Source organism: Micromonospora sp. DT53 (genome assembly GCF_049841535.1).
GTDB lineage: Bacteria > Actinomycetota > Actinomycetes > Mycobacteriales > Micromonosporaceae > Micromonospora.
Genome location: NZ_JBNCKM010000012.1, coordinates 166751 through 221767, shown reverse-complemented (window position 1 = coordinate 221767; position 55017 = coordinate 166751). Strand labels below are relative to the sequence as shown.

At 72.2% G+C, this 55017-nt stretch carries 56 protein-coding genes (2 of these 56 only partly in view); 35 read left to right on the top strand and 21 right to left on the bottom strand.

Features of this window, described 5'->3' with window-relative positions; translation table 11 throughout:
* On the bottom strand, positions 1–113 hold the 5' portion of the coding sequence (locus ACLQ3B_RS30790; protein WP_425784180.1) for an SRPBCC family protein. Its footprint begins 328 nt before the window's first position; 113 of the gene's 441 nt are visible here — the first part of the coding sequence; the start codon lies at positions 111–113; its stop codon lies off the left edge, out of view.
* Between the two features lie 154 nt (positions 114–267).
* On the opposite strand from ACLQ3B_RS30790, the gene ACLQ3B_RS30785 reads away from it, so the two are divergent.
* The 8 genes from ACLQ3B_RS30785 to ACLQ3B_RS30750 are packed head-to-tail and all read left to right on the top strand — an operon-like array spanning position 268 to position 8907.
* Complete coding sequence (locus tag ACLQ3B_RS30785; RefSeq protein ID WP_425784179.1) at positions 268–1944, top strand: HAD-IIIA family hydrolase; 1677 nt, start codon at positions 268–270, stop codon at positions 1942–1944.
* Positions 1941–2915 (top strand): glycosyltransferase, encoded by a 975-nt coding sequence (locus tag ACLQ3B_RS30780; RefSeq protein ID WP_425784178.1) that lies wholly within the window; start codon positions 1941–1943, stop codon positions 2913–2915. Before ACLQ3B_RS30785 ends, ACLQ3B_RS30780 begins: the two co-directional genes overlap by 4 nt.
* The gene (locus ACLQ3B_RS30775) at positions 2900–4117 is read left to right on the top strand and encodes a glycosyltransferase (RefSeq protein WP_425784177.1); all 1218 of its coding nucleotides are present in this window, start codon (positions 2900–2902) and stop codon (positions 4115–4117) included. Before ACLQ3B_RS30780 ends, ACLQ3B_RS30775 begins: the two co-directional genes overlap by 16 nt.
* Complete coding sequence (locus ACLQ3B_RS30770) at positions 4114–4806, top strand: D-sedoheptulose-7-phosphate isomerase (protein ID WP_425784240.1); 693 nt, start codon at positions 4114–4116, stop codon at positions 4804–4806. The genes ACLQ3B_RS30775 and ACLQ3B_RS30770 overlap by 4 nt, the downstream gene beginning before the upstream one ends.
* Positions 4807–4822: 16 nt before the next feature.
* The gene (locus ACLQ3B_RS30765; RefSeq protein ID WP_425784176.1) at positions 4823–6283 is read left to right on the top strand and encodes a PfkB family carbohydrate kinase; all 1461 of its coding nucleotides are present in this window, start codon (positions 4823–4825) and stop codon (positions 6281–6283) included.
* Positions 6280–6981 carry an SDR family oxidoreductase gene (locus ACLQ3B_RS30760; RefSeq protein ID WP_425784175.1) on the top strand — a complete coding sequence of 234 codons (702 nt, stop codon included), beginning with the start codon at positions 6280–6282 and terminating at the stop codon, positions 6979–6981. Before ACLQ3B_RS30765 ends, ACLQ3B_RS30760 begins: the two co-directional genes overlap by 4 nt.
* Positions 6978–7940, top strand: coding sequence for a glycosyltransferase family 9 protein (locus ACLQ3B_RS30755; protein ID WP_425784174.1), 963 nt, complete (start codon positions 6978–6980; stop codon positions 7938–7940). The genes ACLQ3B_RS30760 and ACLQ3B_RS30755 overlap by 4 nt, the downstream gene beginning before the upstream one ends.
* The gene (locus ACLQ3B_RS30750) at positions 7924–8907 is read left to right on the top strand and encodes a DNA topoisomerase IB (protein ID WP_425784173.1); all 984 of its coding nucleotides are present in this window, start codon (positions 7924–7926) and stop codon (positions 8905–8907) included. Before ACLQ3B_RS30755 ends, ACLQ3B_RS30750 begins: the two co-directional genes overlap by 17 nt.
* Before the next feature lie 155 nt (positions 8908–9062).
* Here ACLQ3B_RS30750 and ACLQ3B_RS30745 read toward each other — a convergent pair whose 3' ends face one another.
* Both ACLQ3B_RS30745 and ACLQ3B_RS30740 read right to left on the bottom strand, forming a co-directional pair.
* Entirely contained in the window at positions 9063–10097 is a 1035-nt protein-coding gene (locus ACLQ3B_RS30745; RefSeq protein WP_425784172.1) for a helix-turn-helix domain-containing protein, read from the bottom strand.
* A 9-nt stretch (positions 10098–10106) separates the two neighbouring features.
* Positions 10107–10868 carry a TetR/AcrR family transcriptional regulator gene (locus tag ACLQ3B_RS30740; RefSeq protein WP_425784171.1) on the bottom strand — a complete coding sequence of 254 codons (762 nt, stop codon included), beginning with the start codon at positions 10866–10868 and terminating at the stop codon, positions 10107–10109.
* 82 nt (positions 10869–10950) lie between these two features.
* Between ACLQ3B_RS30740 and ACLQ3B_RS30735 the strand changes: the two genes are divergently transcribed.
* Positions 10951–12540 carry an MFS transporter gene (locus tag ACLQ3B_RS30735; RefSeq protein WP_425784170.1) on the top strand — a complete coding sequence of 530 codons (1590 nt, stop codon included), beginning with the start codon at positions 10951–10953 and terminating at the stop codon, positions 12538–12540.
* On the opposite strand, the gene ACLQ3B_RS30730 is transcribed toward ACLQ3B_RS30735, so the two are convergent.
* From ACLQ3B_RS30730 to ACLQ3B_RS30715, 4 genes are all read right to left on the bottom strand, one after another.
* Complete coding sequence (locus ACLQ3B_RS30730; protein ID WP_425784169.1) at positions 12530–13033, bottom strand: hypothetical protein; 504 nt, start codon at positions 13031–13033, stop codon at positions 12530–12532. The two genes, ACLQ3B_RS30735 and ACLQ3B_RS30730, sit on opposite strands and share 11 nt — an antisense overlap.
* 88 nt (positions 13034–13121) lie before the next feature.
* Positions 13122–14753: a RecQ family ATP-dependent DNA helicase gene (locus ACLQ3B_RS30725; RefSeq protein WP_425784239.1), complete on the bottom strand. Its 1632-nt coding sequence runs from the start codon at positions 14751–14753 to the stop codon at positions 13122–13124.
* Positions 14754–14856: 103 nt separating this feature from the next.
* Entirely contained in the window at positions 14857–15807 is a 951-nt protein-coding gene (locus ACLQ3B_RS30720) for a TIGR03557 family F420-dependent LLM class oxidoreductase (protein WP_425784168.1), read from the bottom strand.
* Positions 15808–15906: 99 nt separating this feature from the next.
* Positions 15907–16032 (bottom strand): hypothetical protein, encoded by a 126-nt coding sequence (locus tag ACLQ3B_RS30715; protein WP_255750123.1) that lies wholly within the window; start codon positions 16030–16032, stop codon positions 15907–15909.
* Positions 16033–16249: 217 nt separating this feature from the next.
* On the opposite strand from ACLQ3B_RS30715, the gene ACLQ3B_RS30710 reads away from it, so the two are divergent.
* On the top strand, positions 16250–17740 hold the full coding sequence (locus tag ACLQ3B_RS30710; protein ID WP_425784167.1) for a glycoside hydrolase family 3 protein: 1491 nt from the start codon (positions 16250–16252) through the stop codon (positions 17738–17740).
* Positions 17741–17750: 10 nt separating this feature from the next.
* On the opposite strand, the gene ACLQ3B_RS30705 is transcribed toward ACLQ3B_RS30710, so the two are convergent.
* A complete protein-coding gene (locus ACLQ3B_RS30705; RefSeq protein WP_425784166.1) occupies positions 17751–18038 on the bottom strand; it encodes a GNAT family N-acetyltransferase in 288 nt (95 codons plus the stop codon).
* Positions 18035–19261 carry a cysteine desulfurase-like protein gene (locus tag ACLQ3B_RS30700; protein WP_425784165.1) on the bottom strand — a complete coding sequence of 409 codons (1227 nt, stop codon included), beginning with the start codon at positions 19259–19261 and terminating at the stop codon, positions 18035–18037. The genes ACLQ3B_RS30705 and ACLQ3B_RS30700 overlap by 4 nt, the downstream gene beginning before the upstream one ends.
* 95 nt (positions 19262–19356) lie before the next feature.
* Between ACLQ3B_RS30700 and ACLQ3B_RS30695 the strand changes: the two genes are divergently transcribed.
* From ACLQ3B_RS30695 to ACLQ3B_RS30665, 7 genes are all read left to right on the top strand, one after another.
* Complete coding sequence (locus tag ACLQ3B_RS30695; protein ID WP_425784164.1) at positions 19357–19722, top strand: hypothetical protein; 366 nt, start codon at positions 19357–19359, stop codon at positions 19720–19722.
* Positions 19723–19781: 59 nt separating this feature from the next.
* Positions 19782–20603, top strand: coding sequence for a DUF1206 domain-containing protein (locus ACLQ3B_RS30690; RefSeq protein ID WP_425784163.1), 822 nt, complete (start codon positions 19782–19784; stop codon positions 20601–20603).
* Between the two features lie 83 nt (positions 20604–20686).
* Positions 20687–21874 carry a mechanosensitive ion channel family protein gene (locus tag ACLQ3B_RS30685; RefSeq protein ID WP_425784238.1) on the top strand — a complete coding sequence of 396 codons (1188 nt, stop codon included), beginning with the start codon at positions 20687–20689 and terminating at the stop codon, positions 21872–21874.
* Between the two features lie 321 nt (positions 21875–22195).
* Positions 22196–22630 carry a phage holin family protein gene (locus ACLQ3B_RS30680; RefSeq protein ID WP_030338239.1) on the top strand — a complete coding sequence of 145 codons (435 nt, stop codon included), beginning with the start codon at positions 22196–22198 and terminating at the stop codon, positions 22628–22630.
* Complete coding sequence (locus ACLQ3B_RS30675) at positions 22627–22968, top strand: DUF3618 domain-containing protein (RefSeq protein ID WP_425784162.1); 342 nt, start codon at positions 22627–22629, stop codon at positions 22966–22968. The genes ACLQ3B_RS30680 and ACLQ3B_RS30675 overlap by 4 nt, the downstream gene beginning before the upstream one ends.
* Positions 22965–23237, top strand: a complete 273-nt coding sequence (locus ACLQ3B_RS30670; protein WP_130400249.1) for a DUF4235 domain-containing protein — start codon at positions 22965–22967, stop codon at positions 23235–23237. Before ACLQ3B_RS30675 ends, ACLQ3B_RS30670 begins: the two co-directional genes overlap by 4 nt.
* Positions 23238–23525: 288 nt before the next feature.
* Complete coding sequence (locus ACLQ3B_RS30665) at positions 23526–23729, top strand: cold-shock protein (protein WP_030338233.1); 204 nt, start codon at positions 23526–23528, stop codon at positions 23727–23729.
* 121 nt (positions 23730–23850) lie between these two features.
* Here ACLQ3B_RS30665 and ACLQ3B_RS30660 read toward each other — a convergent pair whose 3' ends face one another.
* Both ACLQ3B_RS30660 and ACLQ3B_RS30655 read right to left on the bottom strand, forming a co-directional pair.
* Positions 23851–24042, bottom strand: coding sequence for a hypothetical protein (locus tag ACLQ3B_RS30660; protein ID WP_425784161.1), 192 nt, complete (start codon positions 24040–24042; stop codon positions 23851–23853).
* A 91-nt stretch (positions 24043–24133) separates the two neighbouring features.
* Positions 24134–25117, bottom strand: a complete 984-nt coding sequence (locus tag ACLQ3B_RS30655) for an aldo/keto reductase (RefSeq protein WP_425784160.1) — start codon at positions 25115–25117, stop codon at positions 24134–24136.
* Positions 25118–25200: 83 nt separating this feature from the next.
* Between ACLQ3B_RS30655 and ACLQ3B_RS30650 the strand changes: the two genes are divergently transcribed.
* The gene (locus ACLQ3B_RS30650; protein WP_425784159.1) at positions 25201–25995 is read left to right on the top strand and encodes a trans-aconitate 2-methyltransferase; all 795 of its coding nucleotides are present in this window, start codon (positions 25201–25203) and stop codon (positions 25993–25995) included.
* Entirely contained in the window at positions 25992–27014 is a 1023-nt protein-coding gene (locus ACLQ3B_RS30645) for an adenosine deaminase (RefSeq protein ID WP_425784158.1), read from the top strand. The genes ACLQ3B_RS30650 and ACLQ3B_RS30645 overlap by 4 nt, the downstream gene beginning before the upstream one ends.
* A 234-nt stretch (positions 27015–27248) precedes the next feature.
* Here the strand turns inward: ACLQ3B_RS30645 and ACLQ3B_RS30640 are convergent, their stop codons facing one another.
* A complete protein-coding gene (locus ACLQ3B_RS30640) occupies positions 27249–28652 on the bottom strand; it encodes a HAMP domain-containing sensor histidine kinase (protein ID WP_425784157.1) in 1404 nt (467 codons plus the stop codon).
* A 29-nt stretch (positions 28653–28681) separates the two neighbouring features.
* Positions 28682–29371 carry a response regulator transcription factor gene (locus tag ACLQ3B_RS30635; protein ID WP_091401712.1) on the bottom strand — a complete coding sequence of 230 codons (690 nt, stop codon included), beginning with the start codon at positions 29369–29371 and terminating at the stop codon, positions 28682–28684.
* Positions 29372–29444: 73 nt separating this feature from the next.
* Here ACLQ3B_RS30635 and ACLQ3B_RS30630 point away from each other — a divergent pair, with 73 nt between their 5' ends.
* The gene (locus tag ACLQ3B_RS30630; RefSeq protein WP_425784156.1) at positions 29445–30365 is read left to right on the top strand and encodes an ADP-ribosylglycohydrolase family protein; all 921 of its coding nucleotides are present in this window, start codon (positions 29445–29447) and stop codon (positions 30363–30365) included.
* Positions 30366–30560: 195 nt separating this feature from the next.
* On the opposite strand, the gene ACLQ3B_RS30625 is transcribed toward ACLQ3B_RS30630, so the two are convergent.
* Complete coding sequence (locus tag ACLQ3B_RS30625; protein WP_425784155.1) at positions 30561–31535, bottom strand: DUF1775 domain-containing protein; 975 nt, start codon at positions 31533–31535, stop codon at positions 30561–30563.
* Positions 31536–31738: 203 nt separating this feature from the next.
* Between ACLQ3B_RS30625 and thrS the strand changes: the two genes are divergently transcribed.
* Positions 31739–33748 (top strand): threonine--tRNA ligase, encoded by a 2010-nt coding sequence (gene thrS, locus ACLQ3B_RS30620; protein WP_425784154.1) that lies wholly within the window; start codon positions 31739–31741, stop codon positions 33746–33748.
* A gap of 284 nt (positions 33749–34032) precedes the next feature.
* Here thrS and ACLQ3B_RS30615 read toward each other — a convergent pair whose 3' ends face one another.
* Positions 34033–34761 carry a D-Ala-D-Ala carboxypeptidase family metallohydrolase gene (locus ACLQ3B_RS30615; protein WP_425784153.1) on the bottom strand — a complete coding sequence of 243 codons (729 nt, stop codon included), beginning with the start codon at positions 34759–34761 and terminating at the stop codon, positions 34033–34035.
* Positions 34762–34974: 213 nt separating this feature from the next.
* Between ACLQ3B_RS30615 and ACLQ3B_RS30610 the strand changes: the two genes are divergently transcribed.
* From ACLQ3B_RS30610 to ACLQ3B_RS30595, 4 genes are all read left to right on the top strand, one after another.
* Positions 34975–35874, top strand: a complete 900-nt coding sequence (locus ACLQ3B_RS30610; protein WP_425784152.1) for a hypothetical protein — start codon at positions 34975–34977, stop codon at positions 35872–35874.
* Positions 35867–36505, top strand: coding sequence for a hypothetical protein (locus ACLQ3B_RS30605; RefSeq protein WP_425784151.1), 639 nt, complete (start codon positions 35867–35869; stop codon positions 36503–36505). The genes ACLQ3B_RS30610 and ACLQ3B_RS30605 overlap by 8 nt, the downstream gene beginning before the upstream one ends.
* An 8-nt stretch (positions 36506–36513) precedes the next feature.
* Positions 36514–37239, top strand: coding sequence for an endonuclease/exonuclease/phosphatase family protein (locus tag ACLQ3B_RS30600; RefSeq protein WP_425784150.1), 726 nt, complete (start codon positions 36514–36516; stop codon positions 37237–37239).
* Positions 37240–37371: 132 nt separating this feature from the next.
* Positions 37372–37914 carry an HIT family protein gene (locus tag ACLQ3B_RS30595; protein ID WP_425784149.1) on the top strand — a complete coding sequence of 181 codons (543 nt, stop codon included), beginning with the start codon at positions 37372–37374 and terminating at the stop codon, positions 37912–37914.
* Between the two features lie 43 nt (positions 37915–37957).
* Here ACLQ3B_RS30595 and ACLQ3B_RS30590 read toward each other — a convergent pair whose 3' ends face one another.
* Positions 37958–38440 (bottom strand): hypothetical protein, encoded by a 483-nt coding sequence (locus ACLQ3B_RS30590; protein ID WP_425784148.1) that lies wholly within the window; start codon positions 38438–38440, stop codon positions 37958–37960.
* 99 nt (positions 38441–38539) lie between these two features.
* Between ACLQ3B_RS30590 and ACLQ3B_RS30585 the strand changes: the two genes are divergently transcribed.
* Positions 38540–39598, top strand: coding sequence for an aldo/keto reductase (locus tag ACLQ3B_RS30585; RefSeq protein WP_425784147.1), 1059 nt, complete (start codon positions 38540–38542; stop codon positions 39596–39598).
* A gap of 410 nt (positions 39599–40008) precedes the next feature.
* On the opposite strand, the gene ACLQ3B_RS30580 is transcribed toward ACLQ3B_RS30585, so the two are convergent.
* A complete protein-coding gene (locus ACLQ3B_RS30580) occupies positions 40009–42165 on the bottom strand; it encodes an elongation factor G-like protein EF-G2 (RefSeq protein WP_425784146.1) in 2157 nt (718 codons plus the stop codon).
* Between the two features lie 249 nt (positions 42166–42414).
* On the opposite strand from ACLQ3B_RS30580, the gene pgsA reads away from it, so the two are divergent.
* The 8 genes from pgsA (at position 42415) to ACLQ3B_RS30540 (ending at position 49383) form a co-directional block, all read left to right on the top strand.
* Positions 42415–43044 carry a phosphatidylinositol phosphate synthase gene (gene pgsA, locus ACLQ3B_RS30575; protein WP_425784145.1) on the top strand — a complete coding sequence of 210 codons (630 nt, stop codon included), beginning with the start codon at positions 42415–42417 and terminating at the stop codon, positions 43042–43044.
* A gap of 46 nt (positions 43045–43090) precedes the next feature.
* Positions 43091–44020: a phosphatidylinositol mannoside acyltransferase gene (locus ACLQ3B_RS30570; RefSeq protein ID WP_425784144.1), complete on the top strand. Its 930-nt coding sequence runs from the start codon at positions 43091–43093 to the stop codon at positions 44018–44020.
* Between the two features lie 16 nt (positions 44021–44036).
* On the top strand, positions 44037–45197 hold the full coding sequence (locus ACLQ3B_RS30565; RefSeq protein ID WP_425784143.1) for a glycosyltransferase family 4 protein: 1161 nt from the start codon (positions 44037–44039) through the stop codon (positions 45195–45197).
* An 81-nt stretch (positions 45198–45278) separates the two neighbouring features.
* Positions 45279–45782, top strand: coding sequence for a hypothetical protein (locus ACLQ3B_RS30560; protein ID WP_425784142.1), 504 nt, complete (start codon positions 45279–45281; stop codon positions 45780–45782).
* A 150-nt stretch (positions 45783–45932) separates the two neighbouring features.
* On the top strand, positions 45933–46850 hold the full coding sequence (pdxS, locus tag ACLQ3B_RS30555; RefSeq protein WP_425784141.1) for a pyridoxal 5'-phosphate synthase lyase subunit PdxS: 918 nt from the start codon (positions 45933–45935) through the stop codon (positions 46848–46850).
* Between the two features lie 127 nt (positions 46851–46977).
* A complete protein-coding gene (gene pdxT, locus ACLQ3B_RS30550; protein ID WP_425784140.1) occupies positions 46978–47583 on the top strand; it encodes a pyridoxal 5'-phosphate synthase glutaminase subunit PdxT in 606 nt (201 codons plus the stop codon).
* Positions 47584–47867: 284 nt separating this feature from the next.
* A complete protein-coding gene (locus ACLQ3B_RS30545; protein WP_425784139.1) occupies positions 47868–48620 on the top strand; it encodes a YebC/PmpR family DNA-binding transcriptional regulator in 753 nt (250 codons plus the stop codon).
* A gap of 148 nt (positions 48621–48768) precedes the next feature.
* Positions 48769–49383, top strand: a complete 615-nt coding sequence (locus ACLQ3B_RS30540; RefSeq protein ID WP_425784138.1) for a DUF402 domain-containing protein — start codon at positions 48769–48771, stop codon at positions 49381–49383.
* Between the two features lie 12 nt (positions 49384–49395).
* On the opposite strand, the gene ACLQ3B_RS30535 is transcribed toward ACLQ3B_RS30540, so the two are convergent.
* On the bottom strand, positions 49396–50409 hold the full coding sequence (locus ACLQ3B_RS30535) for an RICIN domain-containing protein (protein ID WP_425784137.1): 1014 nt from the start codon (positions 50407–50409) through the stop codon (positions 49396–49398).
* Positions 50410–50662: 253 nt separating this feature from the next.
* On the opposite strand from ACLQ3B_RS30535, the gene ACLQ3B_RS30530 reads away from it, so the two are divergent.
* Positions 50663–51691, top strand: a complete 1029-nt coding sequence (locus tag ACLQ3B_RS30530; RefSeq protein ID WP_425784136.1) for a helix-turn-helix domain-containing protein — start codon at positions 50663–50665, stop codon at positions 51689–51691.
* Positions 51692–51765: 74 nt separating this feature from the next.
* Here ACLQ3B_RS30530 and ACLQ3B_RS30525 read toward each other — a convergent pair whose 3' ends face one another.
* The 3 genes from ACLQ3B_RS30525 to ACLQ3B_RS30515 form a co-directional block, all read right to left on the bottom strand.
* Positions 51766–53580 (bottom strand): carbohydrate binding domain-containing protein, encoded by a 1815-nt coding sequence (locus tag ACLQ3B_RS30525; RefSeq protein ID WP_425784135.1) that lies wholly within the window; start codon positions 53578–53580, stop codon positions 51766–51768.
* A gap of 178 nt (positions 53581–53758) precedes the next feature.
* Positions 53759–54820 (bottom strand): ABC transporter permease, encoded by a 1062-nt coding sequence (locus tag ACLQ3B_RS30520; protein WP_425784134.1) that lies wholly within the window; start codon positions 54818–54820, stop codon positions 53759–53761.
* Positions 54817–55017, bottom strand: the end of a protein-coding gene (locus ACLQ3B_RS30515; protein WP_425784133.1) for an ABC transporter ATP-binding protein. The gene runs 693 nt beyond the window's last position; 201 of the gene's 894 nt are visible here — the last part of the coding sequence; its start codon lies off the right edge, out of view — the gene reads right to left on this strand; the stop codon is at positions 54817–54819. The genes ACLQ3B_RS30520 and ACLQ3B_RS30515 overlap by 4 nt, the downstream gene beginning before the upstream one ends.

Sequence of the window (55017 nt, the reverse complement as noted above, 5' to 3'; positions counted from 1 at the left end):
ACGTCCCGCACGTGTGCGGTGCCCACCACCCAGTCGCTGTACGTCCACCCGTCGGCGAGCACGTCGAACACCTGCTGCGGGGGAGCGTCGATCACTTTCTCCACAATCGCCACCGGGATCCCATACCCGGGGCACGGCAGTGGCTAACGGCTGCCGGGTTAGCTTCTCCGGCACGGCGGGTAAGGCCGACCCGGGGCATCGCTGGCGGCGCTGGCCCACCCCTCGACGGCGACGTTTACTCCTCGGGGCGCAGGGAACCCGCCGGCTGTGCGACAGGACCAGGAGGATCCGTATCAGCGCAGGTCAGCCCAGGTGTACGCCGCTGCTGACCGCGTCGGTTCCGGGTCTGTCGCAAGCCCTCGACCTGTTCTCTACGACGCGGTGCTGCTGGATCGCGACGGCACCCTGATCGAGGACGTGCCGTACAACGGCGACCCGGAGAAGGTGCGGCCGGTGCCGGGCGCGCGGGCGGCGCTGGACCGTCTGCGCGCTGCCGGTCTGCGGCTGGCCGTCGTCACGAACCAGTCGGGCCTGGCCCGGGGCTACTTCACCGTGGAGCAGATGCGGGCGGTGCACGCCCGGGTCGAGGAGCTGCTGGGCCGGTTCGACGCGTGGCTGGTCTGCCCGCACGACGACGCCGACGGCTGTGACTGCCGCAAGCCGGCGCCCGGTCTGGTGCACGCCGCCGCCCGGGAGTTGGGCACGACGGCGTCCCGGTGCGTGCTGGTGGGCGACATCGGCCGGGACGTCGCCGCCGCGCTGGCCGCCGGGGCCGCCGGGGTGCTGGTGCCCACGCCGGTCACCCGGCCGGAGGAGGTCGCCGCCGCCGGGTGGTTGGCCACCGATCTGCCGTCGGCGGTGGCGGAGATCCTGCGCCGCCAACAGGCCGTACAGCCCTCGGCGCTGCCCACCGAACCGGTACGGACGGCGCTCGTGGTCCGCTCGGATTCCGCGGGTGACGTGCTGGTCACCGGGCCGGCGATCCGCGCCGTCGCGGCCGGAGCGGAACGGGTGGTGCTGTTGTGTGGGCCGCGCGGCCGTGCCGCCGCCAACCTGCTGCCCGGCGTCGACGAGATCATCGAGCATCCGCTGCCGTGGATCGACCCGACACCGGGGCCGGTCGACCCGGAGGCCATGCGGAGCCTGACCGCGCGGCTGGGCGCGCTCGGTGCGGACCAGGCCGTGGTGTTCACCTCGTTCCACCAGTCCGCCCTGCCGCTTGCCCTGCTGTTGCGGATGGCGGGGATCGACCGGATCGCGGCGATCAGCGACGACTATCCGGGCTCGCTCCTGGACATCCGGCACCGGGTTCCGGTCGGTGTCCCCGAACCCGAACGTGCCCTCTCCCTGGCCGCCGCCGCCGGCCACCGGCTGCCCGACGGCGACGAACCCGTCCTCCGGCTCCGCCGAGACGCCGTGCCGCCGCGCCCGGCCGACCTCGGCGACCCGGGGTACGTGGTGCTGCACCCCGGGTCGGCCGCGTCGAGCCGGGCCTGCCCGCCCGAGGTGGCGACCCGAATCGTCGGGGCGCTGACCGACGCCGGGCACCGGGTGCTGGTCACCGGCGGCCCGGACGAGCGCGCCGTCACCGCAGGTGTCGCCGCGGCCGGCGGCACCGACCTGGGCGGCCGCACCGACCTGGCCGGGCTGGCGGCGATCGTCGCGGACGCCAGCGCGGTCGTGGTCGGCAACACCGGGCCCGCGCACCTGGCGGCCGCCGCCGGCGTGCCCGTGGTGAGTCTCTTCGCGCCCACCGTTCCGTTCGGCCAGTGGGGGCCCTACCGGGTGCCCACCGTCCGGCTCGGCGACGCCGCCGCGCCCTGCCGGGACACCCGGGCGGCCAGCTGCCCGGTCCCCGGACACCCCTGTCTCAGTGGCGTCGACCCGGACGAGGTGGTCGACGCGCTACGGACGCTCGCCGTCGGTGGTGGTGGCGGCCGATGAACATCCTGCTCTGGCACGTGCACGGCTCCTGGACCACGTCGTTCGTGCACGGCGGCCACCGCTACCTGATTCCCACCACACCCGACCGTGGCCCGTACGGCCTCGGCCGGGCCCGCACCTACCCGTGGCCGGACAGCGCGGTCGAGGTCACCCCGGAGGAACTGCCGGGCGCAGACGTCGACCTGGTCATCGTGCAACGCCCCGAGGAGATCGACCGGGCCGAGGAGTGGCTTCGTCGCCGCCCCGGCCGCGACCTCCCCGCGATCTACGTCGAACACAACACCCCCAAGGGCGACGTGCCCAACACGCGGCACCCGATGGCCGACCGCGACGACCTGCTCATCGCGCACGTCACCGGGTTCAACCAGATCTTCTGGGACACCGGGGCCACCCGCACCACAGTGGTCGACCACGGCATCGTCGCCCCCTCCGCGTCCTACACGGGCGAGCTGGACCGCCTCGCCGTGGTGATCAACGAGCCGGTACGGCGAGGTCGGGTCACCGGCACCGACCTGCTGCCCCAGTTCGCCGAGATCGCGCCGCTGGACGTGTTCGGCATGGGTGTCGCCGGCCTGGCCGACCACCTGGGACTGCCCGCCGACCGGCTCACCAGCCACGACGACGTGCCCCAGGACCGGATGCACGCCGAGCTGGCCCGGCGGCGGGCGTACCTGCACCTGTGCCGGTGGACCTCCCTCGGGCTCAGCCTGATCGAGGCGATGGCGATCGGCATGCCTGTCGTCGCACTCGCCACCACCGAGGCGGTGATGGCGGTGCCCCCGGAGGCGGGGGCTCTCGCCACCCGGACCGACACCCTGCTCGACGCCGCCCGCCGGTTCATCAGCGAACCGGCGACCGCGCGGCAGGCCGGAGCGGCGGCGCGAACCGCCGCGCGCGACAGGTACGGCCTCGACCGTTTCCTCGCTGACTGGGACCGGCTGCTGGAGGAGGAAGTATGCGGATCGCGATGATCTCGGAGCACGCCAGCCCGCTCGCCGTCCTCGGAGGGGAGGACGCCGGCGGCCAGAACACGCACGTCGCGGAGCTGTCCGCCGCGCTCGCCGCCGCGGGGCACGAGGTGCGGGTCTACACCCGCCGCGACGCGCTCGACCTGCCGGTGACCGTCCGCAGCCCGGACGGGTACGACGTGGTGCACGTGCCGGCCGGACCGGCCGAGCCGGTGGCCAAGGACGCGCTGCTGCCGCACATGCGGGAGTTCAGCAACTGGCTGATCGAGCGCTGGCGGGGCGGCGACTGGGTGCCCGAGGTGATCCACGCGCACTTCTGGATGAGTGGCCTGGCCGGGCTGACCGCCGGCCGGCAGACCGGGGTGCCGGTGGTGCAGACGTACCACGCGTTGGGCACGGTGAAGCGCCGCTACCAGGGTGTGCAGGACACCAGCCCGGCCCGACGGGTCTCCTACGAGCGGGAGCTGGGCCGCTCGGTGGACCGGATCGTCGCGCAGTGCCGCGACGAGGTGGGCGAGTTGGTGCGGATGGGTGTGCCCCGGTCCCGGATGACAGTGGTGCCCTCCGGGGTCAACCTGGCCACCTTCGCCCCGCTCGGACCGGCCGCCGACCGGGAACCGGGCCGGGCTCGGATCCTCACCGTGGGTCGGCTGGTCGAGCGCAAGGGCTTCCAGACCGTGGTCCGCGCGATGGCGCTGGTCCCGGACGCCGAGTGCGTGGTCGTGGGCGGCCCGCCCGAAGGGCTGTTGGAGACCGACCCGTACGCCCGCCGGCTGCGGGCCCTCGCGGAGTCGTGCGGGGTCGCCGACCGGGTGCACCTGGTCGGCGCGGTGCCCCGGGAGGAGATGGGCCGTTGGTACCGCTCGGCGGACCTGCTGGTCGCGGCGCCCTGGTACGAGCCGTTCGGGTTGACCCCACTGGAGGCGATGGCCTGTGGGGTGCCGGTCGTCGGCACGGCCGTGGGTGGCATCCGGGACACCGTGGTCGACGGGACGACAGGTGACCTGGTGCCGGCCCGGGACCCGCACGCCCTGGCAACCGCGATCCAGGGGTTGCTCGACGACCGGATCAGGCGCTTCGCGTACGCGACGGCGGCGCGGGAACGGGCCCGGGCGCGGTACTCGTGGGCGGCGACCGCCGAGCGGCTGGTCGAGGTCTACAGCGAGGTGGCTGCCGTGCGGCGGCCGACCCGGGTGGTGGCCTGATGCCGACGGGTAGCCTGCTCGACACCCACCTGACGAATCTCGCGGCGGCGCTGGTGTCGTACCGGCGGTGTGAGCGACAGTTGGCGCGCTGGGGCGCGGACCTGGCCCACCGGCTGGCCGCCGGGGGACGCCTGCTGGTCGCCGGCAACGGCGGCAGCGCCGCCGAAGCCCAGCACCTCACCGCCGAGCTGGTCGGAAAGCTGCGTGACGACCGTCAGCCGCTGTCCGCGATCGCGCTGCACGCCGAGACGAGCGCGCTCACCGCCATCGCCAACGACTACGGCTACGCCGACGTGTACGCCCGTCAGGTGCGCGCCCACGGCCGCCCCGGCGACGTCCTGCTGCTGCTGAGCACCAGCGGGACCAGCCCCAACCTGGTCACCGCCGCACAGGCCGCCCGCGAAATCGGTGTGACCACCTGGGCGCTCACCGGCGCCACCCCCAATCCGCTCGCCGCGGCCTGCGACGACGTGCTGGCCGTCGCGTCCCCGGACACCCAGGTCGTCCAGGAGCTGCATCTGGTGACCAGTCATCTGCTCTGCGAGTACCTCGAACAGGAGTTGCCCGCCGCGTTGGCCGCAGTCGCCGATCCGGCGGTCGTCCAACCGGTGCCCGGAAAGCCGGCTCCGGTGCGCACCGGGGTCGAGGTGGTGCTCGACGGCGGGACCGGACAGCAGGTCGACGCGTGAGGATGAGGAGGCAAGCGTGAGGGGACCTGTGGTGGTGCTCGGGGACACCCTGCTCGACCGGGATGTGGAAGGTGTGGTGAACCGGCTCTGCCCGGACTCCCCGGTGCCGGTGCTCGACGAGACCACGGCCACCGACCGGCCGGGGGGCGCCGGGCTGGCGGCGGTGTTCGCCGCCGCGCAGGGCGCCGAGGTGGTGCTGGTGACCGCGCTCGCCGACGACGCCGGCGGGGCCCGGCTGAGCGCCCTGCTCAGCGCCGCCGGCGTGCAGGTGTACCCACTGGCCCTCGCCGGCGCGACACCGGAGAAGATCCGGCTGCGGGCCCGGGGGCGGGTGCTGCTGCGCCACGACCGTGGCGGCACGTCCGGGGAGCCGGGTCAGCCCTCCGACGAGGTGCTCCGGGTGATCGCCGCGGCGTCGGCGGTGCTGGTCAGCGACTATGGCCGGGGGGTGGCCCGGCAGCCGGCGCTGCGTGACGCGTTGGCCGCCACCCGCGCGCCGGTGGTGTGGGACCCGCATCCGCGCGGCCCGGCGGCGGTGCCCGGCGTGCACCTGGCGACCCCGAACGAGTCCGAGGTGCGCGAGCTGGTCCCCGCGCTGCCCGGCGCCTCCCGACTGGCCACGGCGTCGCGTGGCGCCCAGGGACTACGGCGGCGCTGGCGGGCCGGCGCGGTCGCGGTGACGCTTGGCGGTGACGGCGCGCTGCTCTGCCACGCCGGCTCGACGCCGCTCGTGGTGCCGACGCCGGGTAGTGCCGAGGGGGACACCTGCGGTGCCGGTGACCGGTTCGCGGCGGCGGCGAGCCTCGCGTTGGCCCAGGGCGCACTGGTCTCCGAGGCGGTGCAGGTGGCCGTCGCCGAGGCGTCCGCGTACGTGGCCGGCGGGGGAGTGGCCGCGGCGCTGCCACCGGCGGGGCCGCCGGTGCGGGCCAGGAGCGCACCGGGCTCGCGGGCGCTTCAGCCGGGACCACGCGGTCGTGCGGTGGCTGACCGTGTCGGGGTCGCCGCCGTCGCCACGCTCCTGGGTGAGGTACGTGCCGCGGGTGGCACGGTGGTGGCGACCGGCGGTTGCTTCGACCTGCTGCACGCCGGGCACGTGGCCACCCTGGAGGCCGCCCGGCAGCTCGGCGACTGCCTGATCGTCTGCCTGAACTCCGACGGCAGCGTGGCCAGGTTGAAGGGGCCGGACCGCCCGGTGCAGTCCGAAGGTGACCGCAGCCGACTGCTGGCCGCCCTGAGCTGCGTCGACGCGGTCCTGGTCTTCGACGAGCCGACCCCGGCCGCGGCCCTGTCCTGGGTACGCCCGGATGTCTGGGTCAAGGGCGGCGACTACGCCACCGGCGGTGGGGACGCGACGGCCGGCCTGCCGGAGGCGGAGGTTCTGCGCCGGTGGGGTGGGAACACCGTGGTGGTGCCCTACCTGGACGGTCGTTCCACCACCGACCTGATCGTCCGCACGCTCGCGGGGCGGACCCGATGACCGCCACGCGGCCCGGCGCCGGGCCCACCGTGCTGGTCAGCGGCGGTTCCAGCGGGCTCGGCGCCGCGGTGGTCGCCGCGGTGGCCGCCTCCGGTGGCCGACCGCTCGTGCTGGACCGGCAGCCACCCGTCGACGGGGTGTCCTGGACCGAGTGCGACCTGGCCGACACGCGAGCCGCCGAGGTGGCCACCCAGCATCTCGCCGAGCAGGCCGGTGGCCTGGACGCGGTGGTCACCGCCGCCGGCACGGACGTGCCGGGCCGACTCGCCGACGTGCCGGGGGAGACCTGGGACCGCATCGTCGCCGTCGACCTGCTGGCCACCGCGGCGGTGATCCGGGCCGCGCTGCCGTTCCTGCTGACCTCGCGGGGCCGCATCGTCACGGTCGCCTCCACCCTGGGAGTCAAGGCGGTCAGCGACGCCACGGCGTACTGCGCGGCGAAGTTCGGGGTGGTGGGGTTCACCCGAGCCCTCGCCGCCGAGCTGGCCGGTCAGGTCGGCGTCACCCTGCTCATCCCGGGCGGGATGCGCACCGCGTTCTTCGACGAACGGGACCCGCAGTACAAGCCGGGGCCGGACGCGATCCTCAACGAGCCCGCCGACACCGCCGCCGCGGTCATGTTCGCGCTCAACCAGCCGCCCGGTTGCGCGGTGCGCGAGATGGTGGTCTGCGCCGAGCAGGAGACCTCGTACCCGTGATCCTCGTGCTGCGCGCCCTCGGCGTCGGCGATCTGGTGACCGCGGTGCCCGCTCTGCGGGCGCTGCGGGCCGCGTACCCCTCGCGGGAGCTGGCGCTCGCCGCACCCGCCTGGCTGGCCCCGCTTGTCGACCTGGTCGGCGGCGTCGACCGGCTGGTGGACACCGCCGGGCTGGACCGACCCCTCCGGATCGGGTCGGCCCCGCGGGTCGCGGTCAACCTGCACGGGCGCGGCCCCCAGTCGCACCGGTTGCTCACGGCCGCCCGGCCCGCCCGGCTGCTCGCCTTCGCCAACCCGGAGGCCGGCTGGGCGGACGGCCCGTCCTGGGACGTCGACGAGCACGAGGTGGACCGGTGGTGCCGGCTGCTGTCCTGGTACGACATCCCGGCCGACCGCGCCGACCTCAGCCTGCGTCGACCCGACTCGGCGGGGCTGCCGTGGCTGCCCAGCGGTGTCACCCTGCTGCACCCGGGCAGCAAGATCCCGGCCAAGCGGTGGCCCGCCGAGCGGTTCGCCGCGCTGGCCCGGGCGCTGACCGACCAGGGGCACCGGGTGCTGCTCACCGGCTCGGCCGACGAACGGGCCTTGGCGGCCCAGGTTGCCGACACGGCGGGCCTGACCTCGGACGCCGTGCTGGCCGGCCGGACCGACCTCGGCGCGCTCGCCGCGCTGGTGGCCGACGCCCGGCTGGTGGTCAGCGGGGACACCGGCGTCGCCCACCTGGCCACCGGGTACGGCACCCCGTCGGTCGTCCTCTTCGGGCCGGTGCCACCGGCGCGCTGGGGGCCGCCACCGGACCGGCCACGGCACCGGGTGCTCTGGGCCGGCGAGGGGGATTGGCCCAGCTGGGACGGGGTAGGGAGCCACCCGACAATGGCGGCTCTGCGCCTCGACGAGGTGCTGGCCGCCGTGGCCGAGGTGCTGAGGGTGGTGCGGGTTTCCGGTGCGGTTGCGGCGTAGCGACCCGGGTCGACCGGGGTACGGACGGCGTCGGCGCGGACGGGGTTGGCTCTTCGTCGACCCCTCCGGGGCGCCGGTGCGGGACCCGGATGTCCTGGCCCGGCTGCGGGAGTTGGTGATTCCCCCGGCCTGGCAGGACGTCTGGATCGCGCCGCATCCGAACGGTCACATCCAGGCGATCGGGATCGACGCGGCCGGACGCAAGCAGTACGTCTACCACCCGCGGTGGCGGGAGAAGCAGGACGAGGCGAAGTTCGACCACATGCTGGAGGTGGCCCGGCGGCTGCCGGCGCTGCGCGAGCGGGTGGGACGGGACCTGGACGGCCATGGACTGGGCCGGGACCGGGTGCTGGCGACGGTGGCCCGACTGCTGGACATGGGGATGTTCCGGGTCGGCAGCGACCAGTACGCGAACGGCGACGACCCGACGTACGGGGTGTCCACCCTGCGCCCCGAGCACGCCCGGTCCCGGGGTGGCTGCGTGGTGTTCGTGTTTCCCGCCAAGGGGGGCATCGAGCAGGTACGCCGGATCGAGGATCCGGAACTGTGCCAGGTGCTGATGAACCTGCGCCGTCGCCGGCGACGGGCGGAGCGGCTGTTCGGCTACTGGGACGGCCGGGAGTGGCGCGACGTGCGCAGCGACGAGGTCAACGGCTACCTGCGCGACGCCAGCGGTGGGGAGATGACCGCGAAGGACTTCCGCACCTGGCACGCCACCGTGCTCGCGGCCACCGAGTTGGCCACCGCCGGCCCGGCCCGCTCGGTGACCGCCCGGCGCAGGTCGGTGGTCGCCGTGATGCGCGCGGTGGCGGAGCTGCTGGGCAACACGCCGACGGTGGCTCGTGCGTCGTACGTGGACCCCCGGGTGGTCGACCTCTACCACGACGGGGTGGTGGCGTCGGTGGACCCGCGGGCGCCTCGCGAGGAGGCGGAGCGGGTCGTGCTGGAGCTGCTGGAGAAGTCCTGACCGGCCCCGTCGGCGATTCTGGGGGGAAGCGCGACGGGACCGGAGCCTCGGGCGTCAGCGGGGTGCCACCGGGCGGCCGCCCGCCGCTCGCGCGGCGGGCGCCTCGCCACGGCCCCCGTTGGCGGCCCACCAGGAACTGGCCGACCGCGTTGTTGTCAGTCTGCCGGCAGCGAGTTGACGGTGGATGCCTGCCGGTTGACGATCCGCGCCAAATCCGAGCCACTGTCGCGGTGTTCCTGCGGGGTGGTGCCGTACGCGGCCCGGAATGCCCGGCTGAAGTGGGCCTTGTCGGGAAAACCCCACCGCGCCGCGACGGTCTGCACGGGCTGATCGCGTAGCGCCGGGTCGGTCAGGTCGCGTCGGCACCGGGCCAGCCGCAGGTCCCGGATGAACGACGCCACAGTGGTGTCCTCGGCCTCGAACAACCGGTGCAGGGACCGGACCGAGATGTGGTGGGCGTCGGCGACGACCTGTGGGCCGAGTGTCGCCTCGCCGAGGTGGCGGTGGATGTACGACTGCACCTGGGTGAGCAGCGCCCGGCGGCGGACCTCGGTGGGAACGGCGTCCTCGGCGACGAGGTGCCGGCCGAGCATGGTGGTGGCCAGGTCGAGCCCCACCGCGCCGAGTCGGCTGGCGTCGGCGGCATGGTACTGCTCGGGGTGCCCGGTCACCTGGAGCAGGAACTGCGCCAGCAGCGCCCCGATGCCCTCGCTGCCGGACATCCGGCCGCCGTAGAGCGCGGCCATCCGCTGCGGTGGCAGGGGCAGGGCGGCGTGCGGGATCATCGTGACGATCGAGGTGGCGTGGTCCCGGTCGGGCTCGGTGGCGTGGTGACAGACGTCGTGCGGCCGGGTCCCGTCGTAGAAGGTGAACTCGCCGGCCAGGATCTCGCTCCGGCGCCCGTCCTGGCTGGACGTGCCGATGCCGCCGGTGGTGAGGGCGAGGATGTACAGCTCCGGGTCGGACTGACGGACCAGCTTCCGGGTCCGGGTGGCCTCCAGGGACGGGTATTCGTACTGCGCCAACTGGATCGGGCCGAGCGCGATGAAGTCGGCGCGGGCGGCGAAGTCGTCGCTCTGCGCGGACTGCATGCGCAGCGGCACCGAGGTGCGCGCCACCAGGTCCAGCCACATGCCGAACCGTTCGCCCGGTGGGAGGACCCTGGTGTCGATGGTGTCTCTCGGCAGCATCGGACTCCCTTACCCTGCTCGGCGTCGGATCAGCGCCTCGACGCCGTCGAGGATCCGGTCCAGGCCGAAGGTGAACTCGTCGTCGGGGTCGTCGTCCTGGTAGAGCACGCCGGCGCTCAGGACCCGGTGCAGCGCGGGGAAGCGGGCCGGGTCGATGAGCCGGGCCACCAGCCGGCCGTACGCCGGCATCATCTCGCTGGGCTCGACGCCGGACGCCCGGCTGCCCTCGGCGATCTGCGAGGTGAGGGTGGCCTCGTTGCGGATGTACCCGGTGAGCAGCAGGAGCACCGACAACTTCTCGCCCTCGGCGAGCGTGGTGCCGTCGAGGCAGCGCAGCCCGTCCTCCATCCAGCCGAGCTGCTGCGGGGTGATCGGTGGGCCGCTGATCGGCACGTGCAGCAGCCAGGACCGTCGCCGCAGCACCTCGTGCTCGGCCCAGGCCCACCGGGTGAGGCCGGCGCGCCAGTCGTCCTCGGCGGCGGGCGGACCGGGGGAGGGGCCGTAGCCGGTGTCCACCATGAGCATCAGCAGCTCGTCCTTCGAGCCGACGTACCGGTAGAGGGCCATGGTCGCGGCGCCCAACTCCTTGGCCACCCGGCTCATCGAGACGGCGGCCAGGCCGTCGGCGTCGGCCACGCGTACGGCGGCGTCCACGATGGTGGGCACGCTCATACCCGGCCGGGGGCCCTTGGGTGGTCGTTCCCGCAGCCCCCACGCGCTCTCGATGGCCGGCGGGAGTACGGGCCCGCCGTCGTCTGTCTTCGCCGCCACATTTCCTCCTTGCCCTGTCATCCTAGTTCTGCGTATGGTCTACGCATAACAGCGTACGACATACGCAGAAGGAGAACTGATCATGACGACCACCACCACACCGGCACCGCGGGCGGGCCGGCGGGAGTGGATCGGGCTCACGGTGCTGATGCTGCCGCTGCTCCTGGTCTCGATGGACGTGTCGGTGCTCTACTTCGCCGTCCCGTTCATCAGCGCGGAGTTGCGCCCCACCGCCACCCAGCAGCTCTGGATCTTCGACATCTACGGTTTCGTGCTGGCCGGGCTGCTCATCACCATGGGCGCCCTGGGCGACCGGATCGGCCGACGCCGGCTCCTGCTGGTCGGCGCCAGCGCCTTCGGTGCGGCGTCGCTGCTGGCCGCGTACGCCGACAGCACCGCGACGCTGATCGCCGCGCGCGCCGTGCTCGGTGTCGGCGGGGCCACCCTGATGCCCTCGACGCTCGCCCTGGTGCGCAACATGTTCCACGACGCCAAGCAGCGTGGAACCGCCATCGGGATCTGGACCGCCACCCTCACCGGCGGCATCGCGATCGGCCCGGTGCTCAGCGGCATCCTGCTGGAGCACTTCTGGTGGGGCTCGATCTTCCTGATCAACATCCCGGCGATGCTGATGCTGCTCCTGCTCGTCCCGCTCCTGGTGCCCGAGTTCCGCAACCCGGCGACCGGGCGGTTCGACCTGATCAGCGCGCTGCTGTCGCTCGGCGCGCTGCTGCCGGTGATCTACGGCATCAAGGAGATGGCCCGCGACGGTCTCAGCCCGGTGCGGGTTCTCGCCATCGTCGGCGGCCTGCTGGTGGGCGCGCTCTTCCTGCACCGGCAGCGGACCCGGCCGTACCCGATGGTCGATCTCGCGTTGTTCCGCCGTCCCGGCTTCGCCGGGTCGCTCGCCGTCAACCTGGTGGCGATGTTCGCCATCGTCGGCTTCGCCATCTTCACCACCCAGCACCTGCAACTGGTGCTCGGCCTGAGCCCGCTGCGCGCGGCACTGTGGAGCCTCGTGCCGTCCCTCGCGGTGGGTGGAGTCGCACCGGCCGCCGCCGCCCTCGCCCAGCGCGTCGAACGGGCGTACCTGATCGGTGCGGGGTTCGGGATCGCCGTGCTCGGCTTCGTGGTGCTGACCCGGGTCACGCCGGAGTCGCCGCTGTGGCTGCTGCTCGTCGGCGCCAGTGTCTACGCGGGTGGCCTGGTGCTGGTGATGTCCCTCGTCACCGAGCTGGTCCTCGGCGCGGCGCCGCCCGAGCAGGCCGGTGTCGCGTCGGCGCTTACCGAGTCCAGCAGCGAGCTGGGGGGTGCGTTGGGAATGGCGATCCTGGGCAGCGTCGGCGCGGCGGTCTACCGCCGCGAGATCGTCGACGGCCTGCCGGCCGGGCTGCCCACCGACGCCGGCGCCGCGGCCCAGGAGACGCTGGCCGGCGCGCTCGCGGTCGCCAAGGGTCTGCCGGCGGATCTGGCCGACGCGGTGCGGCACGCCGCCGCTGTCGCGTTCACCGACGGGCTGCACCTGGCCGCGTACGCCGCCATGGCGGTCATGCTGTTGGGCGCGGTCACCGCAGTGGTCGCGCTGCGCGGCGTCCGACCGGCCGACCCGACGGCGCTGGCCGCCGAGCCGACCGGTCCGGCCGACACGTCGTTGTCGCCGGTCAGTCGATGAGCACGTGCGCGAGCCGGTCGCGGAAACGCCGCTCGGAGTCGCTGACCGACTCGCCGCCGATGCCCAGCAGCCCACCGCTGGACGCGGCACCCACCACCTGCTCGGCGATCTTCACGAGCCAGTGCTTGTACGCGCCGGCCTCACCCTCGTCGACCCGCGCGGCCAGCAACGCGGCGGCCTCGCCGGCCCGCAGCAGCACGTCGTCGATGTACGCCACGGGGTCGGCGGGCGCGATGACCGGCAACTCCTCGCCGGTGTCCGGGTCACCGACCCGGGTGACGATCTCGCCGGCCACGGCGGCGACCAACGGGCTGGCCGACTCCCGGCCGGCGGCGATGGTCTCCAGCCCGGCCGCGTTCTCCGCCATGGTCCGGCGGGTGCCGTCGGACTCGGCGGCGCTCGCCGCGGTCAGGACCGACTGCGGCAGGCCGACCAGCAACCCCCACTCCCCGTCGGAGAAACCGAACCCGGTGTACGCCGGCTGCTCGATCACGGCAACGCCCCTTCCGCCCTGCTCTACTTGGTCAATCGGTGCTCTGCTTGGTCGATCCACCGGGCCCGACAACGGTGCCCGGGTCAGGCTAGTCCAGGGTCAGCAGGCCCTGTTCGGACACCACGCGCACCGACAACGTCTTGTACCCGACCTCGTCGAAGAGCACAGTCATCTTGTCGTCCTCGTACGAGAGCACCAGGCCGGGCCCCCACTCCGGGTGACGCACCTGGCTGTGCACCGGGAACGGCCCGACCGCGCCCTGGTCGGCCACGCTTGTGCCGTTGTGGCAGTTGTCGCAGTGCCCGCAGACGTGCGTCATCTGTTCGCCGAAGTAGGCCAGCAGGGTCTGCCCCCGGCAGGCCCGGGTCTCGGCGAAGGCCCGCATCATGTCGGTGCGGGACCGGGTCACGGTCTGCTGGCGCTCCGCCTCGGCCAGCGCCGCCGCGGCGGCGTCGACAGGCGTGGGGGAGTAACGGGGAGCGCCGATGCGCTGCCGGGCGCGCGGCTCGGCCGCGCCGACCTGCTCCAGCAGGGAGAGGTACTGGCCCAGCTTGCGCGGCCCGAGACCTGTGGTCTCGCGCAGCTCGGTCTTGGTGGCCGGCTTGCGCCGCAGCAGCGCGGCGAGGTCGCGCAGTTCGTCGACGTCGGGCAGGCCGCCGCTGAAGAACCGTTGCAGGCCCACATCCTCGGCCTGCCAGAGCAGCAGCACCCGGGCCGGTTGCCCGTCGCGCCCGGCCCGGCCGATCTCCTGAAAGTAGCTGTCCGGCGAGTCGGGCAGCGCCATGTGCGCCACCCAGGCGATGTTCGGCTTGTCGATGCCCATGCCGAACGCCGAGGTCGCCACCATGATGGGGACCTGGTCGGCGAGGAACGCCTCGTGCAGTTCGGCGCGCGCGCCGGCCGCCATCCCACCGTGGTAGAACTGCGCCGGGAAGCCGGCGTCGGTCAACCGGCTGGCCAACTCCTCGGCGGCGCGACGGGTCGGCACGTAGATGATCCCGGGCCGCTCGTCGTCGCGCAGCAGCGCGGTCAGCCGCCGCCACCGGTAGTCCTCGGTGGGGCAGTGCGCGACCTCGACGAACAGGTTCGGTCGGTCCAGCCCGGAGACCACCACCTCCGGCTCGCGCAGCCGCAGCCGGGCGATGATGTCGTCGCGTACCGGCGGGGAGGCCGTGGCGGTCAGCGCGACCACCGGCGGTCGGCCGATGCCGTCGATGAGGTGCCCCAGCGCCAGGTAGTCCGGGCGGAAGTCGTGCCCCCACGCGGAGATGCAGTGCGCCTCGTCGATCGCGACCAGCGCCGGCTTCAGCGCGGCGACCTCGGCCATCCGCTCGGGGTTGCTGAGCTGCTCCGGTGTGATGAAGAGGAACTCCGCCCGGCCCTCGCGGATCTCGGTGATCGCCTCGGCCTGCTGGGTGGCCGACTCGTTCGAGCTGATCCGCACCGCCCGCAGCTCCGGGCGTTGCCGCTCGTTGAGGGAGGCGATCTGGTCCTGCTGGAGGGCCAGCAGCGGGGAGATCACCACGGTGGGGCCGGGGATCAGGCTGGCCGGGATCTGATAGATCGCCGACTTGCCGGCGCCGGTGGGCAACACCACGAGCGCGTCGCGGCGCTTCATCACCGCGCGCATGGCGGCCAGTTGGTTGGGCCGTAGCGCCTTCCAGCCGAAAAGGCTGCGGGCCGCGCGGCGCAACGTCATCGAGTGCGTGGACAGTTTCATCGAGGGCCGGAGGTACCCGAGCCCATGACCGCCGAAACGCGTTCCGACGATCATAGGCAGGGCACCGTCCATGCCCTCGATGGCCGGCTCCTTGATTCGGGGCTCAGCGCAGCCGGGGCAGGACTTCGCGCTGGTAGAGGTCGAACAGGCCCTGGTAGTGCGGGCCGGTGTTGGCCACGTAGACCTCGTCGAAGCCGGCCTTGGCGTACTTGTCGATCATCTCCAGGTGCGCGTCGGCGCTGTTGCCGCAGACGAACGCGTCCTTCAGCATCTCCGGCTTGACCAACTCGGCGGCCTGCTCGAAGTGTCGTGGCGAGGGCAGCACCTGGGACAGCTCACCCGGGACCCCCGCGTTGGGCCACCGCTCGTACGCGATGCGCAACCCCTCCTCCGCGCTGTCCGCGTACGCCGCCTTGAAGCCGGCCTGGCACGGCTTGTCGCCGCCGCCGTTCTCGCGGAAGCGCCGGACCATCTCACCGTCGGGCATGGTGCTCACGTAGCCGTCGCCGATCCGGGCGGCGAGGTCGATGGACTTCGGCCCGAAGCCGGAGACGTAGATCGGTGGGGGAGCGTCGGGCAGCGTGTAGATGCGGGCCTGCTCGACTGTGTAGTGCTTGCCGTGGTGGCTGACGAAGTCGCCGCCCCACAGGGCGCGCAGCACCTCGACGGCCTCCTCCAGCATCTCCAGCCGGACGTCGGCCTGCGGCCAGGCGTCGCCGAAGATGTGCTCGTTGAGCGCCTCGCCGGTGCCGACGCCGAGCACGAACCGTCCACCGTGCAGCACCGCGCTGGTCGCTGCCGCCTGCGCGATCACGGCCGGGTGGATCCGCACTGTCGGGCAGGTCACCGCCGTGGTCACCGGCAGCGAGCAGACCTGGCTGAGCGCGCCGATCATCGACCAGACGAACGGGCTCTGGCCCTGTGCGTCCACCCAGGGGTGGTAGTGGTCGGAGATCCACAGCGCCTCGAAGCCGGCGCGTTCGGCACCGCGCGCCTGCTCCAGCAACTCGGCCGGTGTGAACTCCTCACTGGACAGAAAGTATCCGATCTTCATGGCTTACCCCTTCGGCACGCGGACCTGCTGATGGGAGAGCCGTACCCCGGTCGGGGTCGGCCACACCCGGCCCGTCGGGCCCGGATCGGTTCGGGTCGCTCAGCGTCGTCCGAACATCGCCCGGATCGCGGCGAGGAGCAGCAGGGCGCCGACCACCAGGCCGAGCAGGCGTACGCCGGGGATGTCGGCCGGGCTCGTCGCGTCGGCCAGCAGGACGGGATCCATCCCCGCACTCTCCCCGGGGAGCGGGCCGCCAGGCAACTGTAAGGTTTATTGACTATTGAATCGCTCAGTGTGACCATGGCAGGACCGCCTGCCGGTGGCGGTGCGCCGAGGGCGCGCGAGAGATGGGGTACGGGGGCCGCATGAGCGAGCGCAACCAGCGGATCGACGGGGGCGCACCGTCGCCGGTGATCGACACGGATCACTGTGAGGGGGCGGAGTGACCGCCACCTCCGGGCACCTTCCGGCGCTCGCCGCCGCCGTCCTGCAACCAGGTTTCGTCGGCACCACCCCACCACCGTGGGTGTGCCGTTGGCTCGGCGAGGGTCTCGGCTCGGTGGTGCTCTTCGCCCGCAACGTCGTCGACACCGAGCAGGTGGCCGCGCTCACCGCGACGCTGCGCGTGGAACGGCCGGACGTCATCGTGGCGATCGACGAGGAGGCCGGCGACGTCACCCGGCTGGAGTCGGTGCACGGCAGCTCCCGGCCCGGCAACTTCGCCCTCGGCGCGGTCGACGACCCGGCGCTGACCGAGGCGGTCGCCCGGGACCTCGGCGTCGAGCTGGCCACGGCGGGCGTCACCCTCAACTATGCGCCGGACGCCGACGTCAACTCCAACCCGGCGAACCCGGTGATCGGCGTCCGCTCCTTCGGCGCTGACCCGGCGCTTGTCGCGCGGCACACCGCGGCCTGGGTCCGCGGGCTCCAGGCCGGCGGTGTCGCGGCCTGCGCCAAACACTTCCCCGGCCACGGCGACACCCGCGTCGACTCCCACCACGACCTGCCCCGGATCACCGCCGACCGGGACCGGCTGGACGCCTGCGAACTGGCCCCGTTCCGCGCCGCCGTGGCCGCCGGGGTGCAGGCGGTGATGACCGGTCACCTGCTGGTGCCCGCGCTCGACCCGCACCTGCCGGCGACGCTGAGTCAGCGCATCCTGGGTGGGTTGCTCCGTGACGAGCTGGGCTTCTCCGGCGTGGTGGTCACCGACGCGGTGGAGATGCGCGCCGTCGCCGACCGGTACGGCTTCGCCGGAGCGACGGTCCGTGCCCTCGCCGCCGGGGCCGACGCGATCTGCATCGGTGGCGAACGGGCCGACGAGCAGGCCGCCCGCGAGCTGCGCGACGCCATCGTGGCCGCCGTCGTCTCCGGTGAGCTGCCCGAGGAACGTCTCGCCGAGGCCGCCAAGCGCGTCGGTCAACTCGCCGCCTGGACGGTGGCCGCCCGGGGCGCCGGCTCGACCGGAGCGCGCGGCGCCGCCGACGTCGGGCTGGTCGCCGCCCGCCGCGCCGTCCGGGTCACCGCCGCCCCGGGCACGACGATCGCGCTGCCCCTGACCCGCGCGGCACACGTCGTCGAGTTCGAGCCGCTGCGCAACATCGCCATCGGCGCCGAGACCCCGTGGGGCATCGGCGGGCCACTGGGCGAGCTGCTGCCCGGCACCAGCACCGTCCGCTACGCCGAACCCGACGTGCCGGCGGACCCGGGCGCCGGGGCGGGCGCCCGCCCCCTGGTCCTGGTCGTACGCGACCTGCACCGGCACGACTGGATGCGCGGCGCCGTGCACCGCGCGTTGGCCGTCCGACCCGACGCGGTAGTTGTCGAGTTGGGCGTGCCCGAGCTGGTCACCGGGGCGGTGCACCTGGCCACCCACGGCGCCACCCGGGCCAGTGGACGGGCCGCCGCCGAGGTGCTCAGCGGCGCCCGCTGACGGGACCGCCCTACGGCAGGTCGGCGACCAGGTCGGCGTACTCGGGGTGCTTGTCGATGAACGCGGCCATGAACGGGCACTGCGGCACCACAGTCGTGCCGCGCGCCCGGAGCTGGTCCAGGGTGCCGCGGACCAGCGCGCCGCCCACCCCCTTGCCCTGGAAGCTGCGGTCCACCTCGGTGTGGGTGAAGACCAGGACCTCCCCGCGCGGCAGGTACGAGGTGAAGCCGGCCAGCGCGTCGTCGACCAGGATCTCGAAGCGGTGCTTCGCCGGGTTGTCCTCGACCAGGGTGCTCATCCGGCCATTCTCCCCGCCGGGTCGGCCAGCGCGTCGAGTTCGCCGAGCAACCGGTCCACCTCGTCGGCCGTGTTGTAGTGGTAGATGCTGGCCCGCACCGCGCCGCCGCTGTCGCGTAGACCCATCAGCTGGAAGTACTCGTAGGCGTAGTAGTCGCCGACGGAGAGGCAGAAACCGGCGGCGCCCAACGCCTCCTGCACGGCCGCCGGGGACATCCCGGCGACCCGGAACGAGACGGTCGGGCAGCGCCGCGCCGGCGAGCCGTACACGGTGATCGCCGGCCGCTGCGCCAGCCCGGCGAGCAGCCGGTCCAGCAGGGCCTCCTCGTGTGCCTGGGCGGCGGCCAGCCCGGCCCGCAGCCGCGCCCGCCGGTCCCCGACCGCGTCCGGGTCCAACCCCGCCAGGTGATCCACCGCGGCGGTCACGCCGGCCAGCAGCGGGAAGCTCGGCGTGCCGTACTCGAACCGGTCCGGCACCGCGTCGGAGGACGGCACCAGCTTCGCCGGGCGCAGCGCCGCCCACCGGGCCGGGTCCGCCACCATCGCCGCCAGGTGCGGTCCGGACCACTTGTACGCGCTGGTGACCAGCACGTCGGCGCCGAGCGAGCCCAGGTCGGTCGGGCCGTGCGGAACCGAGTGCACCCCGTCGACGTAGACCAACGCGCCGACCGCGTGCGCGGCCTTGGCGATCGCCGGGACGTCCGGCATGGTGCCGATGGCGTTGCTTCCGGCGGTCACCGCGACCAACCGGGTCCGCTCACCGACCAGGTCGGCGTACTGGGCCGCGGGCAGCTCACCGGTGTGCCTGTCGACCTCGGCCCAACGCACCGTCGCGCCGGCCGCCTCGGCGGCCTGCACCCACGGCCGCACGTTCGCGTCGTGGTCGAGCCGGGAGACCACCACCTCGTCACCCGGGCGCCAGGCCGCGCCGAGCGTGCGGGCCAGGGTGTACGTCAGCGCGGTCGCACTCGGGCCGAGCACCACCCCGGCCGGGTCGGCGCCGAGCAGGTCGGCCACCGCCGAGCGGGCCTCGGCCACCAGCTCCAACGACCGGCGACCCGGCACAAAGGCGGCGCTGCGGTTGCCGACCGCCGACCGCATGGCGTCGGTGACCGCGACGATCACGCCGGCTGCGGTCTGGGTGCCCCCGGCACCGTCGAAGTGGACGAAGCCCTCGGTCAGGGCGGGGTACGCGGCCCGGGTGCGGGCGATGTCGAACGGCATGTTCCGGACCCTAGCCGGTGCTCCTCGTACCCCGTCGGCCGGCGGGTGATCACGGTTGCGCGGTGCCGTCGCCGATGTCTCGTACTCTTGGCGAGGTGACGAACCGACCCGCCACCATGCCCATTCCCTCCGTCCGCCGCGCCGCCGGTCTCGTCGCCGGTCTGGCGCTCGGCCTCGCCGTGCTCGCCGGGTGCAGCTCCCAGGGCGCCTCCACCGACTGTGCGGTGGACGCCTGCACAGTCACCTTCGAGCGGGGGGTCGACGCGAGCACCACCATCCTGGGCGTCGAGGCCAAGCTGGTCGGCGCCGAGGGTGACCAGGTGACAGTCGAGGTCGCCGGTGAGCAGCTCACCCTCACCACCGGCCAGCAGGCCGCCGAGGCCGGCGGCTTCGCGGTCACCCTGGACAGCGTGACCGACCAACAGGTCAAGATCCGCGTATCGCGTAACCCGGGCAGCTGATCCGGCCGGGTGGCGGTGGCCGACGTTTGGGAATCTTCAGAATCGGAGATTGTGACGCCATGTCACTCACCCGTAGCGCCGAAGCCACCGCCTCCCGAACGGCGGACAGCCGGTGGCTGGAACTCCTCGCCCGGGCCGGCTTCATCGGCTACGGCATCGTCCACCTCCTGTTCGCCTGGTTGGCGTTGCAGATCGCCTTCGGCACGTCGTCCGACGACGGCGACCAGTCCGGCGCGCTGCGTACCCTCTCCGCACAGCCCCTCGGCAAGTTCCTGGTCATCGCCGTCGCGGTCGGCCTGCTCGCGATGGCGATCTGGCAGGCGCTGGAGGCGGCGGTCGGGCACCAAGCCGAGCGCGGCAAGGAGCGGGTCATGGAACGGCTCGCCTCGGGCGGCCGGACCATCGTCTACCTCTACTTCGCCTGGACCGCCTTCAAGGTCTTCAAGGACGCCGGGTCGAACAGCGCCGACCAGCAGGAGGCGTTGACGGGCAAGCTGATGACCTCCAGCGGTGGCCGCTGGCTGGTCGGCCTGGCCGGGCTGGTGGTCGCCGCGATCGGCATCGGCCTGGTGATCTACGGCGCCCGGAAGAAGTTCGAGAAGCACCTCAAGACCGGCGAGATGAGCCCGAAGACCCGTCAGCTCGCCCGCCGGCTGGGCATGGCCGGATACATCGCCAAGGGCGTCGCGTACGGCATCTCCGGTCTGCTGGTCATCGTGGCGGCGGTGAACTACGACCCGGAGAAGGCCCGTGGTCTGGACGCCGCTCTGCACACCCTGCGTGAGCAGTCGTACGGCATGTTCCTGCTGGCCCTTGTCGCCCTGGGCATCGCCGCCTTCGGCGTCTACTGCTTCCTCCAGTCCCGGTACCGCAAGGTCTGAACTGGTCGATTCCCGGGCCGTCGGGCACTCTTGGGCTTTTGCCCGAAGTGCCCGACGCCTGGTTGAAGGGGAGCACCGAAGCCGTGCAGAACTATCTCGAAACGGCCGTCGCCGCGCTCGTCGCGGCGGCGGTCGCCCTCTTCCTGGTCGAGGTCGTCCACCGGTTGACCCGCCGGTTCGGCCGCCGGTCACTACTGCTGACCGAGTTGACCGACCACGCGCACCGCCCGTTCCAGGTCGCCGCGACGGTCCTGGCCGTGCAGTTCGCCGCCCGCTTCAGCACCGGGTACGCGGTAGGCGAGAGCTGGCGGCGACTGCTGCTGCACCTGCTCATCCTCGGCGTCATCGCCACCATGGCCTGGCTGGTCGCCGGTCTGCTGATCGTCGTGGAGGACACCGCGCTGGCCCGGTTCCGGGTCGACGTACCGGACAACCGGCACGCCCGACGCGTACGGACCCAGGTGGTGATGCTGCGCCGACTGACCATCGCGGTGATCGTCATCCTGACCGTGGGCGTGATGCTGATGACGTTCCCCAGCGTGCGGGGCATCGGCGCCGGCGTGCTCACCTCGGCCGGTGTGGTCGGTGTGGTGGCCGCGCTCGCCGCGCAGAGCCTGCTCGGCAACGTCTTCGCCGGCCTCCAGCTCGCCTTCAGCGACGCCGTCCGGCTCGACGACGTGGTCGTCGTCGAGGGGGAGTGGGGTCGCATCGAGGAGTTGACCCTCAGCTACGTCGTGGTGCAGATCTGGGACGACCGCCGGTTGATCCTGCCCACCTCGTACTTCACCAGCAAGCCGTTCCAGAACTGGACCCGGACGGAGGCGGCGGTACTCGGCACCGCCGAATTCGACGTGGACTGGGCGGTGCCGGTGCAGACCATGCGTGAGGAACTGCGCCGCCTCGTCGAGGGCACCGAGTTGTGGGACGGGCGGGTCTGCGTCCTCCAGGTCACCGACGCCACCGGCGGGACGGTGCGGTTGCGCGCGCTGGTCAGCGCCGCCGACGCGGGCAGTCTCTGGGACCTGCGCTGCCTCGTCCGGGAGCACCTGGTCGCCTGGATCCGGGACCACCGCCCGACCGCGATGCCCCGGCTGCGCACCGAGCTTGGCGACTCCACCAGCAACCTGCCCTGGCAGTGGGTGCAGCCGAGGCGGCCAGCTCGACGCCTGTCCGACACCGAGGCGCCCGACGACGCACGTGTCTTCGGCGGGAGCGACGACGGCGACGCCCGCAGCGAAGCCTTCGTCGGCCCCGAAGAAACCCGCCCCTAACGCCCCGCCCCCGCCCTGCCCCGCCCCCGCCCCGCCCCCGCCCCGCCCCCTGTTGATCATGAAGTTATTGCCTCCTGCGGCGGCGTGTTTCGGCAATAACTTCATGATCACCGCAGTGGGGTGGAGGGGGTCGGTTGTGGGAGGTTTGGTCGGGCTTGGGTGGGGGATGTGCTGCCGGACGTCTCTGCGTGATCACGGCGGCTCGCCGCGGGTTGGCGGCGCGGCGTCAGACAACGGGGACGGTGAGCTGGTTGACGCGCTCTAGGATTGACGAGCGACGACTTCGGGCATACAGCGCGGTGATGAGGAAAGGAGGACAGCATGGCTGACGTGGCGAAAGCCCGCACATCCCAGAACGGGAGCGAGCCCTCCACCGCCGAGCTGGTGCAGCGGGCCACCGAGCAGATCTCCCGCCTCGTGCGGGACGAACTGACGCTGGCCCGAGCGGAGTTGACCCAGAAGGGTAAACACGCGGGCATCGGGATCGGCCTGTTCGGCGGCGGTGGCGCGCTCGCGTTCTTCGGTCTGGGCGCGCTGGTCGCCACGGCGATCCTGCTGCTCGACCTGGTGTTGCCCGCCTGGGCCGCGGCGCTGATCGTGGCGGTGGCCTGTTTCCTGGTGGCCGGCATCCTCGCCCTCGTGGGCAAGAAGCAGGTCAGCCGTGCCGTCCCGCCGGTTCCGGCGGCCACGGTCCGCAGCCTCCGGGCAGACATGGACACCGTCACCGCCGCGGTGAAGGACAGGGGGCGGCAATGACCGGCAACGGGACCGGCGACACGGAGGCTCTCCGCGAGGAGATCCGTCGCACCCGTGTCGAGTTGGGCGAGACGATGGAGGCGTTGGCCGCCAAGGCCGACGTCAAGGCGCGTCTCAAGGAGTCCGCCGAGCAGGCCAAGGAGCGGATGCGTGAGCAGGCGGCGCAGACCGTCGCTCGGGTTCGCGGGCAGGCCGCGCGTGGCGCCGGGATGGCGCGAGAGCAGGCGTACGACAAGGGCGAGTTGGTGCGCCGCAACCCGGTGCCGTGGGCGGCCATCGCGGCCGGTGCGGTGGCCACCGTGGTGGTGCTGATGATCGTGCGGGGGAGGCGTAGGTGAGTAAGAGCATCGGCAGGGTCGCGTATCGGCCGGTCGGCGTGCTGTTGGGTATCGCCGCGGGCACGGTGGCCGGGGCAATCTTTCGGCAGGTCTGGAAGGTCACCGCGGGCGACGGCGAGGCGCCCAACGCGACCGACGAGGATCGCGGTTGGGGCGAGATCCTGGCCGCCGCGGCGTTGCAGGGCGCCATCTTCGCGGTCGTCCGGGCCGCCGTGGACCGGGGCGGCGCGGTCGGCGTCCGCCGGATGACCGGCAGCTGGCCGGACTGACCAGGCAGCGACTTCAGCCCCCTTCCCGCATCGATGGGAAGGGGGCTTTCGCATGGCATCGCACGCCGCCCAGCGCACCTGAGGCATCCGTCAGGTCACATGTCGGAGAAATTCGTCGGAGAGGTCGTGACAGACTTTTTGCGTCCGTGATTTGCTGGTCCCCGCTGTTGCGAGATGGCGTGGGTTGAGAGAAGTCTCCTTCGTGGGGCCGCCTCAGGCGCCGCTGCTCAAAAACGGCCAATCGGCCGGACGGCGTGCACGGCCGCCAGTTTTTAGAGGGAGATACACATGGCTCAGGGAACCGTGAAGTGGTTCAACGCTGACAAGGGCTTCGGCTTCATCACCGTCGATGGTGGGGGTGCTGACGTGTTCGTCCACTTCTCGGCCATCCAGACCAGCGGCTACCGCTCGCTGGAGGAGAACCAGCGGGTGGAGTTCGAGATTGCTCAGGGTCAGAAGGGCCCGCAGGCTGAGCAGGTCCGTCCCATCTGAGTGAGACGGCCGGCCCCCGCCGGCCAGTGGGACGATCCAGCCCAAGGGTCGCTGGAAAGCCCCGCATCCCAACTGGGATGCGGGGCTTTCGCCTGCTCGGGCTCACTTGCGGAGCGACAGGTCAGCGTCGACGCGAGCGCAGACCGAGCCAGAGCACCACAAGCCCGGCCAGCGCCACGAGCGGGCCGACCACCGCCCAGATCTTCTGGTCGGTCATCACGCTGCCGCTGACGTAGCCGAGGCCCTGGACCGTCCACACCGCACCGATCACCACGGCCAGTAGGCCGAGGGTGAGCGGAAGCCAGCCTCTCATCGCGTCGTCCCCTCTCCGCCGCCCGGGGCGGGGCGCCGCCGTCCAGCATCGCCGGCCGGACGACGCGACGCGAGCACCCCGGGCGCGCGGGTCACCACCGGTCGTGCACCTGCGGGCGGATCAGCTCGTCGTAGGTCTCGCGGACGGCTGCCAACTGCTCGTCGGTGAGCGGGGACAGGGCCGCCGCGGCGGCGTTGCGTCGGGCCTGCTCAGCGTCGCGGGCACCGGGGATGACCACGGTGACGCCCGCCTGGTCCAACACCCAGCGCAGCGCGAACTGCGCCATCGTGCGGTCCGCGTCGACAAGCGGGGCCAGCCGGCGTACGGCGGCCAGACCCCTGTCGAAGTCGACTCCGGAGAACGTCTCCCCGACGTCGAAGGCCGCGCCGTTCCGGTTGTAGTTGCGGTGGTCGTCGGCGGGGAACTCGGTGTGCTCGTCGTAGCGGCCGGAGAGCAGGCCGCTGGCGAGCGGCACGCGGGCGATGATGCCGACACCGGCTGCCGCGGCGGCCGGCAGCACCCGCTCCAGGGGCTTGTGGCGGACCGCGTTGAGGATGATCTGGACGCTCGCCACCCCCGGTCGGGCGATCGCGGTGAGGGCCTGGTCGCAGGTTTCGACGCTGACCCCGTACCCGGCGATGGCCTTCTCGGCGACGAGGGTGTCCAGGCCGTCGAAGACCTCGTCGGAGGAGAAGACCGCGGTGGGCGGGCAGTGCAACTGGACCAGGTCCAGGGTGTCCATGCCCAGGTTGGCCCGGGAACGGTCGGTCCACTGCCGGAAGTTGGCCAGGGTGTACGCCTCCGGCCGCTGCTCGACGCGGCGGCCCATCTTGGTGGCGACGGTCAGCCCGGCGTCGGGTCGGGTGCGCAGGAAGCGGCCGATCAGTTGCTCGCTGCGGCCGTCGCCGTACACGTCGGCGGTGTCGAGGAAGGTGACCCCGGCGTCGACGGCGGCGGTGAGCACCGCCATGGCGTCGTCCTCGCTGACGGTGCCCCAGTCGGCACCGAGTTGCCACGCGCCCAGGCCGACCGCGCCAACGGTCCGGCCGAGCCGGTTGAAGCTGCGCTGTTCCATGCCCCGAGCCTAGTGATCGGGTTGCCACCCTGCCACGCGAGCCGTACCTTTAGCAGTACGGACGTACGGTTTGGAGGGCGACCATGTGGGATCCGACGACCTACCTGCGCTTCGGCGACGAGCGGTCCCGGCCGTTTCACGACCTCGTCGCACGGGTCCCGGCCGAGCGGCCCCGCACGGTGGTCGACCTCGGCTGCGGCCCCGGCCAGCTCACCGCCACCCTCGCCGAGCGGTGGCCGGCGAGCCGGGTGCTCGGCCTCGACTCCTCACCCGACATGATCGAGCGGGCCGAGGCCCTCGGCGCGCCCGTCGACTTCGCGGTCGCCGACCTGCGCGACTGGCGTCCCGCCGGCGACGAGGACGTGGTGGTCAGCAACGCGGCGCTGCAGTGGGTCCCCGGCCACCAGGAGCTGCTGCGCCGCTGGGCCGCGGAACTGCCCGCCGGCGCCTGGCTGGCCATGCAGGTCCCCGGCAACTTCGCCGCCGACTCGCACCGCGCCCTGCGCGAGGTCGCCGACCGGCCGACCTGGCGGGCCACGGTCGCCCCGCTGCTGCGCGCGGACCCGGTCGACGACCCGGCCGACTACGCGGCGCTGCTGACCGCCGCCGGTTGCGCGGTGGACGCCTGGGAGACTACCTACGTGCACCTGCTGCCGGCTCGACCCGCCGCCGAGCACCCGGTGCTGGCCTGGATGGAGGGCACCGCGCTGCGCCCGGTCCGGGCCGCACTGGACGCCGCCGGCTGGTCCGCCTTCCGAGCCGAGCTGGGAGTACGGCTCACCGCGGCGTACCCGGTGCGGCAGGGTCAGGTGTACTTCCCGTTCCGCCGCGTCTTCGTCGTCGCCCGCACCGGCGACCATGCCCAGGAGAACCCGTGACCGACCTGCCCACCTTCATCGCCGGCCTGCCCAAGGTGGAGCTGCACGTGCACCACGTCGGCTCCGCCTCACCCCGGATCGTCGCCGAGTTGGCCGCCCGCCACGAGGGACGCACGCCCGTGCCGGCCGACCCCGACGCGCTCGCCTCCTACTTCGAGTTCCGCGACTTCGCGCACTTCATCGAGGTCTACCTCAGCGTCGTGGACCTCATCCGCGACCCGGAGGACGTCTGGATCCTCACCCACGAGGTGGCCCGGGAGCTGGCCCGCCAACAGGTCCGGTACGCGGAGCTGACCATCACCCCGTACTCGCACGTTCGACGGGGCATTCCCGCGCCGGCGTTCTGCGAGGCCATCGAGGACGCCCGCAAGCGCGCCCTGGCCGACTTCGGCATCGAGCTGCGCTGGTGCTTCGACATCCCGGGCGAGGCCGGCCTGCCGGCAGCCGAGGAGACGCTGCGCATCGCGCTGGACGAGCGCCCGGACGGGCTGGTCAGTTTCGGTCTGGGCGGCCCGGAGATCGGCGTACCCCGACCGCAGTTCCGGCCCTACTTCGACCAGGCCCGCGCCGCCGGTCTGCGCTCGGTGCCGCACGCCGGGGAGACCACCGGACCGCAGACCGTCTGGGACGCGCTGAACGAGCTGGGCGCCGAGCGGATCGGGCACGGCATCTCCGCCGCGCAGGACCCGCAGCTGCTCGCATACCTGGCCGAGCGCCAGATCGGGATGGAGATCTGCCCGACGTCCAACGTCCGCACCCGGGCGGTGGCGACCCTCGACGAGCACCCGCTGCCCCGGCTGGTCGAGGCCGGGCTGCTGATCACCATCAACTCCGACGACCCGCCGATGTTCGGCACGACCCTCAACGACGAGTACGCGGTGGCGGCCCGCCTGCTCGGCGTCGGCGCCGAGGGCCTGGCCGGGCTGGCCCGCAACGCGGTGACCGCGTCCTTCCTCGACCCCACAGGTCAGCAGCGGATCCTCGCCGAGATCGACGCGTACCTCGCCACTGCCGGCTGAGCCGGTCGGCTGGTTGGTCGGTAGAGCAGGGCGCGCGGCGGGAGTGTGGGTGTGGGGGGACCTGTGACTCCCGCCGCGCGCGCGGCTCCACCGGCCGCGGGTGCGTGGTGCGCGCGGCCGGTGGAACTGGTGGGTTCGTGCTGTGATCCTGTCAGCCCGCGGCCGATCCAAGGCGGTCGTTAACCGCGATCTAAGGAAGACTTGCGCCGGCGCACAGCCCCGGGCTCGGCCGGATCAGTCGTCGGTGGGGCGCTGGCGCGGCCAGCGACGTCCGCTGGCCTTCGTGTCCCGGACGTCGCGGGCCATCCGACCGACCAGACCGAAGCGGCTGACCTGCCGGGGCGTCGCCTCCGGGTCGGCCAGCAGCATCACCACGCTGGCTCCGCCCAGCCGGGCCCGGTCGATGCTCACCGAGCCGTTGGCCTGCAACGCCACCCGTTTGGCGATGTCCAGGCCGAGCCCGGTCGAGCCCTGGTCGCTGGTGCCTCGGCGCAACGCCCGGTCCGGGTTGGCGATGCCAGGGCCGGCGTCGTCGATCCGGATCGCCACGTAACCGTCGCGCCGGGACACGGCCACCTCGAACGCGGTGCCCTGCGGGGTGTAGCGGAAGACGTTGCCGATCACCGCGTCCAGCGCGGCGGCCAGCTCGGCCCGCGGCACCGGCGCCGGGATGCGCAGCTGCGCGCCGTTGACCCGCTGCGGGCGGTTCTGGTCGCCGGCCAGCGCCGCCCAGAACACCATCCGGTCCCGGACCACCTCACTGACGTCGCACATGGCCGGCCCGGCCTCGTGCGCCACCGACTTGCGGGTGGTCTTGATCAACACGTCGATCTCACCCTCCAGGGTGACGATCGCCTGCCGGATCCGCCGGATCCCGCGTAGCCGGTCCAACTCGGCCGGGCTGAACGAACCCACGCTTGTGTCGTCGGACTCCAACGCCTCCGCGTCCAACCGCAGCACCGTCAACGGGGTACGCAGACGATGCGACAGGTCGGCCACCAACTCCCGCTCGTCGGTGCGGGCGGCGTCCAGCCGGTCAGCCATCCGGTTGAAGGCGTACCCGGCCTCGGCCAGCTCGCGCGGACCGGTCGGCTCGACGCGTACGCCGAGGTCGCCGTCGCCGATGGAGAGCGCGGCCTTGACCAGACCCCGGGTCGAGTCCACCGCACGGGCGGCGACCCGGTCGACCACCAGCACCGCCGCGCCGGCCATCGCCGCACCCACCGCGAACAGCAGCAGCCAGGTGCCGCCGGCGCCCTCGCCCAGCGTCGACTCTGGAAGGAACACCTCGACCACGGCCGTCCGGTCACCGAGGACGACCGGGTCGAGCCGGACCACACCCCCGTCGACGTCGACGACCAACGACTGGCGCTCGGAGCGGGCCCGGTCCAGGTCGCCGCCGCTGGCCCGCCCGGCGGACTCGTCCAGCCCCAACCCGTGCACCACGGGCCGGGTGGGTGCGCCCTCGGCGCTGGCCACCACGGCACGCTCGACGACCGCCGGGTCGGTGCTCACCGCCAGCGCGCCGGTCACCAGCGCGCTGCGCCGCGCCGCGTCGGCGATCGCCTCGTCGCGGCTCTGCTCCCGCAGGCTGAGCCCGAGCGGGATCAGGAACGCGAGCGCGACGAGACTGCACATGCCGGCCGTGAGCAGGGCCAGCGCCGTCCTCAGTCCGGTGCCACCAGCCGGAACCCGACCCCCCGCACGGTGCGCAGGTAGCGCGGCTTCGCCGCGGACTCGCCCATCTTTCTGCGGAGCCAGTACAGGTGAACGTCGATGGTCTGATCCTCGCCGACCGATGGCTGCCGCCATACCTCCTCCAAGAGTTCCCGGCGGGACACTACCCGCCCAGGTCGTGCGGCGAGATACGCCAACAGGTCGAATTCCTTGCGGGTCAGCGCCAGCGGCTCCCCGTCGAGCTGGGCGCTGCGCTCGCCCACGTCCACCCGCAGCCCGCCGACGCTGTGCACCGCGGGCTGCACGGACCGACTGGCCCGGCCGGCCCGGCGCAGCACCGTGGTGATCCGCGCGTCCAGGTGCGCACCCGTGAACGGCTTGACCATGTAGTCGTCGGCGCCGGCGCGCAGCAGCTTGACCACCGACTGCTCGTCGTCGCGGGCGGTGGCGATGATGATCGGAACGTCGGTGATGCCGCGCAGCATCCGCAGCGCGTCCGAGCCGTCCAGGTCGGGCAGGCCGAGATCGAGCACCACCAGGTCGGGTGTCTCCGCGGCGACCCGACGCAGGGCATCCAACGCCGTACCCACGGCGTGCACGGCATGCCCCCGGTCGGTGAGGGACCGCAGCATCGCGCCGCGTACGACGTGATCGTCTTCGACCAGGAGCACGGAGGCCACGACAAGACCGTACTTGGCCTGGCAAGTTGATCGCGTTGCGGCGTGCCTGGCGACCGGGCAAGCTGGTACGACGATGTCGTTCACCCTGTTCGCCGATGCCCGCCTGGCGCTCGCCCGGGACAGCCTCGCCGGTCTCTCCACCGGCGACGCCCTCGGCGCGCAGTACTTCCTGCCGGGGCGGGCGCCCGAGGATCTCGCCGTCGACGCCCTGCCGCCGGCGCCCTGGGACTGGACCGACGACACCGAGATGGCCTGCTCGGTGCTCGCCCAACTGGCCGACTCCGGCAGCATCGACCGGGACCGGCTGGCCCTCTCCTTCGCCGAGCGGTGCGCCCCGCACCGAGGCTACGGCGCGGGGGCGATGCTGATCCTGGGGCTGATCCGCAGCGGCACCCCGTGGCCCCTGGCCGCCGCCTCCGCCTTCGACGGGCAGGGCTCCTGCGGCAACGGCGCGGCGATGCGGGTCGGCCCGCTGGGCGCGTACTTTGCCGACTCGACCGCGCGCGCCGCGGCGCAGGCCCGCGCCTCCGCCGAGGTGACGCACGCGCACCCGGAGGGGATCGCCGGCGCGGTCGCCGTCGCCGTCGCCGCCGCGCTGGCCGCCCGGGCCCGCCTCGACGGCCACCGGCCGGCCCCGGAACGGCTGCTCGCCGGGATCGCCGGCGCGCTCGACCCGGGCACCGAGGTGCACCGGGGCGTGCACCGGGCGGCCGGGCTGCTCGGCCGCCCGCTGCCCCGGGTGGTGGCCGCGCTCGGCAACGGCTCCCGGGTGACCGCCCAGGACACCGTCGGGTTCACCCTGTGGGTGGCCGCCACCCACCTCGACGACTATCCGGCGGCCATCGAGACGTGTGTACGGGCCGGTGGGGACCTGGACACCACGGCCGCCATCGCGGGGGCGGTGGTGGCGGCGCACACAGGCGTCGGCACCCCGGGCGGGGTGCCCGAGGCGTGGCTGGCCGCCCGCGAGCCGCTACCTCCCTGGCTGCCCTGACCCCGGGATTTGCCCCGGCCAACCGGGCCGCCTGCGCTGCCCTGCGCCTGCGCTGCCCCTGATCAACTCGGCTTCCTGCACATCGGGCTGTCCCGGCGGCGGGGATGCCGCGGTTTCCTGAAAGCCGAGTGGATCACCGCAAAGTCGGGCGGTCCGTGCGGCTTGGACGCCACGGTTTCCGGGAACCCGAGTGGATCACCGCGATGCCGCGGGAACAGCGGCCCGGGGGTCGGCGGATTGCGGGTCGGCGGGCGTCGGGTCTGGCGTTGCGGCGTCGTCTCCACGGCCCGTTATCTCGGCCAGCATTGCGTCGGGCGTCGGGTCTGGCGTTGCGGCGTCTGCGCGGCCGGTTATCTCGGCCAGCGTCGCGGTCTCGTCCGGGTCGTCGGTCACCTCGGCGAGCGCGGTGGCCTCGCCCGGGCCGCGTCGGCGCCACCGGCTGACCAGCCAGCCGATCGCGGCGCCACCGCCCAGCCCGGCCAGCAGGCCGGCGGCCAGCATCCCGTCGGCATTGCCCTCGTCGGCGCCGTCCGCCCTCGCCGGTGGCGCGGCGTCCACACCGCTGTCCGGAGCAGCCGGAGCGCCGGCCGCCGGGCCGCCGTGGCCACCGTGTGCGGCCGGACCCGGCGCTCCGGGCGCCGCCGGCAGCAGGGTGAGCGCCGGGGCTCGGTGCGCGCCGGCGGCGTCCGCCCACCGGACCACCGTCCCGTCGGCGTACGTCTGGACGACCTCGAAGGTGAGCCGCTCGGCCTGCGGCATCGGCCCCATGGAGAGCGCCAACCGGGCCGGCCCGGGATCGCTCGCGCCGACCCGGACCCAGGTCACCGCCGTGGTCACCGTGGTCACCCCGGAGGAGTGGATACCGGCCAGCGGCTCGTCCAGGGTGCGGGAGCTGATCCGGGGCGCCCACCCGTTCACCGACATGGGATACACCTCGGCGATCGGCGCGTCGGCCGGCAGGCGGACCTCGATCTGGTTGGTCTTCGTGCCGGCCCGCTCCTCCGGCACGGTGAACTCCAGCCGTACCGCGTCGCCCTGCCGGGCCTCGGTCGGGGTGGTCGTCACGTCCGCCGCGTACGCCGTGCCAGGCCAGAGCAGCAGGCCAGCGGCGGTCACCGCGGTCGCCGCCACGATCCGCCGCCGACGGCCACCGCCGTGCGTGCTCGCCATCTCGTGCCCCCATCCGTGTCGACGCGGCCGGCACCGGTTTCCGGCCACACCTTCTAGTTCGGCTGCGGGGCGCGAAAGGTTCAACGCCGGCGGTAAGGAAGGTGCCGTTCCCGGGTCGGGGGCGGGGCGACCGATAGCATCGGCAGGAGCCGAGGACCGGCACCGTTTCGTACCGCTTGTTCGTACCGCTTCGAGGAGTCACCGTGTCCGCACCCCGTACCCCCGCCGTGGCCGACCCCGTCGTCGTCGCCGCCGGGACCACGGCGGCCGACGCGGTGGCCGCGGCCGGACTGCCCGCGAACGGCCCCAAGGCGATCGTCGTGGTCCGCGACCCGCAGGGCCAGCTGCGCGACCTGGACTGGATGCCGGCCGAGGAGACCGTCGTCGAGCCGGTCAGCCTGGACTCGCCCGACGGGCTCACCGTGCTGCGCCACTCCACCGCGCACGTGCTCGCCCAGGCGGTGCAGGACGTCTTCCCCGAGGCCAAGCTGGGCATCGGCCCGCCCATCGAGAACGGCTTCTACTACGACTTCGACGTCGCCAAGCCGTTCCAGCCCGATGACCTCAGCAAGATCGAGAAGCGCATGCAGGAGATCATCAAGAGCGGGCAGCGGTTCCGACGCCGCCGCTTCGGCAGTCTGGACGAGGCGCGCGCCGAGCTGGCCGACGAGCCGTTCAAGCTGGAGCTGATCGAGACCAAGGGCGAGGGCCTGGACACCGACGAGGTGGTGGAGGTCGGCGGCGGCGAGCTGACGATCTACGACAACCTCGACGCCAAGGAGGACAAGGTCTGCTGGTCGGACCTGTGCCGGGGTCCGCACCTGCCGACCACCCGACTGATCGGCGCGTTCAAGCTGATGCGCTCCGCCGCCGCGTACTGGCGGGGCTCGGAGAAGAACCCCCAACTGCAGCGGGTGTACGGCACCGCGTGGCCGACCCGCGACGAGCTCAAGGCGTACCTGAAGCTGTTGGAGGAGGCCGCCCGGCGCGACCACCGCAAGCTCGGCGCGGACCTCGACCTGTTCAGCTTCCCCGACGAGATCGGCTCCGGCCTGGCGGTCTTTCACCCCAAGGGCGGCGTCATCCGCCGGGAGATGGAGCACTACTCGCGGCGGCGGCACGAGGAGGCGGGGTACGAGTTCGTCAACACCCCGCACATCACCAAGGCGCAGCTGTTCCAGACCTCCGGTCACCTGCCGTACTACGCGGACACCATGTTCCCGCCCATGCAGCTGGAGGGCGCGGACTACTACCTCAAGGCGATGAACTGCCCGATGCACAACCTGATCTTCAGGGGGCGCGGGCGGTCGTACCGGGAGCTGCCGCTGCGGCTGTTCGAGTTCGGCACGGTCTACCGGTACGAGAAGTCCGGCGTCGTGCACGGCCTGACCCGGGTCCGTGGCCTGACCCAGGACGACTCGCACATCTACTGCACCCGTGAGCAGATGGCCGGCGAGCTGTCCACGCTGCTCAGCTTCGTGCTCGACCTGCTGCGCGACTACGGCCTGGACGACTTCTACCTGGAGTTGTCGACCCGGGACGACTCGCCCAAGTTCATCGGCGCCGACGAGGACTGGGAGGAGGCCACCGAGGCGTTGCGGACCGCCGCCGCGACCTCCGGCCTGGAGCTGGTGCCCGACCCGGGCGGCGCGGCGTTCTACGGGCCGAAGATCTCCGTGCAGGCCCGCGACGCGATCGGCCGGACCTGGCAGATGTCCACCATCCAGGTCGACTTCAACCAGCCGGAGCGGTTCGGGTTGGAGTACCAGGCCGCCGACGGTAGCCGGCAGCGGCCCGTGATGATCCACCGTGCGCTGTTCGGGTCGATCGAGCGGTTCTTCGGGGTGCTCACCGAGCACTACGCGGGTGCGTTCCCGGCCTGGCTCGCGCCGGTGCAGGTGGTGGGCATCCCGATCCGCGAGGACCACACCGACTACCTGCACGGCTTCGTCGCCGCGCTGCGCGCCGAGGGCATCCGTGCCCAGGTGGACGCGGGTGACGACCGGATGCAGAAGAAGATCCGGACGGCCCAGCAGCAGAAGATCCCCTTCATGGTGATCGCCGGTGACGACGACGTGGCCGCCGGCACGGTCTCCTTCCGCTACCGCGACGGCTCCCAGCGCAACGGGGTGCCGATCGCCGAGGCGGTGACCCACGTGCTGGACGTGGTCAGCTCGCGGACCAACATCGGCCCCTCCGCCGCCGCGGAGTAGCGGGACCACCACGCGGCCCGCGCGGCGCCTGGCCGCTTGCCGCATGATCGTGCTCGCGCGCGGTCCGCTCGTCGCCGGCTTGCCGCGCGCTTGCCGCATGATCGTGTTCGCGCGGTCCGCTCGTCGCCGGCTTACCGCGCGCTTGCCGCATGATCGTGCTCGAACATGGAAGTACATGGAAGTAGTGGCCTCCCCGGTGCGGGAGGCCACTACTTCCATGTTCGAGCACGATCTTCGGCCGGCGGTCGGGGCGGGAGGTCGGCGCTCCGGGGCGGTGTCGGGTGTCAGATGCCGCAGTTCGGCGCTGACCAGCCCCCGACCGCCGCCACATGGGTGTGGTCGTTGTGGTCCGGGTAGCCGGGGCCGAGGATCTGCCCGAAGCCGTGGTTGCGGGCCTGCTGCGCCAGCCGGCAGAACGACGGGGACCCGACCAGGTCCACCCCGTCGCCGTACAGGTGCCGGCTGTTCGACGCTCCGCCGACCGCGCTGTTGCAGGCGTAGCTGCGGAAGCTGCTGCTGATCGCGATGGCCACGTCCCCGAGGGCGTGCCGCATGGCCTGGAGTTTCCACATCGAGACGAGGGCGTTGAACCGGGCGGTGCTCGCCGAGACCGCGCCGCCGGACCAGTCGCTGTTGCACTTGTTCAGCTCGGGGTAGCTGAAGTTGGCCGGGGTGCAGTCGTCGTCCTGGAGGGCGTAGAGCCGGTTGAACGTCTGTGGGCCGGCGATGCCGTCCGCGGGCAGCCCGTACGCCTGCTGGAAGCGGATCACCGCCGATCGGGTTCCCGGGCCGTACGCGCCGTCGAGGGCGAGCACCGCGCCGTAGCCGGGGTAGCCGGCGACCCGGATCTGGAGTTGCCGGACGTCCTCCCCGGACGCTCCCTGGGCCAGGGTGCGTCCCCAGGTGTAGCAGCCGTCCGCCTGGGCCGCGCCGGCAGTGAGGGTGACGCCGGCCACTGTGGTGGCGGCGGTCAGCGCAAGTGCCGCGAGGAGCCTGCCGAGCCGTCGGATCATGGAGCCCTCCATCACTGCATGGACGTGCATGGATGCATGGAAGTTTCAGGCTTTTGGCATTGATCCGTCAAGAACTTGCAATGGTGGCTTGCCGTCGGAGGGTCGTTCGGTCCGCCCGCGCGGCTCGTGCCACCGGCGGGGCGGGCCCGCCTGGGCAGCGGGGCGTCGGCGCGGTCTTCCATTCATTCGCCGGTGACCGGTAGCCTCTTCGATGTGAGGCTGCCCGAGAGTAAATATCTCCGCCGAGCTCTATTCGGGATTGCTGCTCTTTGTCTCCTTCTTCTGGCGGTCATCCAGTACCTGCTCTTGCCGGCAGACGGAAACAGAACAGACAACCTCAAGGCGGTTGGCGCCAATGTGGTGGCCAACCTGCTGACCTCCTTGATCGCGTTTCTCGTTGTCGCCGGAGTGATACTGTTGCTGCTTCCTCCGACCCCGGACAGCCGCGAGGTGAAGGTTGTCAGCGGACGGGATCGCGCCGCCACCCTGGACGAGGGCAGGCGGTCGACCACTTTCTGGTGGTTCAGCGGAGGCCTGGGCAGATTTAATCGGGCTATTGTGATACCCGAGCTCGCGACTGCGGCGAGACGATCCAACTCCGCTCGCTCCATAGTTCTCCTCACCCTGGATCCGGATTCTCCCGCAGTATGTTCGACGTATGCCGAGCTGCGCGCCGCGAGACGCTCGGGGCGAGGGCAGGAATGGACGGAAGCCTCGGTCCGCACCGAGATTCTGGCAACGGTGTTGGTCGCATTCCAGTGGCGCGATCGCGAGCCCCTGCTCGAGGTGGAGGTTCGCCTCAAGCAGACCTGCTCGTTGACCCGCCTCGAGATCAATGACTCCTTCGCTATTCGTACGTCCGAGGATCCGGCTGAGTCGGCGCTCGTCTTTCCCCGGGAAGTTCCGTTCTACTCTCTCATGCAGGAAGACTTTCGCCTGGACCGCAAGCAGGCGCGCAGCATCAGCGCAACCCCGCTTCCTGCGACTGTTGACACGGCGGCTCTCCGAACCTGGTTCGTCCAGATCGGCGTCAGTTGTGCCCAGCAGATGTCGGATTCGGAAATTCGGGAAGTTGTCGATGTGGCCGCGAGCAGCAGGAGTCCCTATGGATGAGGCTACGGAATTCGCGATCTACCTACTCTCGGCACCCGACGGGCGAACGTTCGACGAAGTGTTGAATGCTCTCCGCGAGGTCGGGGTCGAACGGCTGGTCGATCCGAGCCGAATGCATCGGCACGTGCTGGGTTTCGTTCAGCTCAGGCTGGCCACGTCGGCGGACAAGGAGCTGCGCCTACACCACTGGCCGGCTGGCGTCTCCTTCTCCGAGGAGCCGCACACGCACCTCTGGGATCTGACCAGTTATGTCCTGGGCGGCGAGATCAGCAGTACGGAATATGCCGTGCGCCCCACGTCGAGCGAGAGTCCGCACCGGCTCTTCGTGGTGAAGCCGGCAGAAGCGGGAACCGTTCGGGAGCCAACGAGCCGACAGGTCACCGTTTCGGTTGTCAAGAGCGAGTCCCATGACGCCGGTTCCATCTATTTTGTGAAGCACGGGGTCTATCACACGTCCGAGCCATCCTCGGAGAGCGCACTCACACTGATCACCACGTCCGCCCCGATGTCCGATTATCCGCTTGTGGTGGCATCGCCACAATCGAGTCGGTCGGGACATGCCCCCATGACCCCGCCGACGATCCATGAAATTGACGAGTTCCGGAGAGCACTGTGGCAGGCGATCGAATGACGCTTCGAGTGGCAACATGGAATCTTCGCGAGGCGTCAGCCGCAGCTTCCGATGATCCGTTCGATCCTTGGGAATTCGTGAAGGACCTCGACCTGGACATCCTTGCCCTGCAAGAGGTGCCGTTCGATGACGGAAACAGCTCCAAGGTGCTCTCGGCGATGCGTTCCCTGGCCGGCCTTCGGTATGCCGACGCGCTGCCACTGCATCCATCCGGATTCGGCGCGTCGATGTCAGGTCTGGCAACGCTTGCCCGCCACCCGCAGTCCGATCCGACCAGCCAATTCTTCGACCCCGGGGGCCAGGCGATCGTCGTCGGCGGCCGGTTGGAGAACGTGCACAACAAGGCGCTCAGCCGGGTCACGTGCTTCACTCAGCTCGGCTCGGTCGTACTGTTCAATCTCCACCTCTTTCCCTTTCAACGGATGGGCTTGAAGGCCTCGGACGAACGCTTCGAATCTGTCTGGCGGATCGTGCGGGGCCAGCTGGAATCCTCGAAGGAGCTGCCAACCATCGTGTTCGGAGACTTCAACACTCCGATTCGTGAGCTGGCGATGGCGACCGACGCCGGCTACTCGCGGGTCGTCGGCGACCGGGTCACCCACGAAGGCTTCGCCTCCGACGACATCCTGATCTCGCGACACTTCCGGGCCCGACGTGTAGAGCTGCTGGAGAATCCGTCGGATCACCTGCTGTGCTTCGCGGAACTGGAGATGCGCGAGCAGCCTGGCGACTAGGGCTCTGCCGCAGGTCGCAGGGGGCGGGCTAACCTGGTGCGAGAGATCAGGTCTTGCCGCCCCGAGCTGGCTCAGCGGCACGTGGAGCGCCGCAGTTCGAGGAAGCATCGACTGCCGAGCTGAAGGTGTTGGATGACCGGGGAGATGGTGCACGAGAACGGGTTGGCGGACGGGCTGGAACGGCTCTGGACGCCACACCGGATGGCCTACGTCTCGAGCGAGGATCGGCCCGAGGGCAGCATCGCCAAGCCCCCCGGATGCCCGTTCTGCCGCGCTCCCACCCGGCCGCCAGACGAGGATCTCGTCGTCGCGCGGGGCGTGCACGTCTACGCGATGCTCAACCTCTACCCGTACAACCCGGGGCACCTGTTGGTCTGCCCGTACCGGCACGTCGCTGACTACACCGACCTCGACACGGCCGAGACCATCGAGTTGGCGGCCTTCGCCCAGGACGCGATGCGCGTCATCCGGCACGTCTCCAACGCGCACGGCTTCAACCTGGGCATGAACCAGGGCGGGGTGGCCGGTGCTGGTATTGCTGCCCACCTGCACCAGCACGTGGTACCGAGATGGGGCGGGGACGCCAACTTCATGCCGGTGATCGCCCGCACGAACGTGCTGCCTCAACTGCTCGCCGACACCCGGGACCTGCTCGCCAAGGCATGGCCCGCCTGAGCGGTGGGCGGCGCCCGGCTGGGCGGCGTCCGCGCCGGTCCGGCTAGTCGGCGCGCAGCAGCGGGGTCAGCTCCGACCAGCTCTCCACCCGGTGTACGTGGGGCAGCAGCGCGGCGTGTGCGGCGACCTCGGCCCTGCGGGGTCGGAACAGGAAGCGGTACGGCACCGAGTCGAGGTAGCCGAGCACCTCCAGCTTGTCGTCCACGAAGTGGGTCAGGCCGAGGCGTCGAGCGATCGGCGCCTTGTCCGGTCGAGTGCGGCAGAAGTGCGCCCGCTCGACGGGGATGCCGGTGCGGGCCGAAAAGTCGTGGTGGGTCAACCACTGCCGGGTACGCCCCTCGGTAGCCTCCCCACACTTGGACACCAGATGCACCTCGTCGAACGCCGAGCCGAGTGCCGCGAGCGCGTCGAACGCCCCGTCGACGGCCGGGGTACGCAGGTAGTGGGCGCCGAAGAACGACGTGTCCGCGTCCTCGTCGGCCGGCTCGATGATCACACCACCGATGTCCACACCAAGTCGCCGCATGGCGTTGATCATGCCGCACCGTGACCGTCGTCGTGCGCTCGCGTGGCCGACCGCCGGATCTGCTACGCCCCGGCCCGCTCAAGGTGGCACGATCGGCCGATGGCAGTCACGACACGGACGTTGGGCCGCAGCGGCATCGAGGTCAGCGCCCTCGGTATGGGGTGCTGGGCGATCAGCGGGCCCTGGGCGGAGGGCACCCAGCCGCTGGGCTGGGGCGCGGTCGACGACGACGAGTCGGTACGGGCGGTACGCCGGGCGCTCGAGGAGGGCATCACCCTCTTCGACACCGCCGACACGTACGGGGCGGGGCACGGTGAGCGGGTCCTCGGTCGCGCGCTCGCCGGTCGCCGCGACGAGGCCGTGATCGCCACCAAGTGGGGCTACACCTTCGACGAGGCCACTCGGCAGGCCACCGGCGAGGACGCGTCACCCGCGTACCTGCGTGCTGCCGTCACCGCCTCGCTGCGCCGGTTGGGCACCGACCGGATCGACCTCTATCAGCTGCACCTGGCCGACCTGTCGGTGCCGAGGGCGCAGGCGCTGATCGGAACCTGCGAGGACCTGGTGGCCGAGGGCCTGATCCGCGCGTACGGGTGGAGCACCGACCGCCCCGACCGGGCCACCGCGTTCGGGCACGCCGCCGCCGGCGCCACCGCCGTGCAACACACCCTGTCGGTGCTACGCGACGCCCCCGAGCTGCTCGCCGTCTGCGACAAGTACGACCTGGCCAGCGTCAACCGCGGTCCACTCGGGATGGGGCTGCTCACCGGCAAGTACTCGGCCGGGTCGACCCTGCCCCGCGACGACGTACGCGGGCTGGCCCCGGGGTGGTTGGAGTGGTTCCGAGGTGGTCGGCCGGCACCGGAGTGGCTGCGCCGGGTCGGCGCCGTCCGTTCCGCGCTCACCGCCGACGGGCGCACCCTCGCCCAGGGCGCGTTGGGCTGGATCTGGGCGCGCAGCGGTCGCACCATCCCGATCCCGGGCTGCCGTACGGTCGCCCAGGTCGAGGAGAACGCCGCCGCGCTGCACCGGGGCCCGCTGCCGGCGGACCAGTTCGTCGAGGTGGAGCGTCAGCTCGCCGCCGTCCGGGCCGCCGCCCTCCGCGACGCCGACCGCCCCCACTGGCCCCGCCCCACCCACCCCACAGTCCACCCGTAACCACCCCCCCGACCCCCCCGCCCCGCCCCAACCGGGCCCCAGCCAGGCCCCGCGCCGCCCAGCCCCGCCCAGCCCCGCGCCGCCCAGCCCCTTGCCGCCCAGCCCCGCCCCGCCCAGCGCCCTTGCCCGCCCGCCCGCCCGCCCGCGGAGTTGTGGTGCCTCACAAATCGGGCATAGATCAGTTTTCTGCCCACCACAACTCCATGATCGACCCGTGAGGCCACCCCAGCCCTTGCCGATCTTGCACTTTCTGCGGGGACTCATGTCGCGACAGCGACATGACGGCGACAGGAAGTGCAAGATCGCCGGGGCAGGGCAGGGCAGGGCAGGGCAGGGCAGGGCAGGGCAGGGCAGGGCAGGGCAGGGCAGGGCAGGGCAGGGCAGGGCAGAGCGGGGCGGGGCTGGGCGGGTTAGGGGAGTTGTTCTTTGCGGGTCTGGTCGGCCAGGTGGACGGGCATGGGGTCGTGGCGGACGAAGTGGCGGCGGAAGGTGCCGGTGCCGGCCGTCATGGAGCGCAGCTCGACGGCGTACCGCAGCAGTTCGGTGGCCGGCACCTCGGCGCGGACGAGCGTGCGGCCCTCGGTGTCCGGGTCCGGTTCGGTGCCGAGCACCCGGCCGCGTCGGCCGGACAGGTCGCCCATCACCGTGCCCACCGAGCCGTCCGGAACCCGGATGGTGACCTCGTCGATCGGCTCCAGGAGGGCCGGCTGGCCACGCTCGGCGGCGTCGCGCAGCGCCAGGGCGCCGGCGGTCTGGAAGGCCGCGTCGGAGGAGTCGACGCTGTGTGACTTGCCGTCGACCAGGGTCACCCGCAGGTCCACCACCGGGTGGCCGGCGACCAGCCCGCGCTCCAGTTGGGCGCGGACGCCCTTCTCCACGGACGGGATGTAGTTGTGCGGGACCGCGCCGCCGACGACCCGGTCGACGAACTCGAAGCCACTGCCGCGGGGCAGCGGCTCGACCTCGATGTCGCAGACCGCGTACTGGCCGTGACCGCCGGACTGCTTGACGTGGCGGCCGTGCCCCTTCGCGGGCGCGGTCAGCGTCTCGCGTAGTGACACCCTGACCGGCTCGGTGTCCAGCTCGACGCCGCCGGCGCGCAGCCGGTCGAGCACCACGTCGGCGTGTGCCTCGCCCATGCACCAGAGCACCAGTTGGTGAGTCTCCGGGTTGCGCTCCAGCCGCAGCGTGGGGTCGCCGGCGACCAGGCGGGAGAGGTTGCGGGCCAGGGCGTCCTCGTCGGCGCGGCTACGGGCGGCGATCGCCACCGGCAGCAGCGGCTCCGGCATCTCCCAGGGGGCGATCAGCAGCGGGTCGTCAGTGGTCGAGATGGTGTCGCCGGTCTCGGCGCTGCCCGACTTGGTGATCGCGCAGATGTCGCCGGCCACGCAGAGCGACACCTCCCGCAGGGTGGCGCCCAGCGGGGTGTAGATGTGCCCGACCCGTTCGTCGGCGTCGTGGTCGGGGTGCCCGCGTTCGGCCATGCCGTGCCCGGAGACGTGCACGGTCTGGTCGGGGCGCAGCGTGCCGGAGAAGACCCGGACCAGCGAGACCCGACCGACGTGGCGGTCGATGGTGGTCTTGACGACCTCGGCGACGAGTGGCCCGGCCGGGTCGCAGCTCAGCGGCGGACGCGGCGAGCCGTCCACGCCGGTCACGGCCGGCACCTCGTGCTCCAGCGGCGACGGGAACGCGGCGGTCAGCACCTCCAGCAGCACGTCCAGCCCGACGCCGGTCTGGGCGCAGACCGGCACCACCGGGTAGAAGTGGCCCCTGGCGACTGCCTTCTCCAGGTCGTCGATGAGCACCTCGGTGCTGATCTCCTCGCCGTCGAGGTAGCGGTCCATGAGGGTTTCGTCCTCGCTCTCGGCGATGATCCCCTCGATCAGCTCGTCGCGCGACTCGTCGATGGCCCGCTGGTGCTCCGGGTCCGGGTCGCGGACGTCGGCGGGAAGCCCGGCGCTGTAGTCGAAGACCCGACGGGTGATCAGGCCGAGCAGACCCTCGGTGGACACCCCGTCGTCGCCGAGCATCGGCAGGTAGAGCGGCATCACGTTGTCGCCGAAGAGGCGCTGGCACAGCGCCACCGCCTCGTCGACGTCGGCGCGGGGCTGGTCCAGTCGGGCCACCGCGACGGCGCGGGGCATGTCGACGGCGGCGCACTCCTCCCACAGCGCGACGGTGGCCGCGTCCATGCCGCCCGCGGCGGAGACCACGAAGAGCGCGGCGTCGGCGGCCCGCAGCCCGGCGCGCAGCTCGCCGACGAAGTCGGCGTACCCGGGGGTGTCCAGCAGGTTGACCTTGATGCCGTTGTGCAGCAGCGGCGCGCAGGACAGGCTGACCGAGCGCTGCTGGCGTACGGCGGCGGGGTCGTGGTCGCCGACAGTGGTGCCGTCGGCCACGGCGCCGGCGCGGCCGATCGTGCCGGTCGCCGCGAGCAGGGCCTCGACCAGTGTGGTCTTGCCCGCCCCGGAGTGCCCGACGAGCACCACGTTGCGAACCCGCTCGGGCTCGGTCACCACAGGCGTGCCGCCGGTGGAACCCTTCTCGTGACTCTTCTGCGCCATGGGGCGCACCTCCCTCAGCCGGTGGTGGTGGCGACCGCCGCGCGACGGGGTGCGGCCCGGGGCGAGTGCGCGGCGTCATCCTCCGGTGGTCTGCTGCACAGCGGGAACGGGACGGGCGGACGGGTGAGCTGGCTCACCTCCCGGCTCGATCTCACACCCGTTGCCGGGTAGGCACAAGCCTCCCCCGGGCGGGTCGGCGGGACCGTCCGTATCGCCGGAGCTGGGCGGACCGTTATCGTGGGGACCGCCATGGCGAAGATCTTCCAAGTGTCGGCCCGCGCGGGGATGACCCGCGTCGTCGAGCCGATTGCCCGCGCCCTGCTGCGCGCGGGCGTCACCCCCAATGCCGTCACCGTCGCGGGCACCGTTGGTGTGCTCGTCGGCGCGCTCGGCTTCGGTGCCCGCGGCCACCTGGTCGCGGGCGCGTTGATCGTCACCCTGTTCGCGCTCACCGACCTGCTCGACGGGACGATGGCCCGGATGAGCGGTGGCTCCACCAAATTCGGCGCGTTCCTCGACTCAAGCATGGACCGGGTCGCCGACAGCGCCGTCTTCGGCGCGGTCGCGTACTGGCTGGCCACGCAGGGCAACCACTCCGGGGTGGCCGCCGCGTTGGTCTGCCTGGCCGTCGGCAGCCTCGTCTCCTACGTCAAGGCCCGCGCCGAAGGGCTCGGCATGACCTGCAACGTGGGCATCGCCGAACGCACCGAGCGGCTGCTGATCGTCGGGGTCGGCGGGATCCTCACCGGCGCCGGTCTCGATCATGCCCTGGAGGTCGCACTCTGGCTGCTCGCCGCCGTGTCGATCTTCACGGTGGGGCAGCGGATGGCGCACGTCCACCGCCAGGCCCAGCAGCTCCAGCCGGACGGCCAGGCGTGATCGGCGTGCCGGCGGCCCGGCCTCGGAAGACCGGCGGCCGAGTCGCGTGAACCTCACCGAGCTGGGCTTCGTCGCCGGGTGGCGGGTGGCCCGCGCGCTACCCCGGCCGTTGGTGGCGGCGGCGTTCCGGGCGGGCGCTGACCGCGCCCACCGCGCCGGCGGCGGGGGTACGGACCGACTGCGCGCGAACCTGCGCCGGGTGGTCGGCCCGGAGCTGCCCGACACCGAGTTGGACGATCTCGTCAAGCGTGGGTTGCGCTCGTACGCCAGGTACTGGATGGAGGCGTTCCGGCTGCCCGCCCTGAGCCGGTCGCAGATCCTGTCCGGTTTCCGGCTCGACGGCGCCGAGCTGCTCGCCGCCGACGTGGCCGCCGGCCGGGGCGCGGTGGTGGCGCTGCCGCACGCCGGCAACTGGGATGCCGCGGGCGCCTGGGTGGCGGCCAACGGTTGGCCGATCACCACTGTCGCGGAGCGGCTGCCCAAGGGCGTGTACGAGCGTTTCCTGGCCTTCCGGGAGGGCCTGGGGATGGAGATCCTGCCGAACCACGGCGGGCCGCGTCCGGCGTTCGACGTGCTGCTGGACCGCGTCCGTGCCGGTGCGGTGGTGCCGTTGCTCGCCGACCGGGACCTCTCCGCCCGAGGGGTGGAGGTGGACTTCTTCGGTGCGAAGACGCGGATGCCCGCCGGGCCGGCGTTGCTCGCGCTGCACACCGGTGCGCCGCTCTACGTGGCGTCGCTGTGGTACGAACCGGACGCCGCCCGTGCGTCGCTTGCTGGTCCGTTGCCGGTGCCGGGGCCCGAGGCGGGGCCACTGGACCAGCGGGTCCGGTCGCTGACCCAGCTGATCGCCGACCGTCTGGCGGCGGGTATCGCCCGGCATCCGGAAGACTGGCACATGTTGCAGCGGATGTGGCTGGACCAGGGGAGGTCGGGGGAGGGCGCGGCGCGGCCCTCGTCGGCCTCCGGTCAGGCCTGAGGAGGTGGGCTGACGCATGCGGATCGGCATCGTGTGCCCGTACTCCTTCGACGTCCCCGGTGGGGTGCAGAACCACGTCATGGACCTCGCCGAGGCGCTGATCGCGCTGGGCCACGAGGTCAGCGTGCTCGCGCCGGCTGACGAGGATTCGCCGTTGCCGGATTACGTGGTGTCCGCCGGGCGTGCCGTTCCGCTGCCGTACAACGGTTCGGTGGCCCGGATCGCGTTCGGCCCGGTGTCGACCGCCCGGGTGCGGCGGTGGATCACCAACGGCGATTTCGACGTGCTGCACGTGCACGAGCCGCTCACGCTGAGCCTGTCGCTGCTGGCCGTGCTCTCCGCCCGTGGCCCGGTGGTGGCGACGTTCCACACCGCGATGACCCGGTCGCGGGTCCTCGCCGCCGCGCAGGGTGTGCTCCAGATCGTGTTGGAGCGGATCACGGCCCGGATCGCGGTGAGCGCGCTGGCCCGCAAGGTGCAGGTCGAGCACATGGACGGCGGCGCGGTGGAGATCCCCAACGGGGTGGCGGTGGCCAAGTTCGCCGACGCCGAGTCGTTGCCGGGCTGGCCGGGGGAGTGCGGGGTCGGCACCGGTGGCACGCTCGGATTCCTGGGCCGGTTCACCGAGGCTCGCAAGGGCTTCCCGGTGCTGCGCGACGCGTTCGTGGCGTTGGCCGCCACCCGGCCCGGTCTGCGGTTGCTCGTCGCCGGCCCGGGTGACCCCGACGACCTGTATGACCAGTTCCCCGCCGAGTTGCACGAGCGGATAACGTTCCTCGGCCTGGTCAGCGAAGCGGACAAGGCGCGGATGCTGCGCAGTGCGCACCTCTACGTCGCACCGAACACCGGCGGCGAGTCGTTCGGCATGATCCTCACCGAGGCCCTGGCGGCGGGTACGACGGTGGTCGCCAGTGACCTGGACGCGTTCCGGCGGGTCCTCGACGGCGGGCGGGCCGGTCGGCTCTTTCCCACCGGTGACCCGCTAGGGCTGCGGGACGTGCTGAGTGAGCTGCTCGACGACCCGGCCGGTCGGGCCACGCTGAGTGCCTGCGGCGATCAGGTGGTCGCGAATTTCGACTGGCCGGTGGTTGCTCGGCGCGTTCTGGAGGTATACGCAGCGGCGATCGAGGCAACCGACGGGCGGGTCATCGACCAGGAATGGGTGGGGCTGGGCTGAGCCGGTGTGACGGATGGTGCGGTGGTGACCGGCGGGGCCGGTCCGGCCGCGCCCAATCGGACGAAACGGAGCAGCACTACGATGCCGCACATGTGGTGGGTGGTGGCCGGAAGCGTGGTCGTGGGACTGGTCGCGGCGTACCTCATCTGGACCGCCGGCCGGGTCGAGCGGCTGCAGGGCCGGGCGGAGCTGGCAGCCCGGGCCCTCGACGCCCACCTGCTGCGCCGCGCGGCGGCAGCCGCGGTCCTGGCTGAGCGGCGTTTCGGCGTCGAGCTGTACGCGGCGGCCCGGATCGCCCTGGACGCCAGCCCGGACGAGCGGGAGGCGGCGGAGAACGACCTCACCCGGCAGCTGCGCGGCGTCCAGTTGGACGCGGACGACCCGAACTGCGCGGCGGTCATCGCCGCGAGTCGTCGGCTCGCGTTGTCCCGGCAGGTGCACACCGACCTGGTCCGGGACGCCCGTTCGGCGCGGAGCCGGCCGCTGGTGCGGCTGTTGCGGATGGGGCGGGGCCGGCAGTGGCCGCGCTACTTCGACATCGACGACCCGACCCTCGTCGTCCCGGCGGACGTCCCCGCCGCCTGATCTTCGACCGTCGCCGTGACCCCAGCGCCGGGCCGGTGACCAGGGCCACAGTGCAGGCCACCGGGGGTCTGATTGGCTGTCGGTACGGCGTTGCACCGCGCGTAGCATTTTCGCTGCCACCCCCAGAGCACGTCCAAGGAGCGATGACCCGTGCCCGAAAACACCGTCTCGAACGCCGGTACCGCCCCCGTCGTCGGCACCGCCCGCGTGAAGCGCGGCATGGCCGAGATGCTCAAGGGCGGCGTGATCATGGACGTCGTCAACGCCGAGCAGGCCAAGATCGCTGAGGACGCCGGCGCGGTCGCGGTGATGGCCCTGGAGCGGGTGCCCGCCGACATCCGCGCGCAGGGCGGGGTGTCCCGGATGAGCGACCCCGACATGATCGACGGGATCATCGAGGCGGTCTCCATCCCGGTGATGGCCAAGGCCCGCATCGGTCACTTCGTGGAGGCGCGGATCCTCCAGTCGCTCGGCGTGGACTACGTCGACGAGTCCGAGGTGCTGACCCCGGCCGACTACGCGAACCACATCGACAAGTGGGCCTTCACCGTGCCCTTCGTCTGTGGCGCGACGAACCTGGGCGAGGCGCTGCGCCGGATCACCGAGGGCGCGGCGATGATCCGTTCCAAGGGCGAGGCGGGCACCGGTGACGTCTCCAACGCCACCACCCACATGCGGAAGATCCGCCAGGAGATCCGCCGGCTCTCCTCGCTGCCGGCCGACGAGCTGTACGTCGCGGCCAAGGAGCTGCAGGCCCCGTACGAGCTGGTCAAGGAGGTCGCCGAGAGCGGCAAGCTGCCGGTGGTGCTGTTCACCGCTGGCGGGATCGCCACTCCCGCGGACGCGGCGATGATGATGCAGCTCGGCGCGGAGGGCGTCTTCGTCGGCTCCGGCATCTTCAAGGCGGGCAACCCGGCTCAGCGGGCCGCCGCCATCGTCAAGGCGACCACCTTCCACGACGACCCGGACGTGCTGGCCAAGGTCTCCCGGGGTCTCGGCGAGGCGATGGTCGGCATCAACGTCGACGAGATCCCGCAGCCGCACCGCCTGGCCGAGCGTGGCTGGTGAGCGCGAGGAGTGAGCCGCTCTTGCGAGCCCCGCAGTCGCGAGGGATAGGAGGGTTGGTGAGCGCGAGGAGTGAGCCGCTCTTGCGAGCCCCGCAGTCGCGAGGGATAGAAGGGCTGGTGAGGGACACGTGGCCGTACCCGTGATCGGTGTGCTCGCGCTCCAGGGCGACGTCCGCGAGCACGTGGCGGCGCTGGCCGCGGCGGGCGCGGACGCCCGCCCGGTCCGCCGTCAGGCGGAGCTGGACCTGGTCGACGGCCTGGTCGTCCCGGGCGGCGAGTCCACCACCATCAGCAAGCTCACCGACATCTTCGAGATGCGTGAGCCGATCGACAAGCGGATCGCCGACGGCATGCCGGTCTACGGCTCCTGCGCCGGCATGATCATGTTGGCGACCGAGGTGCTCGACGGCCGACCCGATCAGCGGGGTTTCGCCGGCATCGACATGACCGTGCGGCGCAACGCGTTCGGCCGGCAGGTCGACTCGTTCGAGGCGCCGGTGACCGTCGCCGGTGTGCCGGGGGAGCCGTTCCACGCGGTGTTCATCCGTGCGCCGTGGGTCGAGCGGGTCGGTGCCGGCGTCCAGGTCATCGGGGTGGTGACCGGCGGCCCGGCCGCCGACCGGATCGTGGCGGTCCGACAGGGCAACCTGGTGGCCACCTCGTTTCACCCGGAGCTCACCGGCGACCTGCGGGTGCACGCGTACTTCGTGGACCTGGTCCGCGCCGCTTCCTGACGGCGGGCGACCGCGCCGGGCTGTCCATGATGCTCGCCGCGGTCGTGGCCGTGGCCGTGGCCCGGTTTGTCTCATCTGCCCTGGTCCGTCGGGGCCGGGCCACCTTGCCGCGCGCGGTGCATGACAGCGACCCGGGGGACGTCGGTAGGATTGCGGAGATTCGGCAGGGCCATCTGCCCGCCACGGCTTCCACCAGAGCTGACCGGCACCTCCGCGTGCGCCGGCGGGAGCGGGGCGTGAGCGGTGCGGTCGATGCAGACGGCGGGTAGCAACGGAGGTAGAAGATGTCCGGCCACTCAAAGTGGGCGACGACCAAGCACAAGAAGGCCGTCATCGACGCCAAGCGCGGCAAGATGTTCGCCAAGCTGATCAAGAACGTCGAGGTGGCCGCACGAATCGGCGGCGGCGACCCCACCGGCAATCCGACGCTCTACGACGCCATCCAGAAGGCGAAGAAGAGCTCGGTGCCGAACGACAACATCGACCGCGCGGTCAAGCGTGGCTCCGGCCTGGAAGCCGGCGGCGCCGACTGGCAGACGATCATGTATGAGGGGTACGGCCCGAGTGGCGTGGCCATGCTCATCGAGTGCCTCACGGACAACCGCAACCGCGCGGCGACCGAGGTACGCACCGCGCTGACCCGCAACGGCGGCTCGCTCGCCGACGCCGGCTCGGTGTCGTACATGTTCTCCCGCAAGGGCGTGGTGATCGTCCCCAAGGAGGGCACCAGCGAGGACGACGTGATGTTGGCCGTCCTGGACGCCGGCGCCGAAGAGGTCAACGACATCGGCGAGGCGTACGAGGTGGTGTCCGAGCCGACCGACCTGATCCCGGTGCGGACGGCCTTGCAGGACGCCGGCATCGAGTACGAGTCGGCCGAGTCGTCCCTGATCCCCAGCGTCAACGTGCCGCTTGACGAAGAGGGCGCGCGCAAGATCTTCAAGCTGATCGACGTCCTGGAGGACTGCGACGACGTCCAGAACGTCTACGCCAACTTCGACGTCAGCGACGACGTCATGGCAGCCGTAGACGCCTAACCCACCCCACGTCCACGCCCCCGCCTCACCGCGATCTTGCACTTTCTGTTGACGACATGCCGCAAGTGACCCGGTCTGTCGGGTCAGAAAGTGCAAGATCGCGGTGAGGGTGGGGTTGGGCTGTGTGTGGGGAGGGGTCGGTGTGGTGGTGCAGCGGTTTGCTACCGGTGACGCCGTGGTACGGCGTGAGGTGCTCCGAGGCGAGGTCTGGTTCGGTTGCCCGACGATCTGCGTCGAGGACTCGCCCGACCTGCTCGCCCTCTATGTCCCACCGGGGGCCGAGTTCGGCTTCCCGGAGACCGGCGTGTTCCCGTGCGGGCGGCACCCGTGGGAGGCGGCGGGGCAACGCTCCTGGTCCGGTCACGGCAAGCTGATGCTGCACCGCCCCGGTGAGGCGCACTCGATAGACGTGTTCTGGACCGGGCCGGGGCGCGACTTCGCCGGCTGGTACTTCAACCTCCAGGACCCGGTGCGGCGGACGTCGATCGGGGTGGACACCCTGGACCACGAACTCGACCTGTGGTGGGCCGCGGACGCCGATCGGTACGTCTGGAAGGACGTGGAGATGTTCGCCCAGCGCCTCGTCGAGGGGCGCTACCCGGGCATGGGGGACGCCATCCAGGCCGAGGGTGACCGGATCGCCGCCCTGCTCGACGGGGGTGAGCGGTGGTGGGACCCGGCGTGGGCCGCCTGGCAGCCCGACCCCGCCTGGACGGCGCCACAGTTGCCCGCCGGCTGGGATCAGGTGCCGCCCGCGCGCTGAGCGGCGCCGTCGTCAGTTCCCGGGCAGCGCGTCGACCAGGAACACCTGATCCGGGCCGCCGGTGCACGGCTCGACCAACGCCGCGTCCGACACCTCGCTGTCGTCGTCGCGCAGGCCGAGGCACAACTCGCTGCGGTCGGGCCGGATGCGGTACGCGTCGGGCACCGTTCCGGTCGGTTCGAAGTGGAACACCTGCTTCGGCCTGTCCGCGCTGCAGTCCTTCTCGTTCCAGGGTTCGAGCAGGTTCCGGCCGGGGTCCTCGTCGCGGACGGTGAGGCAGCCCTTCCCGAGCACCGGGTGGACCCAGTGGATGAAGAACATTCCGTCGGCCACCGGTTCCAGCGAGGTGTCCGGTGGGGTGGCCTCCGTGCAGGGCCGCTGGACCGCTATCTCCTTGGTGTATTGGCCGGTGCGGTCGCGCCCCTCGGTGAGACAGAGGTGCGGGCTGCGGACGGGGCGGATCTGGCTGCGCCCCGCGCTCGGGGTACGGGCAGCACCGGCCGTCGACGCGGTCGGATCGGTGGGTTGCCCGGCCCGTCCCCGCTCGTCGTCGCGGCGCTCGATCCAGAAGCCCACGCCGAGCGCGGCCAGCAGCGCGGCGACGACGAGCAGCGCCAGTGGCGCGGGCCGCGCGAACCACCGTGGCCGGGCCGGGCCGGAGCGCTGCGGGGCCACTGTCGTGACCTCGTCGACAGGCGGTGGGGCCGATGCCGGCGGTCGGTCCGGTGTCGACGATGGCGGGGCGATCTGACCCGCCGCGAGGCGGTGCCAGGCCCGTAGCCACGTTTCCACCTGATCGTCCGCACCGCACGCCCGCACGAAGGCGGCCACCACCTCGGGTCGCGGCAGGCTGGACCGGCGCAGGATGTCGGCGGCGGTGCTGCGGGCCAGCACGTCACCGGCGGCTGCGGCGCGCTGCTCCAGTTGCCGGTATGTCAGCCGCGACCGGTCCTTGAGCTCGCGCAACATCTCGATGAACTCGGCTGAGTCGGCCGCCTCGTCCGGTCGTAGCTCCCCGGTGGTCATCGCACGATTCTCCAGACACCGCGCAGGCGAAGGCAAGCGGGTCCGGGCGACTGTCCGAGGTGGTCGGACAAGATCCGGACATGGGCCTGTGAGCTGCCCGGACAGGGCAGCGCGGCGACCAGGGCATTGTCCTCGCCCACCGGCTTATCTAGCGTCTTTTCTCGATGGCCGCGCCGCTGATGCGGTGTACGGCCGACGGGCTCGCGCCGGTGCCGGTCCGGGCTCGGCCACATCAACGACACGGGGAGATTCGATGGATGACGCTGACCGGGATCCGGTGCCGCAGGTGGCCACGGCGGGGGAGTACGTGGCGCTGCTCAGGGACGTGCGGCGGCGTTCCGGCCTGACCTATCGGGAACTCGCCCGGCGCGCCTCGGCGGCCGGACACTGGCTGCCACCGAGCACACTCGCCACGATGCTGGGCCGGACGACGCTGCCCCGGGAGCGCACCGTCGTCGCGCTGCTGGCCGCCTGTGGGACGCCGGAGGCAGAGGTCGAGCGGTGGCTGGAGATGCGGCGGGACCTTGAGGCCTGCCTCGGCGAGCGCGGTCGAGGGGAGAGCGACGCGGATCGAACCCCTGCCGGCCCGTCCACGACCGCCCCGGCGACCATCCCTCCGAGCGTCGGCGCGGTTCCGCCGCGATTCAGGGCGCCGTGGCCGGCCCGTCGCTGGCTTCGGCTGGCGCTGCTGGCGGTGCTGGGCGTCCTGACGGTCGGGGCGTCCGGGGCGCTGCGACCTCTCGCCCCTCCCACGGCGGGCAGTTCGCCGACCGATGGCTGCCCGGCGGTGCTCCGCCAGGGCATGTACGGCCCGTGCGTGCTGACCCTCCAGGAACACCTGATGGCGGACGGACTCAGCGTGCTGGTCGACGGCTGGTTCGGCCCGGACACCACCAGCCGGGTGATGGTGTTCCAGGCGTTCGGCGGCCTGCCGGTCAGTGGCACCGCGGACGAGCGGTTGTTCGACGAGTTGGCGGGCGATCGGAAGGTGCCCGCCACCTGGCCGGAGGACCAGATCGGCAAGCACCTGCGGCGGACGTTCCCGGAGGATCCGGCCGGGGCGGTGCGGGTGGCGCGTTGCCTGTCCGGACTGGACCCGTACCGGGTGGAGGTCGTCGAGGACGGGTCGCGGCGCTGGGGGTTGTTCCAGCTCAGCGACGTGGAGGTGTCCCGGTTCCGCGTCGACCACCGGACGGCTCTGGATCCGGACTGGAGTATCCGGGCCGCACGCGAGATCTGGTCTCGAACCGGCGACTTCAGCCGCTGGGGCTGTGCGACGTAGCGGTCACGCGTGATGCTCCCCGCCCGGTCCACGAACCGGACGGGGAGCCTCCCCCCGTTACACCGATCGACGACTCACGGACGCAGGCGGTTGGCGAACACGTACGCGCCCACCGAACGTCCGGTGGCGAGCCCGGCGTCGGCGTCGAACCGGTAGTGCACGCCGAGGTAGATCCGGCTCATCGCGTTCTCCTCTGCGGCGTGGTCGAAGCCGGTCATGTGCCGGACCACGTCCACGGCGTGCGGGTCGTCGGTGGTGGCGTCGAAGGCGATCGCATCCGTGCCGAAGAACCGCTTCATCACCGCCGACCAGGCCCCGGCGAAGGTGGCGTGCCCGGAGATGTAGGCCGGGAAGGCCGGTGTGTACGGCACCCCCTCGCGGGTCTTCGACAGCGGCTGCCAACCACTGCCCTCGGTCGCCTCGATGGCGGTCACCGGCCGCCACAGGTCGATCGACGTCTGGTACTTGGCGTCCCAGGCGGCGATGGCGGCGTCGGCGAGGGAGAGGGCGACAAGCCCGAAGAGCCGGGCGTTGGCCAAGATGCCGAGCTTGCGTTGCTCGGACACGATCCGGGTGTGCGTGAACAGTTGACCCGGCGGCTTGTACGTGCCCCCCAGGTCGTTGGCCCAGAAGAACGCTATCTGCGTCTGGTCGTCGGTCCGTAGCGCCGACACCCGACCGCCGTAGTCGCGGACCTCCCGTACCTGGGTGCGGTATTCCTGCTTGTCGAGCAGGTTGTCGTAGTCGGTGGCGCCGGCCGGGAGACCGGGCCGGAACTGCTGGCCCGAGGTGAGCGCGAACGGCGTGACGAGTCCCCAGTTCGGGCTGACCGCCGCCTTGTTGTTGGTCGGCCGCCACGAGCCGGGTACGCCGTCCAGTCGGTACGGCGGGTCGTTCTCCTTGTCGGAGCCGTCGTTGGCGCGGGCCTGGAGGTTGGCGGCGGCCGCCGCCGCACCCACCGCCTCACCGCGCGCCTCCTCGGCGTCGTTCACACCGGACGGCCGGCGCCCGACGGCGTCGTTGAGGGCGTTGGTGAAGGAACGACCGTGTCGGGTGTACAGGGCGGTCAGCACGTCGTACGCGGCCCGGTCGATGGCCGCGTGCAGGGACGGCGCCACGACGTTGTCCATGGTGCCCGGGTAACTGACCGGCACCCGTACCCGATAGGGGTTGCCCACTCCGGTGACCGAGACGGCGGCGTCGTGCATCGCCGCGTGCAGGATGGCCGCCTCCCGCGACGAGGTGGTGGGTGGCAGGTCCAGCGCCCGGTAGGTGGCCAGCAGGACGCCGTTCCAGTACAGGATCGGGTCGGTGGCCGGGTCCACGGCCAGCGGGGTGAGCGAGATGTTGTCCAGCCGGACCGTCGAGGCGGCCTGACCGCCGAAGTGGAACAGCAGCACCGCCTTCGGGTCGCCGAACGGGGACGTGAAGTCGAAGGTGAACCGCCGCGTCGTGGGCGTGAGCGCGACGCTCTGGTCGACGGCGGAGGTGAAGGGCGTGTCCGCCCGGGAGACCGAGACGCGCAGGGAACGGTTGACGTCGGCGGAGGCGTCGAACTGCAACCGGTACGGCTGCGCGGCCGTCACCCCGAACTCGAAGTGACCGACCAGGTCCTCCCAGACCGGCTTGCCGACCGTCGCGCTGGTGCGGACGCGCAGTTGCCCGGCGTTGACCGTCGTGCTGGTCGAGGCGAGCCGGGTCCACCAGGGCTGGGTGCTGCCGTTGTCGAACGTGCCGTTGAGGATGAGGTCACCCGCGGCGGCGGCGGCCGGCGCGGGCCGGACGAGGGCCGTGAGGGTGCTGGCGAGGGCGACCGCGAGCACCACGCTGAGCAGGCGGCGGAGTTGCCGTGTGAAGTCGTAGTGCCGTGGGCTGATCGGTGGGGACATCGAGAGCCTTTCCGGTCCGGAAACCGGCGACGACCAGGTCGTTGCCGGGAGGATCGGCTCACCGTAGGAACGTTTTCGCTGTTCGCGGCCACCGAACAGCGCTCGGAACCGTGCCGCACGACAGCGGGCGCCGGCGTCCGATCAGGACACCGACGCCCGCGCGGGCGAACCGTCGTGTTCAGCCGATGGTCTCCCGCTCCCGCCAGGCGGTACGCAGCGAGGTCCGGCCGTTGGTGCGCAGGAGCGACCCCTCGTACACCCGGGCCCCGGCGAGGAGGAACGCGCCGGCGGCGAGCAGCAGGATGACCAGCGAGACGATCGGCTCCCATCCGGCCGCGTCGCCGGTGAACAGGCGCAGCGGCATGGCGGTGGGCGACGAGAACGGCAGGTAGGACAGTACCCGCATCGCTGTGGCGTTGTCGTTCAGGAAGATCACCGCGAAGAACGGCAGCATGACGGCGAGCTGCACCGGCGTCGACACGGCGGCGATGTCCTCCTGCCGGTTGGCCAGCGCGCCGGCCGCCGCCCACATGGCGGCGAGCAGCACGAAACCGATCAGGAAGAACGGCACGAACCAGCCGATCGCCGGGGCGAGCAGGGTGAGGAGACCTCCGCTGTCGCCGATCTGCAGCCCGAGCACCGCCACCACCGCGATCAGGGCGATCTGCGCGAACGCCAGGATGGCCCCGGCCACCACCTTCCCGGCCAGCAGCGCCCGGACCGGCACGGCGGCGACCAGGATCTCCACGATGCGTGTCTGCTTCTCCTCGATGACGCTCTGCGCGATCTGCACACCGAACGTCTGCGAGGTGATGAAGAAGACGAACGCGAAGACGAACGGCACCAGGAACGCCACCACCGGATCGACCGCGTCCGGGTCGAGCAGGCGGACGGTCGGCTGGGTGCTAAGGGCCTTCACCACGTCGTCCGGGGCGTCGTCCATGGCCAGGACGGCCGGTCCGGCGACCACCGCGGCGTCCACGTCGTCGTCGCGGACGGCCTGCTCGGCGGCCCGGTCGTCGGGGACGACCCGGACCTCCAGCCCGGCGGCGCGCAGCGGCGCGGCCAAGCTCTCGGTCGCTGCCACTGTGGACGGCCCGCCGGAGAACAGCGGCGGCAGGATGGTGCCCGCCGCGGCGATCAGCAGGAAGAACAGGGTGCCGAACAGGAAGGTGCGGTCGCGGAGCTTGACCCGGATCTCGCGTTCGGCGACCAGCCGGGTGGCCTGGGTGACGTTCACTGGGTGACCTCTCGGAAGATCTCGGTGAGCGAGGGGCTGACCGGGCGGAAGGCGCGGACCGGGCCGCGCGCGAGGGCCGCCCGCAGCACGGGCTGTTCGTCGGTGCCGGCCGGCAGGTCGAAGACCACGCGCGCGCCGTCCAGCTCGACCACTGTCACCCCGGGGTGGTCGCGTACCCAGCCGGCGTCGTGTTCCAC

Bases quoted from the DNA above. Each gene is read 5' to 3' on its own strand.
- ACLQ3B_RS30735 (WP_425784170.1), top strand. From the start codon at position 10,951: ATGACGACCACCACCACACCGGCACCGCGGGCGGGCCGGCGGGAGTGG.
- ACLQ3B_RS30660 (WP_425784161.1), bottom strand. From the start codon at position 24,042: ATGAGAGGCTGGCTTCCGCTCACCCTCGGCCTACTGGCCGTGGTGATC.
- ACLQ3B_RS30630 (WP_425784156.1), top strand. From the start codon at position 29,445: ATGTCGTTCACCCTGTTCGCCGATGCCCGCCTGGCGCTCGCCCGGGAC.
- ACLQ3B_RS30780 (WP_425784178.1), top strand. From the start codon at position 1,941: ATGAACATCCTGCTCTGGCACGTGCACGGCTCCTGGACCACGTCGTTC.
- pgsA (WP_425784145.1), top strand. From the start codon at position 42,415: ATGGCGAAGATCTTCCAAGTGTCGGCCCGCGCGGGGATGACCCGCGTC.
- ACLQ3B_RS30545 (WP_425784139.1), top strand. From the start codon at position 47,868: ATGTCCGGCCACTCAAAGTGGGCGACGACCAAGCACAAGAAGGCCGTC.
- ACLQ3B_RS30605 (WP_425784151.1), top strand. From the start codon at position 35,867: ATGGATGAGGCTACGGAATTCGCGATCTACCTACTCTCGGCACCCGAC.
- ACLQ3B_RS30585 (WP_425784147.1), top strand. From the start codon at position 38,540: ATGGCAGTCACGACACGGACGTTGGGCCGCAGCGGCATCGAGGTCAGC.
- ACLQ3B_RS30580 (WP_425784146.1), bottom strand. From the start codon at position 42,165: ATGGCGCAGAAGAGTCACGAGAAGGGTTCCACCGGCGGCACGCCTGTG.
- ACLQ3B_RS30535 (WP_425784137.1), bottom strand. From the start codon at position 50,409: ATGACCACCGGGGAGCTACGACCGGACGAGGCGGCCGACTCAGCCGAG.
- ACLQ3B_RS30700 (WP_425784165.1), bottom strand. From the start codon at position 19,261: ATGCCGTTCGACATCGCCCGCACCCGGGCCGCGTACCCCGCCCTGACC.
- ACLQ3B_RS30675 (WP_425784162.1), top strand. From the start codon at position 22,627: ATGACCGGCAACGGGACCGGCGACACGGAGGCTCTCCGCGAGGAGATC.
- ACLQ3B_RS30775 (WP_425784177.1), top strand. From the start codon at position 2,900: ATGCGGATCGCGATGATCTCGGAGCACGCCAGCCCGCTCGCCGTCCTC.
- ACLQ3B_RS30650 (WP_425784159.1), top strand. From the start codon at position 25,201: ATGTGGGATCCGACGACCTACCTGCGCTTCGGCGACGAGCGGTCCCGG.
- ACLQ3B_RS30715 (WP_255750123.1), bottom strand. From the start codon at position 16,032: ATGGATCCCGTCCTGCTGGCCGACGCGACGAGCCCGGCCGACATCCCC.
- ACLQ3B_RS30745 (WP_425784172.1), bottom strand. From the start codon at position 10,097: ATGCTGCCGAGAGACACCATCGACACCAGGGTCCTCCCACCGGGCGAA.
- ACLQ3B_RS30725 (WP_425784239.1), bottom strand. From the start codon at position 14,753: ATGAAACTGTCCACGCACTCGATGACGTTGCGCCGCGCGGCCCGCAGC.
- ACLQ3B_RS30565 (WP_425784143.1), top strand. From the start codon at position 44,037: ATGCGGATCGGCATCGTGTGCCCGTACTCCTTCGACGTCCCCGGTGGG.
- ACLQ3B_RS30760 (WP_425784175.1), top strand. From the start codon at position 6,280: ATGACCGCCACGCGGCCCGGCGCCGGGCCCACCGTGCTGGTCAGCGGC.
- ACLQ3B_RS30625 (WP_425784155.1), bottom strand. From the start codon at position 31,535: ATGGCGAGCACGCACGGCGGTGGCCGTCGGCGGCGGATCGTGGCGGCG.
- ACLQ3B_RS30525 (WP_425784135.1), bottom strand. From the start codon at position 53,580: ATGTCCCCACCGATCAGCCCACGGCACTACGACTTCACACGGCAACTC.
- ACLQ3B_RS30665 (WP_030338233.1), top strand. From the start codon at position 23,526: ATGGCTCAGGGAACCGTGAAGTGGTTCAACGCTGACAAGGGCTTCGGC.
- ACLQ3B_RS30655 (WP_425784160.1), bottom strand. From the start codon at position 25,117: ATGGAACAGCGCAGCTTCAACCGGCTCGGCCGGACCGTTGGCGCGGTC.
- ACLQ3B_RS30615 (WP_425784153.1), bottom strand. From the start codon at position 34,761: ATGATCCGACGGCTCGGCAGGCTCCTCGCGGCACTTGCGCTGACCGCC.
- ACLQ3B_RS30595 (WP_425784149.1), top strand. From the start codon at position 37,372: ATGACCGGGGAGATGGTGCACGAGAACGGGTTGGCGGACGGGCTGGAA.
- ACLQ3B_RS30690 (WP_425784163.1), top strand. From the start codon at position 19,782: ATGTCACTCACCCGTAGCGCCGAAGCCACCGCCTCCCGAACGGCGGAC.
- ACLQ3B_RS30560 (WP_425784142.1), top strand. From the start codon at position 45,279: ATGCCGCACATGTGGTGGGTGGTGGCCGGAAGCGTGGTCGTGGGACTG.
- ACLQ3B_RS30530 (WP_425784136.1), top strand. From the start codon at position 50,663: ATGGATGACGCTGACCGGGATCCGGTGCCGCAGGTGGCCACGGCGGGG.
- ACLQ3B_RS30705 (WP_425784166.1), bottom strand. From the start codon at position 18,038: ATGAGCACCCTGGTCGAGGACAACCCGGCGAAGCACCGCTTCGAGATC.
- ACLQ3B_RS30720 (WP_425784168.1), bottom strand. From the start codon at position 15,807: ATGAAGATCGGATACTTTCTGTCCAGTGAGGAGTTCACACCGGCCGAG.
- ACLQ3B_RS30680 (WP_030338239.1), top strand. From the start codon at position 22,196: ATGGCTGACGTGGCGAAAGCCCGCACATCCCAGAACGGGAGCGAGCCC.
- ACLQ3B_RS30590 (WP_425784148.1), bottom strand. From the start codon at position 38,440: ATGCGGCGACTTGGTGTGGACATCGGTGGTGTGATCATCGAGCCGGCC.
- ACLQ3B_RS30640 (WP_425784157.1), bottom strand. From the start codon at position 28,652: ATGTGCAGTCTCGTCGCGCTCGCGTTCCTGATCCCGCTCGGGCTCAGC.